The organism is Haloferax sp. Atlit-109R (genome assembly GCF_003665865.1).
Taxonomy (GTDB): Archaea; Halobacteriota; Halobacteria; order Halobacteriales; family Haloferacaceae; genus Haloferax; species Haloferax volcanii.
In genome coordinates this window covers 55033-111018 of sequence record NZ_QPLO01000001.1, presented here as the reverse complement: position 1 = coordinate 111018, position 55986 = coordinate 55033, and the positions used below count along the sequence as shown (strand labels likewise).

Sequence of the window (55986 nt, the reverse complement as noted above, 5' to 3'; positions counted from 1 at the left end):
ACCGCTGGGCACCCGAGCGGGCCGGCGACCGCCCGCGCTTCGCGTACTTCCCGTTCGGCGGCGGGCCGCGCCACTGCATCGGCAAGCACCTCTCGCTGCTCGAAGGGCGGCTCATCCTCGGCACCGTCGCCCAGCGGTACGAACTCGATTACGTCCGCGACGAGCCGTTTTCGCTCCGCGGGTCGCTGACGATGCACCCGGAGGAGCCGATGGGGATGCGGCTCCGGACGCGCGACTGACGGCGCGACCAGCGGACACGGGCGCACCGCCGACGCCGGTCGAACCCTCGCCGTCAGGCCGGGAGCGAAATCGAGGCCGTGGTCTCGCGGAACGACGAGTTGTAGATATCGAGCTGCGAGACGGTCCACTCGATGGAGTCGAGCGGTTGGCTCGCGACCGCGCGGGCGTCCGCGACGCTGCCGCCGCGAGCGAGCGTGACGTGCGGGACGTAGTCGTCGCCCTCGATTCCCTCGATAGCGCCGAACTCGTCGGTGAGCGTCCGGTGGAGGTCGAGAAGGCCGGGGCTGTCGACCGCGAGGTAGACGACCGGCGCGGCTCCGCGGGGCGGCTCCTCGAAGAATCGGATGTCAGTGACGCGGGCTTCGAACGCCGGTTGGCCGGCGAGCGCGCGCCGCAACTGTTCGCGGAGGCGGTCGAGGTCGGCGTCTTCGAACCGCTTGCAGACGAGCGTGTGCCGGTCGCGAACCCGGTCGAACGGGGCGAGGTACGGAAACAGGTCGGACGCGAGGCGGGCGACCCGCCCCGGAACCGGGACGTTCAGACTGTACACGCCCGTGTCTCACGCGAGAGACACAAAGGCGTATCGTCGTCGCCGCGGGAACGTCAGATTCGGTCGAGCAGCCAGAGGACGATGAGCGCCGCGACGACGAGTCCCAAAAGCGGCTGGAGCGGGCCGAGCAGCGCACCGAACAGCCCGAGCACCTCGCCGATGATTTCGAGGACGAGCCAGACGAGGACGAGCAGGAGGATGATTTTCAGCAGGTCCTCCACGTCGATTCGGCCGCGGTTCGTTCGCATACCGGGGCGTGAGGCGTTCGCGGACAAATAGTTGGTGGCCGGGTGAGTGGGTAGGTGAGTAGCCGGCTAGCTTTATTCCGTCTCGGTGTCACTCTCCACCATGGACAGCCTGTTCTACCAGCTCGGGAAGCTCTCGGCGTCCTCCTCGTCGTCTTCGTCGTCGGGCGCGGAGCGGGTCGACAGCGACCCCGGCCGACTCCCGCGGTGGCTCGCCCCCCTCGCGGTCGCGGTGGTCGTCTTCGGCCTCGCGGTGGTCGTCTTCCCCGTCACGCCGCTGACGCTCGCGGGCTACGTCGTCCTCGCGCTCGCCGTCGCCGCGGTGTACGACGCGGTCGAAATCGTGCAGGCGTACGAAAAGCGGACGCTCACCGTGTTCGGGGACTACAAGGGCATCCTCGAACCGGGGCTGAACGTCGTCCCGCCGTTCGTCTCGAAGACCTACCGCTTCGACATGCGGACCCAAACGCTCGACGTGCCCTCCCAAGAAGCCATCACGGAGGACAACTCGCCGGTCACGGCCGACGCGGTGGTCTACATCCGCGTGATGGACCCCGAACGCGCCTTCCTGCAAGTCGACAACTACCGCCGGGCCGTCTCGCTGCTCGCCCAGACGACGCTCCGAGCCGCCCTCGGCGACATGGAACTCGACGACACGCTGGCGCGCCGCGACCACATCAACGCGCGCATCCGCCGGGAACTCGACGAGCCGACCGACGAGTGGGGCGTCCGCGTGGAGTCCGTCGAGGTCCGCGAGGTGAAGCCCTCGAAGGACGTCGAGAACGCGATGGAACAGCAGACCTCCGCCGAGCGCCGCCGCCGCGCCATGATTCTCGAAGCGCAGGGTGAGCGCCGCTCCGCCGTCGAGAAGGCGGAGGGCGACAAGCAGTCGAACATCATCCGCGCGCAGGGCGAAAAGCAGTCTCAAATCCTCGAAGCGCAGGGCGACGCCATCTCGACGGTGCTTCGGGCCCGCGCGGCGGAGTCGATGGGCGAGCGCGCCATCATCGACAAGGGCATGGAGACGCTGGCGAACATCGGCACCTCGCCGTCGACGACGTACGTCCTGCCGCAGGAGCTCACGTCGCTGCTCGGTCGCTACGGCAAGGGGCTGTCCGGCTCGGACGTACAGCAGGCGGCGGGACTCGAAAGCAAGGCGTTCGACGAGGAGACCCGCGAACTCCTCGGCCTCGACGACATCGGCGAGATACTCGGGGAGTTGGACGGCGTCGAGACGGCCGATATCTCCGCGGACGCGGTCGACATCGAAATCGAAGACGGCGGCGTCGAGGCTGAGCGCGTCGAGTGAGCGAAAATCGAAGGCGCGAATCAGTCGGAGACCCGTCCGACGCACCGGGGGCCGGTGCAGCGTCGTGTCCGGTCTGCGGGGGCGACCGGCGCGAGTCCCGTCGTCCGACCGTCGCGGTTCGGTGAGGCGCGAGGCGGACGTGAGACGGGAGCGGCTCGGTGCGTCGACTCTCGGGTCGCGGTTGATTTCCCGCCCGTCCGGTCGAACGAGAGTCGGAACCCTCCGGGAACGTCCTCCCGAACGCGGACGAGAGACGGGCGTCGGCGTCCCACCACCGGTCTGCGGTTCGCGCAGACACCATTCGATACGCAATAAACACTATTAATTGTCTAGGTTGTTGAAACGTGCGGGGCGTTCACCGACCAATCGACAACCCGAGCGATTAATCGCCTTTATTTCTATTTTTCAAGAGGTAGAATAATTTAACCACGTCCGACTCTGACGGTGTGGCATGCAACAGCAATCGTCGGTCGAGACGCGGTCGTTGTCGGCGTCTCGCGCCGAGATGAGCGAGATTCTGATGCCCAACGACACGAACAACCTCGGACGCGCCCTCGGCGGGCGGATTTTAGAGTGGATGGACGTCTGCGGGGCCATCGCCGGGCGGCGCTTCGCCGAGCGGCAGGTGGTCACGGCGTCGATGGACCACGTGGACTTCCTCGCGCCCATCGACGTGGGCGACGTGGTGACCGTCGAGGCGTACGTCTTCGACACCGGTCGCACCAGCATGGACATCAAGGTGGACGTGACCGCCGAGCGCCCGAGCGAGGGCGACCGCCGCGAGACGCTCACCTCCTTTTTCACCTTCGTCGCGCTCGACGACGACGAGAAGCCGGTTCCGGTCCCGGACCTCGTCTGCGACTCCCAAGAGGAGCGCGAACTGCGCGACGCGGCGCTCCAGAAGCGCCGCGAGCACCGCGCCGCGCTGGCAGAAGAGTTCGAGTAACGCGGCCCGCGAGCGAGCCGCGGGTGTTTATTCTTCGTCCGCCGCGCGGACGGTCAACACCGGCGCGTCCGACTGCCGGACGACGCGCTCGGTGACGGAGCCGACGAGGTAGTGGTCGAGGCCGGTGCGGCCGTGGGTCGCCATCACGACGAGGTCGATGTCGCCGTCGGCGGCGTAGTCGACGATAGTCGAGTGCGGCACGCCCTCCACGACGATGCGTTCGGTCTCGACGCCCTCGGGGAGCGCCTCGATTGCGGCGTCGGCCGCCGACTCCGCGCGGTCGAGTTCGGATTTTTCCCACACGTCCGGCGCGATGCCGGCCGAGGGCGACTCGAAGCGATTGCGCGAATCGGCCACCGACAGCACGTGGACCGTCGCGCCGTAGGTCTCCGCGAGGGTCGCCGCGTGTTCGATGGTCGCGTCGGTCGCGTCGCTGCCGTCGGTCGGAAGCAGGATGTGGTCGTACATGGGTGGGAGTTCAGAATCGAGGACTGTGAAAGTGGTGCCAGTGGGGGTGGTTCGGGTGGTCGTGAGTCGTTAGATACCCAGCGCCATCAGGAACAGCGCCAGCGAGATGACGGCGAAGAGGACGCCGACGAAGTTCTTGATGACGCTGGTCTCCAGCGCGTTCGACACGTAGGGCGCGATTTGGCCGCCGAGGACCGTCGCGGGGACGGTGAAGACGACCATGTTCCACGGCGTCGTCGCGAGGCTCAGCGAGTGGCCGCCGACGAGGCCGCCGCCGAAGACGTGGACGAGCGACGCCAAGATGGCGGTCAGCGCGACCACGATGTGGTTCGTGCCGATGGCGACGCGGACGGGGACTTTCGTGCCGAGCATCGAGATGATGCCGAGTTCACCGATACCGAAGCCGGCGAGGCCCTGGAACATCCCGCCGACGCTGTAATTGGCGAAGCGACGCAGGTAGCCGCCGCGGGTGTAGGTGTAGTCGTCACCGTCGCGGTCGACGCGGGTGACGGTGCCGTCGTCGGCCGTGTTGACGCCCGCGGGGCCGAGCTTACCGGGGTCGTTGGGGAGGCTCGCGGAGACGCCGCCGTCGGTGGCCGCGGCGTGGTCGGAGTCCGACGAGCCGTGGTCCTCGTGGCCGAGGTCGGCGTTGAAAAGCAGGTACGACGCGGCGAGCAGCGCGATGCCGAGCAGCGCGTGGAACACCACGTCGGGGATGACGAACGACAGGAGCGCGCCGCCGACGACGAACGGAATCGACCCGCCGACGAGCGTCAGCGCCAGCCGCCGGTCGACGAGACCGTACTGGATGAAGGCGACGGCCGAACTGGAGAGGCCGAACGCCTCGCTGATGAGGCCCACCTTGACCAGCGTCGACGAGTCGAGCGGGTGCGCGAAGATGGGGAAGATGAAGATGAGGAACGGGACGAAGAGCGCCGACCCGCTGATGCCGACCGTGTTCACGATGGTCGCGCCGGTGAGGAACACCGGGAACAGCCACCAGTACTGGAGCCAGTACTCCATGCCTGCACCCGACGGCGTCGGTGCCATGGTGAACACCGAGACGAGGAACAGCAGGGGAGCGATGAACACGAGGATGTGTTGGTACTTCAGGAACGACTTCTGAACGTGACTGAGAGACTGAGAGCTCATGGTTCTCGTTGTTGTCAGTTCGCAGTAGCGTCCGCGTGCACTCGCGTGGAGTGACGCGTCGAAAACAGCCCGTTTGCCGAGTCATCAGCGGCACCGACCCGCGCGCGTTCACCGTCTCCCGAGGATGCGACCGCGTCGCACACCGGGAGGACCGGCGTGCGGTGGTCGCCCGAACTGTCGAGCACGGAGTGCTCGAATCCGCGGACCATTCAGGTAATACCTCCGTTGGGGTAGGCGTGGTGAACGGAGTGGGTTGCAGGCTCGTCCGCCGAGGTGCGGATCACGGTGGAACGGGCATAGCGAAGTCGGAGTAATAAGTCTTGATGTCGACCCACTGATTTGGGTACGGACCACACACCGACGCGCGTCGAAAAACCAGTAACATGTGTTTCTATCCAAAATCTGCGCTCACTCGTTGAGTTCGAACGCCCGTCTGACCAGCGCCCGTTCGGTCTCGTAGGTGAGCCGTTGGAGGGCTTCGACCGGGGTAACCCACTGGCGCGCGTCCACCTCGGCGTCGGGCTCGAACTGGTGCTCGTCGACGACGCGCATGTGCCAGACGAACACGCCCTTCGGCCCGCTCTGTGTCTCCGCGTCGTCGGGGACCGGTACTCGTAGCGGCCGGCGAACCGGCCGCAATCGACCTCGCATCTCGTCTCCTCGCGGACCTCTCTGACGGCGGTCTCGACCAGCGTCTCGCCGGGTTCGAGTTTCCCCTTCGGGAGCGACCAGTCGTCGTAGCGCGGCCGGTGGACGAGACAGAACCGGCCGTCGTCGCGGCGGAGAAGCCCGCCGGCCGCGAACGTCAGGGTTGGGGAGTGAGACACGGCCGGTCAGAACTCGTCCGGCGGCGTCAGGCCGTCGTCGCCGTCGCCGTCGTGTTCGTCCGGGTACTCGGGTGCGACGCCGTCTTCGAGCGCGTCCACGTCGAACTCGCGGCGGAGCGTCTGGATGCGGTCGCGGATGTCGGCGGCGAGTTCGAACTCGAGGTTGTCGGCGGCCTCCTGCATCCGGTCTTCGAGGAAGGCAATCTGTTCGACCGCCTCGTCGGCGTCGGCGGGTTCGTCGCCGGAGACGCCGCGGGTGTCGGTCTTGCTCCCCGGCAGGTTCGTCTCGCCGACCTCCTTTTCGATGGTCGTCGGCGTGTAGCCGTGTTCCTCGTTGAACTCCTGTTGGATGCGGCGGCGGCGCTGCGTCTCGGAGATGGCGGCCTCCATCGCGTCGGTCATCTCGTCGGCGTAGAGCACGACCTCGCCGTTGACGTTGCGGGCGGCGCGGCCCATCGTCTGGACGAGCGTGGTCTCGGAGCGCAGGAACCCCTGCTGGTCGGCGTCGAGGATAGCGACCAAGGAGACTTCGGGGATGTCGAGGCCCTCGCGGAGGAGGTTGATGCCGACGAGTACGTCGATGTCGCCGAGGCGGAGCGACCGGATGAGTTCGTGGCGTTCGAGCGTGTCGGTCTCGTCGTGCATGTAGGCCACGTCGACGCCGGCCTCTTCGAGGTACTCGGTGAGGTCCTCGGCCATCCGCTTCGTGAGCGTCGTGACCAGCACGCGCTCGTCGCGGTCGATGCGCTCGTCGATGCGGGCCATCAGGTCGTCGACCTGCCCGGTCGCCTCCGTCACCTCGACTTTCGGGTCCACGAGGTGGGTCGGCCGGACGATTTGCTCGACGATTTGGTCGGAGTGCTCGCGCTCGTAGTCGCCGGGCGTCGCGGAGACGAAAAGCGTCTGCCCGACGGTCTCTTCGAACTCCTCGAATGTGAGCGGGCGGTTGTCGTAGGCCGTCGGCAGGCGGAAGCCGTTTTCGACAAGCGAGTCCTTTCGGGACTTGTCGCCGGCGTACTGGCCCTTAATCTGCGGGAGCGTGACGTGCGACTCGTCGATGACGGTGAGGAAGTCGTCGGGGAAGTAGTCCAGAAGCGTGTAGGGCGCGTCGCCGGGTTCGCGGTCCGAGAGGTGGACCGAGTAGTTCTCGATGCCGGAGCAGTGACCCGTCTCGCGGAGCATCTCGATGTCGAAGGTGGTGCGCTCTTCGATGCGCTGGGCGGCCACGAGGTCGCCCTGTCGCTGGAAGTGCTTCACCCGCTGTTCCATCAGCTCCTCGATTTCCGAGATTGCGCCTTCGAGCTGTTCTTCGGGGATGGAGTAGTGCTCCGCCGGGTGGACGAGCACCGCCGGCTCCGACGACTTCACCTCGCCCTCCAGCGGGTCGAGCTTCAGCATGCGGTCGATTTCGTCGCCCCAGAACTCGATGCGGACGGCGTAGCGGCCGTACATCGGGAACACCTCAACGGTGTCGCCGCGGACGCGGAACGTTCCCTGCCGGAAGTCCACGTCGTTGCGCTCGTAGTTGAGGTCGACGAGGGCGCGGAGCAGTTCGTCGCGGTCCATCCCCTGGCCGACCTCCAGCCGGAGGGACATGTCGGTGTAGTTTTTCGGGTCACCGAGGCCGTAGATGGCCGACACCGAGGCGACGACGATGACGTCGTCGCGGGTGAGAAGCGACCGGGTCGCGGAGTGGCGGAGCCGGTCGATTTCCTCGTTTATCGACATGTCCTTGTCGATGTAGGTGTCGGTCTGTTCGATGTACGCCTCGGGCTGGTAGTAGTCGTAGTAGGAGACGAAGTACTCGACCGCGTTGTCGGGAAAGAGGCCCTTGAACTCCTCGTACAACTGGGCGGCGAGCGTCTTGTTGTGCGCGAGGACGAGCGTCGGCTTCTGAATCTCCTCGACCACCCACGAGACGGTGTTGGTCTTGCCGGAGCCGGTGACACCGAGCAGGGTCTGTACGTCGGCACCCTCGCGGAAGCCGCGGGCCAGCGCCTCGATTGCCTCGGGTTGGTCGCCCGCGGGGTCGAAGGGGGCGTCGACGCGGAATTCGCGGTCTGCGTCGGGTCTGTCGGCGGACAGGGGACCGGACTCGCTCATTGCCCGTCCTTGGGTCGCGGCGTACTTGAGCGAGGCGGTGCTTGTCGCCGGAGGAACGGTTTTGGGGCGGGCTATCGAACGTTCCCGTATGACGAGAGCCGAACTCGAACGCGCGAGCAACCTGCTCAAGGACGCCGCCGAGGCGACCGAGGGCGACGTACAGGAGCGACTCTACGAACAGTCCGACCAGCTGGCGACGCTGGCGACGCGCGAGCAGGGGCCGGACCACGGGCGACTCGCCCGGCACATGACGGTCCTTCACGACCTCGCCGAGGCCCTCGACGGCGACGCGGCCGAGACGGTCCGCGAGGCCCGAAGCGAGGTCCTCGAATACCGCAAGGGCGTCCCCGGCGTCTGACGACCGGCGGACATACCCCCTCGTTTCTACTGGAACTCACTCACATACGCCGCGCGTCGGTGCTGTCGGCGCGCGGTGAACGAAAACGGATTTTCACGCCGAGCGGGTCGCCAACGGCGGCCCCGGCGCGGAAACAGGTGATTGCTTAACAGACGTTCTTCGGCTTGACGCCCATGCCTTCGAGCGTCTCGACGTACTCGTCGTAGGCGGCTTCGACCACCGCGTCGGCGGCCTCGCGGGCGACGGCGTCGTCGTCGACGAGGTCGGAGACGGCGGCTTCGAGCGTGTCGAGTTGGTCGTTGAGGTCGGATTTGAGCGTGCGGAAGTCGTTGGCGGCCATCGGGTCCGCGTCACCGACGAAGAAGCCGACCATCTGCTCGACGGTCTTCAGCGACACGAGCGCGCGGGCGAGCGCGCCGCCGAGGCGGCCGTCGGTCGTCTCGAACTCGGCGAGCACGTCGTAGACGTTCGGCTTCGAGCCGTCGGGTTCCGCGCCGACGGCCTCGGCGTGGTCGCGGGCGGTGTCCGCGAGGTCCGAAAACAGCGCGGCGGCCTCGTCGTTCGGTTCGTCGTCGGCCCACCAGTCGAACAGGTCGGCGGCGGCGGCGGCCTCGGCGGCGGCGGCCGCGCGGACCGCGTCGCCGTCCATCTCGCCGCCGGTGACGGCGTACAGCGCCTTCGAGGAACCGAGTCGGGAAAGCGGCGTCTCGTGGTCGTCGCGGAGGGTATCGAGGAGTTCGGTCATACGGTTCCGTATGTCCGTCTCGGGTTTGTACCCATCGGCGGCGGCGAGTCCGGCGCGAGTCCGCGACGGACGGGGGACGACCGGGGAGGGCCGACGAGCCGCCGATTCGTGACATTTGACCGATCCGAACTCGTCCGAATATTAAACATTATATATTGTATTATCATGAAGTAATCCGGACTATGACAAACGCTATCAGGCAGGCGGCGGAGCGCAGTTCGAAACTGGTCGAACAGTACCTCCCCGACGCGTTCCTGTTCGCCATCATCCTGACCGGAGTGGCGTTCGTGCTGGCGCTGGTGTCGGTCGCGCCGGCCGAGGGGGTCGGCATCGTCGGACACGCCGGAAACCTCCTCGTCGACGGCTGGTACGGCGGCTTCTGGAACCTGCTTTCGTTCGGGATGCAGATGACGCTCATCCTGATGACGGGCTACGCGCTCGCGCAGACGAAGCCGGTAGACCGGCTCCTGACGCGACTCGCGGGCGTCCCGAGCACCGAGCGCGGCGCGGCCGCGATGGTTCCGGTCGTCGCCGCCGCGGCGTCGTTCGTCCACTGGGGTCTCGGCCTCGTCGTCGGGGCGCTTTTCGCCCGGAAGATAGCGACCGAGATGCGCGGCATCGACTTCCCCATCGTCGTCGCCGGCGCGTACTCCGGCTTCGTCGTCTGGCACGGCGGTCTCGCGGGGTCGATTCCGCTTCTGTTGAACACCGAGGGGAACTTCCTCATCGAAGCGGGCATCCTCGACGCGACGTTCGGCACCGGCGGGACCATCTTCACGGTCGCCAACCTCGTGTTGGTCGTCGCGGTCGGCTTCCTCTTCCTGCCGGCGCTGTTCGCGCTCATGTACCCGACCGACGAGACGAAGAAGACGCCCATCGACCCCGCGGAGTTCGAGGCGGCGACCGACGGCGGCGAGCAGGCGACGGGCGGATGGGCCTCCACGACCGTCCCCGATGACGCCTCGCTCGCGACGCGCATCGAGCACTCGCTCGGCATCGGCGTGGCAATCGGCCTCGTCGGCCTGCTCGCGGTCGCCCTGTACTTCGTCGAGGGCATCCAGAACGGGACGATGCCGTGGAACAACCTCAACCTGAACATCGTCAACTTCGGCTTCCTCTTTCTCGGCCTGCTGTTCCACGGGACGCCCAAGGCGTACATCGAGGCCATCGTCGAGGCCGTCGAGAACGTCTGGGGCATCATCCTCCAGTTCCCCTTCTACGCCGGCATCATGGGCATCATGGCCTACGCGCCGGAGGGCTCGGTCAGCCTCGCCACGCAAATCGCACAGGGCATGGTCGCCGTCGCGCCCGACGGGACGCTCCCGGCGTTCGCCTTCTTCACCGCCGGCCTCGTGAACTTCTTCGTCCCCTCCGGCGGGGGCGAGTGGGCGGTCATCGGCGAGACGCTCGTCACGGCCGCGAAGGCGTCCAGCGAGTCCATCCCGCGGGTCGCCGTCGCCGCCTCGTGGGGCGACGCGTGGACCAACATGATTCAGCCCTTCTGGGCCATCCCGCTGCTCTCCATCAGCGGCCTGTCGGTCCGCGACATCATGGGCTACTGCGTGATGGTGCTTCTCGGCGCGGGCGTCATCGTCGCTGTCGGCATCAGCGTCCTCCCGATGTAAGCCGCAAAAAGAACCGTACGGTCGGTTTCGAATCGAACTGAGAGCGAACCGAGGCGGCTCAGTTACCCTTCTCGACGGGCGCGCCGACGAGGTTGCCCCACTCGGTCCACGAGCCGTCGTAGTTGGTGACGTTCTCGTAGCCGAGGAGTTCGTGAAGGGCGAACCACGCGATGGACGAGCGCTCGCCGATGCGGCAGTAGGCGATGGTGGACTCGTCGCCTTCGATGCCCTGGTCCGCGTAGAGGTCGCGGAGTTCGTCGGCGGACTTGAAGGTGCCGTCGTCGTTGACGGTCGCGGCCCACGAGATGTTGCTCGCGCCGGGGATGTGGCCGCCGCGCTGGGCGGTCTCCTGCAGTCCCGGGGGCGCGAGAATCTCGCCGGAGAACTCTTCGGGCGAGCGAACGTCGACGAGAGGAAGGCCCTTGTCGACCGCCTTCTCGACGTCGTCGCGGTACGCGCGGATGTCCTCGAAGGGACCCTTGGCGGTGTAGTCTTGCTCCGGGAAGGACGGGACTTCGTCGGTCGTCGGATAGTCGTTGTCGACCCAGAAGTCGCGGCCGCCGTTCATGAGGTGAACGTCCTCGTGGCCGTAGTACTTGAACTGCCAGTAAGTGTAGGCGGCGAACCAGTTGGAGTTGTCGCCGTAGAGGACGACCGTGGAGTCCTCGGAGATACCGTGCGAACCGAGGAGGTCCTCGAAGTCCTCCTTGGTCAGCACGTCGCGGGTCGTCTGGTCCTGCAGTTGGGACTCCCAGTTGAACCCGATGGCACCGGGGGCGTGACTCTCGTCGTACGCCTCGGTGTCCACGTCCACTTCGACGAGTCGGTACGCCGCGTCGTCGCTCTGGAACTCGTCGAGGTGGCTCTCCACCCAGTCCGCGGAGACGAGTACGTCCTTCGCGTAATCGGAGTTTGACATCGCGTTTCCCCGTACAACAGGAAGGCCCATAACTCTCACAGCGACGGCATGTACGGCCTGACCTCGGGTGATGCGGCAATATTATCCTGAGTATGCCCCGAGAGACGACGAAAGGGATTCAGAGAACGGCCGTCTCGGACGGTATCAGGCCGGTATCCAACGGAACCAGCAACAACATCCGCTACCCCGGACACGGGGCGAGGGGTGCGAAGAAGGTCGGACCTAAATCCGCGGCCCGGAAACGTGGGGGCATGGTAGACGTGGTCTCTCCGACGTGGCTCGCGGACCGACTCGACGACGTGCGCGTGGTGGACGTGCGCGACGGCTGGGAGTTCGACGGCATCGGACACCTCCCCGGTGCGGTGTCGATACCGTTCGACAGTTTCCGAAGCGCCGACGGCGACGTGGGGATGCTTCCCGGCCGCGACGCGTGGACCGACCTCCTGTCGGGCGCGGGCGTCGCGGCCGACGACGACGTGGTCGCCTACGACGACACCCACGGCGTCTTCGCGGCCCGATTTCTCGTGACCGCGCTCCTCTACGGCCACGACCCCGAGCGACTCCACCTCCTCGACGGCGACTTCAGCGCGTGGAACCGCGAGCGCGAGACGACGACGGAGGCGGGCGAGGTCGCGGGAACGGTCTACGAGATAACCGAGCCGGCCGAGACGCCGCTCGTGGATTTCGAGGCCGTCGAGGCCGCGCTCGACGACCCCGAGACCGTCATCGTGGACACCCGCGACCCCGCGGAGTACGACGAGGGCCACCTCCCCGGCGCGGTCAACCTCGACTGGCGCGAGCTCGTCGACGACGAGACGCGCGGGCTGAAACCGCGGAACGAACTCGACTCGATTCTGGACGCCGCGGGCGTCACCCCGGACCGGCGGGTCGTCCTCTACTGCAACACCGCCCGGCGCATCAGCCACACCTACGTCGTGCTCTCGCACCTCGGCTACGACGACGTGGCGTTCTACGAGGGCAGCCTCACCGAGTGGGAGGAGCGCGACGGCGCGGTCGTCGAGGGCTGACGAGCGAGGTTACGGCTGACTCGGGTCGACCGAGTCGTCCGCGGACTCGTCGCGCTCGTCGCCGTCACCGCCCACGTCGTCGACGCGTAACTCCGCGCCGAGCAGGTCCACCGACTCCGCGAGGAGCGCGACGACGAGCGGGCCGGCGATGATGCCGACCGGGCCGAGGCTGAGCAGGCCGCCGACGAAGCCGACGAAGTAGAGGCTCCCCGGCAGGTCGGCGGTCTCCTTGGCGAGTCGGGGACGAATCAGGATGTCCGGGAGCCACGCGACCGCGAACCCGCCGACAGCGACGACGAGCGCGGCGGCGACGAAGTCGCCGACGGCGGCGTGGTAGGCGGCCATCGCCGCGAGCAGGACGCTCGGGCCGACGATGGGGATGAACTGGAGGACGGCCGCGACTGTCGCGAGCGTGACGACGTAGTCGTAGCCGAGCGCCCAGAAGACGACGAGACCGATGGCGAACGTGCCGACGGCGGTCGCCGCCTGCAAGACGTAGATGGCGAACAGCGTCTCGCGAGCCCGCTCGTTGAGCGCCGTCGCCGCGTCCCGGTAGTCGGCCGGGACCAGCGCGAGGAGCGTCCGCCCGACCGCGTCGCCGCTGAGGAGCAGCGCGAACACGAGGAAACCGAACAGCGTGAGTTTGATGAGGACCACGGGGGCGGCGGTGGCGGCGGTGCGGCCGACCGACCGGAGCAACCCGAGACCGACCGCGACCACGTCGTCCAGCGTCACCGTCTCGACCATCCCGAGGAACTCGATAGTCACCACGTCGGGGAGGAGCGCCGCGAGTTCGAGGATGTCGCTCAGGCGGAGAAAGAGGATGACGACGAGCGGCGCGAGCACGACGCCGACGCCGACCGCCGCGACGACGGTGGCGGCGAGGCTGGCGACCCACCGGGAGGCCCCGCGCGCTTCGAGGCGTCGCCTGAGCGGGACGAGCAGGTAGGCGACGGTGATGGCGAAAAACACCGTCGCCAGCACGTCTACGAGCAGGACCGCCGCGAGGAGCGCAAAGAGGGCGAACACGCCGCCGAGGACGTACGGGCGAGAAGCAGTCATCGCCCGTGATACTCTCGCTGACGGTAAAGCCGTTCTCCCGGGACAACCCTCGAAACCGACTGATTCGGCCGTTTACCCGGCCCCGCGAACATCACGCCCGTTAAGTACCACAGAGTACAACAACCGAGTAATGAGACGACGTAGCTTCCTCAGGGCCGCCGGGGCGGGAGGCGTCTCCGCGCTCCTCGCCGGCTGTACCGGGACCGGCGGCGAGCAGACGACGACCGAGGCCTCGGGCGACGCGACCGAGACGACAGCGACGACCGAGGGGACGACCGCGGGCGGCGAGTCGCGGACGCTCACCGTCGGCACCTACGGCTCGTTCGTCGACGCGCCGAGTTCGAGCCCCGGCCCGTGGCTGAAAGAGACGTTCGAGTCGGAGTTCGACGCGACGCTGGAGTGGCAGACGCCCGACTCGGGCGTGAACTACTACATCGAGCGCGGCCTCCGGGGCGTCGAGTCCGGCGCGGACCTCTACGTCGGCCTCGACGCGCAGATGCTCGTCCGCATCGACCGGGAGCTCGACGAGGCGCTGTTTTCGCCCGCCGAGGGGCTGTCCCGCATCGACGACGTAAAGGAGGGGCTGAACTTCGACCCGCAGGGCCGAGCGGTCCCCTACGACACGGGCTACATCTCGCTCGTCTACGACGAGACCTACGGCGACGGCGACTTCGTCGCCCCCGAGACGTTCGACGGCCTGCTGGACTCCGAGTACGCGGGCGCGCTCCTCGCGCAGAACCCCACGTCGTCGGCGACGGGGCAGGCGTTCCTGCTCCACACCATCGACGCCAAGGGCGAAGACGGCTACCTCGACTACTGGGCGAGCCTGAAGGAAAACGACGTGCGCGTCCTCGGCAACTGGGAGGACTCCTACAACGCCTACTCGAACGGGGAGGCCCCGATGGTCGTCTCGTACTCGACCGACCAGGTGTTCGCCGCCGAGTCCGGCGAGGACATGGCGAGACACCAGATTCGCTTCCTGAACGACCAGGCGTACGCCAACCCCGAGGGGATGGCCCCCTTCGCGGACGCGTCGAACCCCGACCTCGCGGTCGAGTTCATGGACTTCATGCTCCGGCCCGAGGTGCAGGCCGAAATCGCCGTCCGCAACGTCCAGTTCCCGGCGACGACCACCGCCGAACTCCCCGAGGACTTCGCGCAGTACGCCCAAGAGCCGCCGGAAGCCGTCACGTTCTCGTACGACCGGCTTCAGAACAACCTGAGTGACTGGACCGACGCGTGGGCCCGCGAGTTCGCCAGTAAGTGAGGTGAGCCGGTGAGCCGCGCCTCGGCCTCGGTTCGCCGGGTCGCCCGCGCCCTCGAACAGCGGCTGCTCACCCTCGTCGCGGCGCTCACCGCCGTCGTCCTTCTGGTCCTGTTTTACTACCCCGTCGCCACCGTCTTCGCGGACGCCGTCCTCGCCGACGGCCGGCTCACCGTCGAGCCCATCGCGGCGGTGCTGACGAGCGAGTTCTACCTCGTCGACATCATCTGGTTCACGGCGAAACAGGCGTTCTACTCGACGCTCGCCAGCCTCGCGCTCGGCCTCCCCGCCGCGTGGCTGTTCGCCCGCTTCGAGTTCCGCGGCCGCGAGACGCTCCGCTCGCTCACCATCCTCCCGTTCGTCATGCCCTCCATCATGGTCGCCATCGGCTTCGTGGCGACGTTCGGCCGCAACGGGACGCTGAACCGCGCGCTCTCCGCCGTCGGCCTCCCGCCGGTCGAACTGCTGTTCACGCTCGAAGCCATCATCGTCGCCCACGCGTTCTACAACGCCCCGCTCGTCGCCCGCGTCGTCACCGCGGCGTGGGAGAGCGTGGACGCCCGAACCGTCGAGACCGCCCGCTCGCTCGGCGCGAACCCGCGGCGGGCCTTCCGCGACGTGGTCCTCCCCCAACTCCTGCCGTCTATCGGCGTCGGCGCGACCCTGACGTTCATCTTCACCTTCGCGTCGTTCCCCATCGTCCTCGCGCTCGGCGGCTTCCAACTGGCGACCATCGAGGTGTTCGTCTACTCGCGGGTGCGGGACCTCGCGTACGCCGAGGCCGCCAGCCTCGCGGTCGTCGAGACGGCCGTTTCGATTACGCTGACCGCAGTCTACCTCCGGTACGAGGCCAGCCAGCGCTCGGCCGGCGGCGCGGCGAACCCGCTTCCCCGTCGGTCCGTCCTTCCCGCCGACTGGACGCCGAAATCGACGCTCCGGACGGTCGGCATCGCCGGTTACGCCCTCGTCGTCGGGCTGGTGTTCGTCGTCCCCGTCGCCAGCATGGTGCTGGCGAGCGTCACCGGCGGCGACGGCGGCCTCACCCTCGCCAACTACGCCTTCCTCGCCGAGCGGCAGGCGACCGGCGCGAGCTTTCAGGTCAAGCCCCTGCCGGCCATCCTGAACTCGCTGGGCTTCGCCGCGGGGACGCTCGTCGTGGCCGTCCCGATGGGCGTGACGATGGCCGTCCTCACGACCCGCCGGTACCGCGGGCGCGGCCTCATCGACGTGCTCTCGATGGCTCCGTTCGCCGTCTCGGGCATCGTCGTCGGCCTCGGCCTGCTCCGCGGGCTGGTGTTCGGCGTCGACGTGTTGGGCACGCGAATCCGCGTCACCGGCGCGCTCGCCATCGTCGCGGCCCACGCCGTCGGCGCGTACCCCTTCGTCACCCGGAACGTCGCGCCGCTTTTCGCCCGGCTCGACGGCCGGCTCGTGGAGTCCGCGCGCTCGCTCGGCGCGACCAGAACCCGCGCGCTCGTGGACATCGAACTGCCGCTCGTCTGGACCGGCGTCGTCGCGGGCGCGGCGTTCGCCGTCGCCATCAGCATCGGCGAGTTCGACTCGACCATCATCCTCGCGGAGGGCGCGGGAAGCTACACGATGCCCGTCGCCGTCGAGCGATTCCTCGGCCGACGGCTCGGCCCCGCGACGGCGATGGGCTGTCTCCTGCTTCTCGTCACGTCCGCCAGCTTCCTCGTCGTCGACCGCTTCGGCGGCCGGTGGGGCGAGCTATGAGGGAGCGCGGAGGGCGAAACGAGAGCGGGCCGCAGCGAGCCAAACTCGGAGAGTCGCGGGAAGTGAGAATTATGCCCGTCCGCCGGCGAGGGGAGCACGTGACTTCGGAGGCGAACCCGTGAGACTCGAACTCGACGCGGTGTCCAAACGCTACGAGTCGGCGACGGCGCTCGATTCCGTCTCGCTGTCGGTCGACGACGGCGAGTTCTTCACGCTCGTCGGCCCCTCCGGCTGCGGGAAGACGACCACGCTCCGCTGTATCGCCGGCTTCGAGTCCCCGACCGAGGGGACCGTCCGCTTCGACGGCGAGTCGATGGTCGGCGTCGCGCCCGAGTCGCGGGGCGTCGGCGTCGTGTTCCAGAACTACGCGCTGTTCCCGCACCTCAGCGTCGGCGAGAACGTCGCCTACGGCCTCCGCTTTACCGACCCGCCGGGCGGCGGCTCCCGCGACGACCGCGTCGCGGAACTGCTTGACCTCGTCGACCTCGCGGGGTTCGAAGACCGCGACCCCGACTCGCTATCTGGCGGCCAACAACAGCGTGTCGCGCTCGCCCGCGCCCTCGCACCCGGCCCGGACCTGCTGCTCCTCGACGAGCCGATGTCGGCGCTGGACGCCCGACTCAGGGACCGTCTCCGCCGGCAGGTAAAGCGCATCCAGTCGGACCTCGGCGTGACGACCGTCTACGTCACCCACGACCAGTCGGAGGCGCTGGCGGTCTCGGACCGGGTGGCCGTCCTCAACGGCGGCCGCGTCGAGCAGGTCGGCCGCCCCCGCGAACTCTACCGCCGACCGCGGACGCGGTTCGTCGCAGAGTTCCTCGGCGAGAACAACGTCCTCGACGGGGTCGTCGAGTCTCGACCGGAAACGGGGGGGATTCGCGTCGGCGTCGGCGACGCGGTGTTCACGCTGGCCGAGGGGCGGCGGGTGCTCGGGGAGGCGGGGTCGAGAGCGGGAGCCGGCGACGAACTCACCTTCTGCGTCCGCCCCGAACAACTCCGGGCCGGCGCGGGGACGAACAAAATTCGGGGGACCGTCGTCGACACCGAGTTTCAGGGGGCGACGACGCGGGTCAGACTCGACTGGGGCGGGACGGAACTCGTCGTGGCGGTCGAAGACGGCGGCGAACAGTCGGACGCGGGGTTCGAGGTCGGGACGACGCTGGAAGTCGGATTCGCCCCGGCGTCGGCTCACGTCGTCGAATAGGTCGAGACGGTCGGTTTTCCGCCGTCTCAGGGCGCGACGCCGACAGTCAGGAGCGTGCCGAACGTCCGGTAGCGCTCGACCATCGCCTCGCGGGTCTCCCAGTCGTCGGTCGGGAACTCGGTCGCCGCCGGGATGTCGATGTCGAGGTCGGCGATGGAGTCCTGTTCCGCGACGTGGAGGCCGGCGTCGCGGAACGCCTCGCGGTACTCCGCGTGGGACCAGCGGGTCATGTCGATGGAGATGAGCTCCTGCCACTCGTGGGAGTGGACGTTCTCCTCGTAATAATTGACCGCGCAGTAGAACGTGCCGCCCGGCTTGAGGATACGAGCGATTTCTTCGAGGGTGTGGTGCGGGTCGGCGGCGTAGTAGAACGCCTCCATCGACCAGACGTGGTCGACGCTGTCGTCGTCGAACGGGAGGTCGTCGAAGTCGCCGACGAGAAATGAGAGGTCGTCGGTGTCGGTGTACGCGCGGGCGTTCTGGACCATCTCGGGCGAGCCGTCGAGGCCGAACCCGCGGCCGATACCCTTCGTGTCGCGGAGCGCGCGGAGGGCGTAGCCGCTTCCGGTCCCGAGGTCGACGACGGTGTCGCCTTCCTCGACGGGCATCCGTGCGAGCGCGTGCTTCGCGGTGTGCCAGTGTCGGTCCTCCATGCCCTTGTCGCGGCCGTCGGCCGCCCAGGCGTCGAACTCGTCGCGGACGCTCATATCGGAGCCTCGCGCGCCGGGGTGAAAATGCGTTCGGACCGGACCGCACAGACGGGCGAGTCCGACGACGACCCGGTCGCGCCCCCCGTCGCGCCTTTTAATTGCCGCCGTCACGACGACGGGGTATGGTCGGAGTCCGCCGTCGGTTCGCGCTCGCCGACACCGCCCAGCAGGTCGTCGGCGGCTTCCTCCTCGCGGGGCCGTTCGTCGTCACCGAGGAGGTGTGGGTGCTCGCGCGGAGCATGTCGTTTGCGCAGGCGCTTCTCACGCTCATCATCGTGCTCGCGGTCGGCTACGGCGCGCTCTACAAGGCCGACGACCGCGACCCCGACAGAGAGCGCGAGGTCGGCGGGATTCCCGTCCGATTCATCTCGCTCATCTCCGTCTCGTATCTCTCCGTGTTCATCCTCGCGCTCGCGTTCGACGCGCCGGGGACGTTCCTCTCGGACGTGTCGGGAGAGGTTCTCGTCTCCGTGCTCGGATACGAACTCGACCTCGCGGTGCTCCGCATCACGCTCAAGGCGACGAGCGTCGGCGCGGTGTTCAGCGTCATCGGCGCGGCCACGGCCGACTCGCTGTTCTGACCTCGCCCGGAGGCGTGAACATACGTTACGATTCCGGGACGACGCCGCCCGAGCGGCATGAAGGATTAAGTCGGCAGGGTAACTGCTTGGGGTATGGATTACGAGCTCGCCATCGAAGACGCGCCCGAAACGATTCCGGGCGGCACAGGTATCTTGCTCCTTCATCCGAGCATCGGCGAGACCGACCGTATCGACACCGACTTCTTCAAGGTCGACACCGACCGCTTCCTCGTCATCTCGACGCGGACGACCGCGCGCGAGGTCGAACAGAAGCTGGAACACTACGAGGTCGACGAGTCCAGCGCCACCATCCTCGACACGCTGTCTATCGAGCGCGGCTACTCCCGGCGCAGTTCGGACAACATCCACTACGTCGCGGCCCCCGACGACCTCGACGCCATCGTCGAGAAGACCCGGCAGTTCCTCGAACGCCACGACGGGAAGCTCCGGCTCAGCGTCGATTCGGTCACGGAGATGGCCTACTACGCCGACGAGGACCGCGCCTTCGAGGCGACGAAACAGATTCTCGAACTGCTCGACGAGTTCGACGCGGTGGGGCTGTTCCACCTCTCGAAGGAGGTCCACGACCAGGAGACGCTCGACCGCTTCCGCGAACTGTTCGACGGCGTCGTCGACCTCAACGAGGACGGCACCGTCACGACCGAGTTCTGAGGCGAAACGCGACGCGACCGCCTACGCCGAGTCGGCGGCGTCGTCCGCGGTCGGGTCGGCGTCGTCGCTCGATTCCGCGTCGGCGCCATCGTCGTCCGCCGCGAGCTGCTCGAACGTCTTTTCGGCCCACTTGACCGCGTAGCTCGGGCCGTGGTCGCGGTACGCCGCGGTGTCCAGCGCCGAAAACGGCGCGGGGAGGTCGCGGCCGTGTTTGACGGCCGAACACGCGAACTCGGTCGCCTCGGCGAACGAGAGTCTGCCGAGCGCGACGAACCGCGGGAGATTTTCGAGGCGGTCGTCGAGGCGGCCGCCGGCGTCGACCCACGCCTCGTGGAGGCGGTCGTGGTCGCCCTCCCACGACGCGAACGCCTCGCGGGTGTGGAGGCCGACCCAGCCCTCGTAGAGGGCGGCGGCGACCTGATACGTCTCGCTCGGGCCGAGCGGCGTCGCCGCCGCGAGGTCGGCGTACTGCTCACCGAAGAAGGGGAGGAAGTGTTCGGGAATCTCGTCGTTCCCGGCCTGCACGAACGCCTCGGCGATGAGGAAATCCAGAAAGTCGTCCGGCGTCCCCTTCGCGCGGTACTTCACCAGCACGACCGGCGGGTCGGTCTGTCGGGACCACGACACGGTGCCGTCGCCGGGCATCCCGATGGTGAAATCCGACGACGCGTAGCGCCGAAGCTGTTGGGGCGCGTCGTCCGGTAGCCACTCGGCGGGGTACGCCGCCGGGGAGAGCGAGTCGACCACCAACCCGAGGTTTTCGGCGGCCTCGGGGGGAATGGTGTCGAAGTCGCCGGCCACGTCCAACACGAGCGCGCCGGGGGCGAAGTCGTCGCGGACCGATTCGAGGTCCGACGGCAGGCTGCGCGTCTCGAACATCCGTTCAGGCGATGCTCATCCCGACGAACACGACGGCCAGCAGGGCCGACACGCCGACGGTACCGAGCACGATTTTCGTCGCTTGGCTCATAGTGGCACGATTAGGGGCCCGCCGCTTAACTGTTACACTCTATCGTCGGTCGAATCTCCAGTCGAAACGGAGGGGTTCGGGGACGCGGCCCACGGTCGGCGGTCACACGGGCCGGTCAGGTCGAAGAAGCGAGAGAAGCCGGTGGCGTCGTCGGCGTCGCGGTCAGGGGACGAGCTGTTCGCCGTCGTCGTCGAGGATGCGGATGGCCTCGACGGGGCAGACGCGGGCGGCGAACTTCGCGTCGAACTCGGCGTCCTCGGGAATCTCGCGGACGAAGACGCCGTCGTCGGTCTCCTCGGCGTCGACGAGGTCGGCCTTACCGTCGTCGACGTTCTTCTCGAAGCCCTCCCACTCGTCGACACACTGGAACATGCCGATGCAGGTGTCGCGGTCGTACTCGACTTTCATGCGCCACCGTACCGCCGGGCCGTACAAAGCCCTGCCGACGCGGGACCGGTGCGCCCGCTACCGAACCGACCCGATGGCTTAAACCGGGGGACGGTCCAAGGGGGATGCAATGCGAACTGCGGATCTGACGGGCCTGCCGACGGGGGTTCCCGAGGCCCTCCGCGACGAGGGCATCGAGGAGTTGTACCCGCCGCAGGCCGAGGCCGTCGAAGCCGGCCTGACGGACGGCGAGAGCCTCGTGGCCGCCGTCCCGACCGCGAGCGGGAAGACGCTCATCGCCGAACTGGCGATGCTGTCGAGCGTCGCGCGCGGCGGGAAGGCGCTGTACATCGTCCCGCTCCGGGCGCTCGCCTCCGAGAAGAAAGCCGAGTTCGAGCGCTGGGAGGAGTACGGCATCGACGTGGGCGTCTCGACCGGCAACTACGAGTCCGACGGCGAGTGGCTCTCCTCGCGCGACATCATCGTCGCCACGAGCGAGAAGGTCGACTCGCTCGTCCGGAACAACGCGGCGTGGATGGACCAACTCACCTGCGTCGTCGCCGACGAAGTCCACCTCGTCGACGACCGCCACCGCGGGCCGACGCTGGAGGTCACGCTGGCGAAGCTCCGCCGACTCAACACGAACCTGCAAGTCGTCGCACTCTCGGCGACCGTCGGCAACGCGGGCGTCGTCTCCGACTGGCTCGACGCGGAGCTCGTCAAGTCCGACTGGCGACCCATCGACCTCAAGATGGGCGTCCACTACGGCAACGCCGTCTCCTTCGCCGACGGGAGCCAACGCGAGGTGCCGGTCGGCCGCGGGGAACGACAGACGCCCGCGCTCGTCGCCGACGCGCTGGAGGGCGACGGCGAGGGCGACCAAGGCTCCTCGCTCGTCTTCGTGAACTCGCGGCGCAACGCGGAGTCCGCGGCCCGCCGCATGGCCGACGTGACGGAGCGGTACGTCACCGGCGACGAGCGCAGCGACCTCGCGGAGCTCGCCGCCGAGATACGCGACGTGTCCGACACCGAGACCTCCGACGACCTCGCCAACGCGGTCGCCAAAGGCGCGGCGTTCCACCACGCGGGACTCGCCGCGGAACACCGAACGCTCGTGGAAGACGCCTTCCGCGACAGACTCATCAAATGCATCTGCGCGACGCCGACGCTCGCCGCCGGCGTCAACACCCCGAGCCGCCGCGTCGTCGTCCGCGACTGGCAGCGCTACGACGGCGACTACGGCGGCATGAAACCGCTGGACGTGCTCGAAGTCCACCAGATGATGGGTCGCGCCGGCCGCCCCGGCCTCGACCCCTACGGCGAGGCGGTGCTGTTGGCGAAGGACGCGGACGCCCGGGACGAACTGTTCGAGCGGTACATCTGGGCCGACGCGGAGGACGTGCGGTCGAAGCTCGCGGCCGAACCCGCGCTTCGGACGCACCTGCTCGCCACGGTCGCCTCCGGCTTCGCCCACACCCGCGAGGGGCTGCTCGAATTCCTCGACCAGACGCTGTATGCGACCCAGACCGACGACCCCGAGCGACTCGGACAGGTGACGGACCGCGTGCTCGACTACCTCGAAGTGAACGGGTTCGTCGAGTTCGACGGCGAGACCATACGGGCGACGCCCGTCGGCCACACCGTCTCGCGACTCTACCTCGACCCGATGAGCGCCGCCGAAATCATCGACGGCCTCGAATGGGCCGCGGACCACCGAACCGAAAAGCTCCGGGCGCTCGCGGGCGAGACGCCGGAGAAGCCGACGCGAGACCGAAGCGAATCCGACGAATCCGGCGGCTTCCAGCGGGCAAGCGAGATGGTCGCTGACGACGGCGACGGTGGAGGCGGCGAAGACGGGGTGGGCGCGAACGGCGACGGCGACAGCGACGACGCCGACGGGGTCGAGACGGACCGGACGTATCCGACGCCGCTCGGCCTCTATCACCTCGTCTGCCGGACGCCCGATATGTATCAGCTCTACCTGAAGTCCGGCGACCGCGAGACCTACACGGAACTGTGCTACGAGCGCGAACCGGAGTTCCTCGGGCGCGTTCCCTCGGAGTACGAGGACGTGGCGTTCGAAGACTGGCTGTCGGCGCTGAAGACCGCGAAACTCCTCGAAGACTGGGTCGGCGAGGTGGACGAAGACCGCATCACCGAGCGCTACGGCGTCGGCCCCGGCGACATCCGCGGGAAGGTCGAGACCGCCGAGTGGCTCCTCGGCGCGGCCGAGCGACTCGCCACCGAACTCGACCTCGATTCGGTGTACGCGGTCCGCGAGGCGAAAAAGCGCGTCGAGTACGGCGTCCGCGAGGAACTGCTCGACCTCGCCGGCGTCCGCGGCGTCGGCCGGAAGCGCGCCCGCCGGCTGTTCGAGGCCGGCGTCGAAACTCGGGCCGACCTCCGCGAGGCCGACAAATCGCGCGTCCTCGCCGCCCTCCGGGGTCGCAGGAAGACCGCGGAGAACATCCTCGAAGCCGCGGGGAGAAAGGACCCGTCGATGGACGAGGTGGACGAAGACGACGCGCCGGACGACGCCGTCCCCGACGACGCCGGCTTCGAGACGGCCAAAGAGCGCGCCGACCAGCAGGCCAGTCTGGGTGATTTCGAATGAGGCTCCTCGAAGCCGAAGCGACCGTCTCGGACCTCGATTCGTTCATCGCGGCCGTCGGCGACGTGGCCGACGAGACGGGCGCGACGGTGCAGGCGTTCGACGCCCGGTACGTCGTGGACCGCGCGCACCTCAAACGAGCGGTCGAGCTCGCCGACAGGGCCATCGCCCGCGGCAACGAAATCGCCCGCGATCGCGCCGTCGAAATCCTCCTCTACGCCAGCGGCCGCCGGCAGATTAACCGCGCGTTCGAAATCGGCGTCTCGGAAGGGACGCTCCCCGTCGTGGTTCTCGTCGACGGCGGCGACGAGGCCGCCGCCGAGGCCGCGCTGTTCGACCGCCTCGACCTCGAACCCGCAGAGACCCTCGGTGATTACGACGAGAGCCTCGTCCGCGACGTGTTCGACGTGGGCGAGACGGAGTTGCACGTCGTCGACGGCGACCTCCCCGCGCTGGTCAGAGAGCGAGTGGCGCTCCTCGCGGTCGACCGCTAAGCGGGTTTCGCGGCCCGTATCGGCCGTATCCGGTGGTCCCGCGAATCCGTACTCAAAAACTCCACTCGAAACAAACCCCTTGGGTTTTCGAATCCCACCCCTTCGTTTCAACTGGAGAGCAGGGGACAGCGTAGCCTCGAAGCGCGTGAGAATCGGAGAAATAGTCCCACCAGGATTCGAACCTGGGTCGTTGCCCCCAGAAGGCAACAGGATTGGCCACTACCCCATGGGACTTCGCATCAGTTCGTACTTCGCGGGTATTTGTAAACGTTGCGTGTCGATTCCGCCGTGGGATTTCGTCGCACGGCGACGGACAGACGTGCATAAACCGCCAACTATTTCCCCCTATTCTATCCACTGTCGTGTATGTACGTCGGACGTTTCGTCGTCGTTGGTCCCGGAATCGGTGCGTATCGCGTCTCCTCTCGGTCCTTCCCGAACCGACGGGTCGTCGACCGGGACGACGCCTTGACCGTCGGGCCGACGCCCGACGCCCCCGAGACCGACAACCCCTACATCGCCTACAACTGCGTCCGCGAGGGCGGCGACTACGTCGTCGTCGGCAACGGCTCGCAGGTCGACCCCGTCGCGGAGAAACTCGACCTCGGCTACCCGCCGCGCGACGCGCTCGCGGAGATTCTGCTCGCGCTCGACTACGAGAAAGACGACTACGACACGCCCCGCATCGCTGGCGTCGTCGGCGACGACGAGGCCTACATCGGCATCGTCCGCAAGGACGCCCTCGTCGTCGAAGCCGTCACCGAACCGACGCTCGTGGCGACCTACGAGGAAGACGACCCGCGCGCGTTCGACCTCGACGCCGAGACCGCCGCCGACGCGGCCCGCGAACTGTACGACCACGAGTTCGAACACGCCGTCTGCGCCGCCGCCGCGACCGTCGGCGACGCCGTCGAGACCGCCTTCTACAACGGCGAATAACGCCGCCGCGGCCCGAGACTTTTCAGCCGCGACGCCGTACACCGAGCCATGCGTCTGGGCGTCATCTCGGACGTGCACGGGAACCTCCCGGCACTCGAAGCGGTGCTCGAATCGATGCCCTCGGTCGACCGACTGGTCTGCGCCGGCGACGTGGTCGGCTACAACCCGTGGCCCGAGGAGTGCGTGTCCGAACTCGCAGAACGGGACGTGCCGACCGTCTCGGGGAACCACGACCGCGCGGTCACGTCGGGGACCGGCTTCCGCTTCAACAGCATGGCGGCCGCGGGCGTCGACTACGCCCGCGACGCGCTGTCGCCGGCGTCGATGGACTGGCTCTCGGCGCTTCCGAAGACCCGGACGCTCGCCGACGGCCGAGTCAAACTCGCCCACGGCCACCCGAACCACCCCGACCGCTACACCTATCCCGACGACTTCTCGCCGTCGCTCCTCGACGACGAGGACCTGCTGGTGTTGGGCCACACCCACGTGCAGGGCCACCGAATCTACGACGACGGAATCGTGCTGAACCCCGGTAGCGTCGGCCAGCCCCGCGACGGCGACCCGCGGGCGGCCTACGCGGTCGTCGACCTCGACGCGATGGAAATCGAGGCGGAACGCGTCAACTACGACATCGACCGCGTCGCGGAGCGCGTGCGCGAGGCCGGCCTGCCGGAGCGACTGGCGAGTCGGCTGTACGAGGGAAAATAGGGGAACGCGAGTAGCCGTCCTGAGGCCGTCAGTTCGACACCGGTTCGAGCCGCGCCGAGAAATGCCGAAGCTCCTTCATCGGCGGCTCCGCGACGATTTCGAGGCCGCCGTATTCGCCGGCCGAGGCCATCACCTTCGCGGCCGTCTCGGCGACGTGTTCGAGGTGTTCGCGGCTGTATGTGCGCCGCGGGAGCGCGAGGCGCACGAGGTCCGGCCGGTCGGTTCCGGGGAACGCGAAGCCGCCGAGTTCGACGCCGCGAACGCCGCCTTCGAGGTAGAGCGCGCAGACGAGTTCCTGTCCGGGGAACTCCTCTTTCGGGATGTGCGGGAATACCTCGCCGGCGTCGAGGTAGACCGCGTGGCCACCCGTCGGCTGATAGACGGGGACGCCGGCCTCGACCAGCAGGTCGCCCAGTTCGGCCACCTGCTCGACGCGGTCGGTCACGTACGGCGGCGTGACGGCCTCGCGGAGGCCGACGGCCATCGCCTCGATGTCGCGGCCCGAGAGGCCGCCGTAGGTGGGAAAGCCCTCGAAGAGGATGGCGCGCTGTTTCGCGTGTTCGAACACCGTCTCGTCGCGCATCGCGGCGAAGCCGCCGATGTTGACGAGGGCGTCCTTCTTCCCGGACATCGTGATGGCGTCTGCGTGTTCGAACTGCGCGCGGGCGATTTCGGCGACCGAGTGGTTCTCGTAGCCCGCCTCGTGGGTCTTGATGAAGTGGGCGTTCTCCGCGAACCGACAGGCGTCGATGACGAACATGGCGTCGATGTCGCGGGCGAACTCGGCGGTGGCGCGGATGTTCGCCATCGAGACCGGCTGGCCGGCGACGGAGTTGTTCGTGATGGTGAGGGCGACGACGGGAATCGCGTCGGCCCCGACCTCCTCGACGAGCGCGTAGCCCGCGTCGATGTCGAAGTTTCCCTTGAACGTCTCCGTCGAGTTGGGGTCGCGAGCGGCGGGCGACGGGCAGTCGACCGGCTCCGCGCCCTGATTGACGACGTGGGCGCGGGTCGTGTCGAAATGGGAGTTGTTCGGCACCACGTCGCCGCCCTCCAAGAGGACGCCGTAGAGGACGTTCTCAGCGCCGCGGCCCTGATGGGTCGGCACGACGTGCTCGAATCCCATCACGTCGCGGACCGACTCCGCGAGTCGGGCGAACGACTCGCTGCCGGCGTAGGCCTCGTCGCCGCGAATCATCGCGGCCCACTGCTCTGCGGACATCGTTCCCGTCCCCGAGTCGGTCAGGAGGTCGATGTACACGTCGCGAGCGTCGAGGTTGAACGCGTTGTAGCCGGCGCGTTCGAGGGCGGCCTCGCGCTCCTCGCGCGAGGGGAGTTCGATGGGCTCGACCATCTTCGCCTTGTACGATTTCATGCCCGCAATAGGCCCGCGAATGTGAAGTAATCGGCAGGCGGAAAATCGAGGGGCGACGCCCGGTTTTCGGCGCTCGTGGACTGGTGTGTGCATCGGTGTCGCCGGCTGTTCCGTTCTCGCCACGAGCCGACTTCAGCGACCGCCGACGACCACCGGTCGAGGGATGTCACTTTCGAGGACGCGAGCGCGCGAGAAACAGCTTCGAGAGCAGCGACGAGAACCGGCTCAGAACTCGTCTTGGATGATGCCGAGCGTCTCCTCGCGGTCGTCCCACGCCACGAAGATGGCGACGGAGGTCGCGGAGGTGATGGCGTCGTGGATGTTGATGCCGGCCTCGGACAGCGGCTCGACGATGTCGAGGATGACGCCGGGGCGGTTCGGGAGTTCGCCGCCGGTGACGCGGACGACGGCGATGTCGTCTTCGACGGTGACCGACGACAGCGCGTCGTCGGCGACGACGCGGTCGTGGAGGACGGCCTCGGCCCGGTCGGAGTCGTCTTCGAGGACGTAGAACGTGATGGAGTCCATCCCGGAGGCGACCGAGTCGACGTTGATGTCCTCCTCTCGGAGGGCGGTCGAGAGGTCCGCGAGGATGCCCGGTCGGTTGCGAATCGCCCGCCCGGCGACGGTGAGACACGCGAGGGGCTCTTCCTGCATGTCGATGAGGTTGTGGAACTCGCCTTCGATGAGCGTCCCGCCGGTGAGCAGGTCGCCGTGCTGGTAGTGGACGACGCGAACGTCCAGCGCCGCGTCCTTGTACGAGAGCGCCGACGGCGCGACGACCTCGGCCCCGCGGAACGAGAGGTTCCGAAGCTCGTCGACGGTGATGCGGCCGACGTTGCGCGCGCCTTCGACAACGCGCGGGTCGCCGGTCATGACGCCCTCCACGTCGGTCACGATGACGACCTCGTCGGCGTCCATGTAGTTGCCGAGCATCACGGCGGAGGTGTCGGAGCCGCCGCGGCCGAGCGTCGTGATTTCGCCGTCGTGGTTCTGCGCGAGGAAGCCGGTGATGACCGGGACGACGCCGTCGAGTTCGGCGGCGAGCTTCGCGGCCCGCTCTCGGGTCGCCTCGACGTCGACCTCGCCGAGGTCGTTCGTGATGACCGGCCACTCGTCGGTGCCGGGTTCGACGAACAGGGCGTTGACGCCGCGGGCGGCCAGCGCCGCCTTGAGCATGCGCACGCTGGTCCGCTCGCCCATCGAGACGATTTCGGCGCGGTCGCGGTCGTCGGCCTCGAACTTGATTTCGTCGAGGAGGTCGTCGGTCGTCGAGCCCATCGCGGAGGCGACGACGGCGATTTCGTGACCGTGTTCGACGGCCGCGGCGATGGAGTCGGCGGCGCGGTTGATTCGGTCGCCGCTACCGAGCGAGGTGCCGCCGAACTTCGCGACTACGCGCATCGTTCCTCCGGTGCGTCGCGTCGCTTCGGGGCTTCGTTGGTAAACATGCGAGGGGCTAACGCGGGGGGACGTATAACTATGTCCTCCGATTCAACCGTTGCCGTCACCCGCGAATCCGGCGCTGAGACGGCCCGTACCGACGCCTCGCGGGCGGAGATTTATCACCGAAGCCGCGGAACGTTCGGGCATGGATGTCAGAGACGCCGTTGACACCGACGCCGAGGCGCTCGCCGCCGTCGCCGACGCGCCGATACGGGCGATGCGTCGGCTGATACGCGACCGGACGGTCCGCCTCGCCACCGCCGAGACGAGTTCGGACCCCCACGCCGACGCGCCGGCCGACGACGAACCGGTGCTCGGCTTCGTCGGCTTCGACGTCCGCGACGGCGTCCTCCACGTCACCCGCCTCGGCGGCACCGAGGCGGCGGTGCGGCGACTGCTCGAAGAGCCGCTGCGCTTCGCCAGCGCCGAAGACCTGCCGGTCGAGGTGCTCGTCCTCGAATCCGAGGCCCCGCTGTGCGAGGCGGTCGAGCACGTCGGCTTCGACCGCGTCGGCCACGGCCCGCGGTTCGAAGGGTCCCCGACGCTCCGGTACGTCCTCGACGAGACGGGATAGTCGAGCCTCGCGGCCGGCGAGAACCGACGGAGGGAATACATACCTCCCGCTCGTCAGGTGGTCCATGACCGAACGACGCGAGAGACGGCCGCCGGAAGTGAGACGGCCGTGACGGCGGTCGAAGAGCTGTTCGTCTCGCTCGCCGGCTCGAACCCGGTGATGCAGGGCCTCCTCGGCGGCATCGTCATCGCCGGGATGAACATGCTCGGCGCGCTCCTCATTCTCGTCTGGCGCGACCCCTCGAAGCGCTCGCTCGACACGCTCCTCGGCTTCGCCGCCGGCGTCATGCTCGCCGCGAGTTTCACGAGCCTCATCCTCCCCGGCATCGAGGCGGCGGGCGGGAGTCCGATTCCCGTCCTCGTCGGCTTCGTCATCGGCGTCGTCGTCCTCGACCAAGCCGACCTGTGGATTCCGCACGTCCACATTCTCGTGACCGGCAAGACCCGAGCGGACGCCCCGGAGACGGACAAAAAGATGGCCTCTGTCGTCCTGTTTATCGTCGCCATCACCATCCACAACATGCCCGAGGGCCTCGCCGTCGGGGTCGGGTTCGGCTCCGGCGACCTCGGGACCGCCGTCCCGCTGATGCTCGCCATCGGCATCCAGAACATCCCCGAGGGGCTGGCCGTCTCCATCGCCGCCGTCAACGCCGGGCTTCGGAACACGACCTACGCGACGTTCGCGGGCATCCGCGCCGGCCTCGTGGAGATTCCGCTCGCCGTCTTCGGCGCGTGGGCTATCCAGTACGCCGCGGCGCTGCTCCCCTACGCGATGGGCTTCGCCGCCGGCGCGATGCTGTTCGTCATCTCCGACGAAATCGTCCCCGAGACGCACTCGAACGGCCACGAGCGCGTGGCGACGTTCGGGACGATGGTCGGCGTCGTCGTGATGCTCTACCTCGACGTGACGCTCGGGTAGTCGAATCGAGTTAGCGCGTCCGAATACGGCGACCGTCGAGGAACTGTGTAACGGGAGTTCGAGTGGAAGCGAAGGGGTTCGGTGGGCAGTTCGCAGGCGGAGAAGCCGCCGTCGAGCGCGCGTCAGTCGTCCGCGAGCGGCGGCTCGGACGGGACCTCGTGGTCCGAGAGCCCGGCGGTCGGCGCGAGGTACTTCGCCGGGTCGAACGCGTCGAGGTCGTCGCCGGCGGCCACGCGCGCCGGCCAGTCCGGGTTGGCGAGCGCGCTCGTGCCCAGCGTGAACAGGTCCGCGCCGGCGTCGACGGCGGCCCGCGCCGCGTCCGGGCCGCCGAGCCCGCCGTTGGCGATGACGACCGTGTCGTCGGTGACGTACTCGGCGGCGGCCTCAGCGAGTGTCGGACCGTCCGCGCCGAAGGTCGGAGTCGTCGCGTCGGTCTCGGTCGTGTGGACGTAGTCGGCTCCGGCCGCAGACAGCTCCTCGAAGAAGACCGCGGCCGCGTCCTCGCCCTCGGGCCACTCGTAGTCGCCGTCGGTCACTTTCTCCTGCGAGACGCGGATGCCGACGACGAACTCCTCGGGAACCGCGTCGGTGACCGCCGAAAGCACCTCGGCGGGGAATTTCACGCGGGACTCGGGACCGCCGCCGTACTCGTCGTCGCGTCGGTTCGCGTCCGCCGCGAGGAACTCGTTGAGCAGGTAGCCGTTCGCGCCGTGGAGTTCCACGCCGTCGAAGCCGGCTTCGACCGCGTTCGTCGCCGCCCGCACGAACCCCTCGCGGGCGGTTTCGAGGTCGGTCTCGTCGGCCGCCTTCGGGACCGCGAACTCGCCGCTGCCGCCGTAGGCCTCGGCCTTCTGGCCGTCGGGCTGGACCGCGGAGGGCGCGAGCGTCCGGTCGCCGTCGAGGTGGGGGTTGCCCTGCGACTGCGCCCCGGCGTGCATCAACTGGGCGAAAATCGGCGTGTCGACCTCGTGGACGGCGTCCGTGACGTTCGTCCACGCCTCGACGTGGTCGTCGGTGACGAGTCCCGGCTGGTTCAGGTAGCCCTGACTGTACGCGTCGTCCGTGTAGACGCCCTCGGTGACGAGAAAGCCGAAGCCGCCGTCGGCGAACTTCCGGTAGTAGTGGGCCATCTCGTTGGTCGCCAGTCCTTCGTCGGTGGCGCTGATGCGCGTCATCGGTGCCAGCCCGACTCGGTTGGAAAGCGACAGGTCGTTCAGGCTCGTCGCGTCGAACAGCGCGTCGTCGGTCATCACCGATTCTGTGGGCGTCGCGGATAAAAAGCGACGGTGGAATGGTCCCGGTCGCCGCACATCCGGCGTGCTATCAGGGAGCATACTGGTAGGAGAGCGGTCGCTGAGTCGAACGGTCGTCAGTAGTGAAACGGTCGCGCCTCAGGAGAACTTCCGGACCGTCATGTTCAGCGTGTCGAGGTCGACGATGGGCGCGTAGCCGGCGTCGGGGTCGATGTTGACCGATTTCTGGAAGTCGGTCTGGGCCTGCCAGCAGCCGGAGTTGACCGCGAGGACGTTGTGGTACTTGCCCCAGCCGAGCTTGTGGACGTGGCCGGTGTGGAAGATGTCGGGCACGTCCTCCATGACGAGGTAGTCGAGTTCCTCGGGCGCGAGGCGGGTGTGGCCCCCGAACTGCGGCGCGACGTGACGCTTTTTCAAAAGCTGGTACATCGCCTTGTGCGGCTCGTCGTAGCTCGCCTTGTCCGCCGGCAGCTCGGCGATAACCTCGTCGAGCGAGACACCGTGGTACATGAGCACGTTGACGCCTTCGAGCGTGACCATCGACGGGTTGCTCGTGATGCGGGCGTCGTGAGCCGACATGATGTCGCGGAGTTGGTCGTCGAAGCCGGGTTGGGGCTCCGCGAGTCGGACCGCGTCGTGGTTGCCCGGAATCATCACGATTTCGAGGTCGCCGGGCACCGATTTGAGGTGCTCGGAGAACGCCTCGTACTGCTCGTAGATGTCGATGACGTCGAGTTCTTCGTCCTGATTCGGGTAGACGCCGACGCCTTCGACCATGTCGCCGGCGATGAGGAGATACTCGATGCGCGCTGCCTCCTCGGTGTGGAGCCAGTCGGCAAAGCGGTTCCACGCGTCGGCCATGAACTCCTGACTGCCGACGTGCACGTCGGAGATGAGCGCCGCCTGCACGTCCCTGTCGGCGGTGTTGGGGCGGTGGCTCCGCGGCACGTCGGGGAAGTGCATCGAGTCGACGAAGAGGATGCCCGCGTCGCCCGACAGCGTCCCCTGGACCGCGATGCACTCGTCCATGAGGAGTTCGTCGACGTAGCCCGCGATGTCCTTGTCCTTCATCACGAGACAGGGGAACGTCCCCGTCGTGTCCTCGAGGTCGATAATCCAGTGGCCGCTCTTGGTGGAGCGCACGTCGTCGACGAGGCCGATGAGTTCGGCGTCCTCGCCGCCGGACATGTTCGAGATGGCCTTCGCGGGGCGGTGGTTGACGCGCCCGCGGAGCAGCTTCGAGAGCTTCTCGTAGCGGTCGCGGAACACCTTCACGAAGTCGTCGTACTCGCCGGTCCCCGTCGACTGGCCGGTCATGTCGTTGGCGATTTCGAGGGACCGAAGCGCCGGGTCGACGTTCCGACCGCCCGGTGTCCCCTGCGCTTCGGCTGGAGCAGACTGGTCGGTGTGGGCCGCGTTGTCGTGCGATGTTGCAGCGGAAACGGAGGGGTCTGATGCGGCGGAGGCGGACACGTCGGCGTCCGCGGCGTTCGCAGCGTCCGCAGCGGCCGGGGGCGTCGGTTCGGTTCCCGACGGGTCCGCGGCGGGGGCGGACGCGAGCACCTCGCGGACGTGGTCGGCGGTGATGCGAAGCGCGTCGTCCGGGGCGGCTTCGACGACGCGGGCGAGGGTTCGGCCGGGGTCGTCGGAGCCGGCGATGAGGGTCACGGCCTCGCGTTCGGCGTTGTAGCCGCGACCGACGAGCGTCCGGACGATGCGCGCCGGCGTCTCCAGTGGCACACCCGGAGTGCGCGACACGCGGCAAAAAGGATGCCGAAACCCAGAACGTTGAAACCCAGTCCGGGTAAACTGGGAGTGATGAGTGACGACGATGGCCGCCCGCCCTCCCCCGACTCGCGGCGCGGTCCAACCTCCGACGAAGGCGTGCTAACTCGGCTTCGGACGGCAGAGGAGGGGCCGCTTCTGTTCGTCCGCGAACTCCTGACGAGCGCGCTCGCCGTGTTGGCCGTCGGGTTGCTCCTGTTCGCGCTGAGCGGCGTGTGGCCGCCGATGGTCGCCGTCGAAAGCGGGAGCATGGAACCGCACATGCACAAAGGCGACCTCGTGTTCATCACGGGACCGGAGCGATACGCCCCCGACTCGGCGGTCGAGGGGACCGCCGTCGTCACGGCCGAGACGGGCGCGGAGGTCGACTACCGGAAGTTCGGCGGCCCCGGGAGCGTCATCGTCTACGACGACCCCGGGTCGGCAGGTCCCCCGATTATCCACCGGGCGATGTTCTGGGTCGACGACGGAGAGAACTGGTACGACCGGGCGAACCCCGAGTACATGTCGGCCGACAACTGCCGAGAACTCGCCAACTGCCCCGCCGAGTACAGCGGCTTCATCACGAAAGGCGACAACAACCCCCGGTACGACCAAGTAAGCGGTATCGCCGACCCGGTCCGCCCCGAGTGGGTCCAAGGCGTCGCGCGAATCCGTATCCCGCTTCTCGGGTGGGTTCGGCTGACGCTCGCCAACTCGATGGCGACGACGACGCCGGTCGCGCCCGCCCCTGTCGAGTTCGTCGACGTGCCGACGATGGAAACGGCGGTTCCCGACGCGTCGACGGCAAACGCGGCGGGAGGCGACGCGCCGGGAAGCGACGCGACGGCGACGACGGCACCGCTTCGGGTCGAAGCGGGGAACACACCGATGCGGACCGCCGCGCTCGCGGCGTGACGCGAGTGCACTAAAAGCGTCGGACTTCGGGACTTCGTTCTTCAGTTTCAGTTGTCGAACCGCGCCTGCACGAACGGCTGTGCGCTCTCGATGTCGCCGAGTCGGGAGTCCGTCAGCAGGACGGCCTCGGTCTCGTCGATGGGGACGGACAGGCTGATTTCCTTGGTCCGGCCGTAGCGGCCCTTCGAGACGACGACGGCGTTGACGATGCCGAGCATGTCGAGTTCCGAAATGAGGTCGGTGACGCGGCGCTGGGTCAGCACGTCGGCGTCGATCTCCTCGCAGAGGCGCTTGTAGATGTTGAACACCTCGCCGGTGTTGATGTTGCGGACGCCGTTTTTCTCCAGGAGGATGATGGCGAAGAGGACGATTTTCGACTGCGTGGGCAGGGTGCGGACGACCTCGACCACCCGGTCGAGTTCGATTTTGTCCTGCGCCTGCCGGACGTGGGCCTCCTCGACGGTGTCGGCCTGCCCGCGCTCCGCGAGTTCGCCGGCCGTGCGGAGCAAGTCGAGCGCGCGCCGGGCGTCGCCGTGTTCCTGCGCGGCGAACGCGGCGCACAGCGGAATCACGTCGTCGGTGAGCGCGCCGGGCTTGAACGCCACGTCGGCGCGGTGCTGGAGGATGTCGCGGAGTTGGTTCGCGTCGTACGGCGGGAAGACGATTTCCTCCTCGCCGAGGCTCGACTTGACCCGGGGGTCGAGGAAGTCGGTGAACTTCAGGTCGTTCGAGATACCCATAATGGAGATGCGGGAGTTATCGAGTTCGGAGTTCATCCGCGAGAGGTTGTACAGCGTGTCGTCGCCCGACTTCTCGACCAGTTTGTCGATTTCGTCGAGCATGATGACGACCACCCGCTCTTTGTAGTCGACGGCGTCGAAAAACGTCGTGTAGACGCGGTCGGTCGGCCACCCGGTCATCGGCACCGTCTCCATCTCGTCGGCGTCGTCGTCGAGTTCCGCCGCGCGCTCGTCGATTTCGGCGATGGAGTCGTACGGCGTCTCTTCGAGGGCGTTGGGGTCTTCGGTCGCCCGCGTGCGCATCTCGTCGAGGCGCTCCTGTTCGGCCTCGATGCGCTCGACGTTCTTCTCGATGAACTTGTTCGCGAGCTGGGCGAGCACGCGGTACTGCGTGTCCGTCACCTCGCAGTTGATGTACTCGACCTCGCAGGGCACGTCGTACTTCTGGGAGGTGGATTCGAGCTCCTGGCTGACGAACTTCGCGCTCGCGGTCTTACCGGTCCCCGTCTTCCCGTAGATGAGGATGTTCGACGGCGTCTCTCCGCGCAGGGCGGAGACGAGAATCGTCGCCATCTGGTTTATCTGGTCGGTCCGGTGCGGGAGTTCGTGTGGCGTGTACGACGGGCGGAGGACTTCCTTGTTCTCGAAAATCGGCTCGCCGGCGAGAAGGTCGTCGAACAGCCCCTTCGACCCCTCGTCGTCGTTGAGAACGACTTTGTCGAGGCCGACGTCGGGGTCTTTGTGCTGGTCGAGATCCTCGTCGGACGCGTCGGGCGCGTCGGCGTCGGGACCGATGCTCGCCTGAATGTCGATGTCTTCGGGCGACACGTCGTCCTCGACGGCGGAACTGTCGGCGGAACCGTCACCGCCGGACGCGTCGTTACTGGGTGTGTCGTCGGTGTCGGTGCCAGCATCGGCGTCGGCGTCCGCGCCGCCGTCGTCCGGCGTGCTGTTCCCGGCTTCCCCTCGTGCGCCGCCTCGCGGATTCTCTTCCTCGTCCATCGTGAATACCCCTTTGTTTCAAGTGGAATAGTCGCCCGCGGCGGCGTATAGGGTGCGTGAAGCCGGTGATAGTCGGCATTTACGCATCACGCCGAAGAAGGCGATTCCAGATGATGCAAAGGAACCAAACGAACAGTCGGTACAAAAATCTTACTTCTCCGACCCGTCCGCCGCCGTTCGACCGGAACTCGGCCGGGCGGGACCGTTTCAACACGAGAACCCGCGCGTATCAGTTTCGCTCCCCCGGCGATGTCGTCAGTACCGGCGGTCGCTGGGAGACGAACCAGATGGCGAACGGGCGAATCGAGCCGCGTCGGAAAGTCGGCTCGGCTCGAGTCGAGTCGAAACAGGTCGAGTCGAAACAGGTCGAGTCGAAACAGGTCGAGTCGGCCGAGTGGTGGGTAACGAGTTGCGCCGGCAACTGCGCGGCAGCGTGACTGAACGATGGTGGGTAGCCGGATGGGTGTCGGAGACCGAGTACCGACAGTAACTGAGCGGTGGCGGTGACTGACCAACGGGCGTCGTTGGAGTGGAACTCGACGTGCGATGTGTCCCCGACAGAAAACTCGATGGGAGTAACCCCTTCGTTTCGCGTGGAGATGTCCGAATAACGATTTGGACGAATTCGGGTAGTAGAGCGAGTATCGACCTTGTGTAACGTCTCGATTTCTCCTGTAATTAACTGTCGTTCTCCAGTTCGACGGGAAACCCCTGCGTCTCGGTTCCCCCACACCCCATCGTTTCAGGTGGAGCAGCGAACAGGAGGGGAGGGGGGTTCGGTAGTCTTTGTATAGCGGTGGTTTTATCACAGATATCCGCATACCAAACCCGTAGTAGAGAGAAAACGGATAATATTACTCATCCTCTCTATTCAATTAACATTCGACCGCCGTCTAGCGGTCTCCCCCCACCCACCCCTTCGGCCCGTTCCACCTGAAACGAAGGGGTGGGGGTGTTGCCTTGCGAGTAGTTCACGTCACCGCGGCACGTGTCACCATATCAGAATCACGGCTACTGCGGCGAGGACAGACTGCGGGGAGTCGGCGCGGCGGCTTCAGAACGCTCGTCGTGTTCGAGAGACACTGCGGTACTCCGGACGTCACTGCTCGGTATCCTTACGCACGTGTACGCCCAAAGTAACAAGCTAAATGAACGCGTATCGCCGCCGAGCGGCCGCCTTTCTGTCGCTCGGTACGTCCCGCTCGAACGCCGGCCTGTCGATTTCGTCGTTCGAGTTCGCCCAATCGGACTGGCCGCCGTCACCGACGTTCTTTTCTGTCGTTTTGTCGACCACGTGACTGGTGTCTGACGTAGTGCTTAAGTGAGTCCGGTTGGGTGATACCTCCATACGCCCTCCACGACGCGTTCGGGAGGTGCGGGAGGCCCAGGATGGGACTGCTCACAGATTTAAGAGACAGCATCTCACGAGTCGTCGACCGGCTCTTTTCGGAGAGCGAGCCGAAGCGGATCGGTATATATGGCCCGCCCAACGCCGGGAAGACGACTCTCGCAAATCGTATCGCCCGTGATTGGACCGGTGACGCCGTCGGTCCCGAGAGCCACATCCCTCACGAGACTCGCCGCGCCAGGCGGAAAGAGAACGTCGAAATCGAGCGGAACGGCAAGAAAGTCACTATCGACATCGTCGACACCCCGGGGGTTACGACGAAGGTCGATTACAAGGAGTTCCTCGAACACGACATGGAGAAAGACGACGCCGTTCGCCGGTCCCGCGAGGCGACCGAGGGCGTCGCCGAAGCCATGCACTGGCTCCGCGAGGACGTCGACGGCGTCATCTACGTGCTCGACAGCACGAAGGACCCGATATCGCAGGTCAACACGATGCTCATCGGTATCATCGAGAGCCAGGACCTGCCCGTGCTCATCTTCGCGAACAAAATCGACCTCGAAGACTCGAACGTCGAGCGCATCGCGAACGCGTACCCACAGCACGAAACAGTCGAGTTGTCAGCGCTCGAAGGGGAGAACATGGACGAAGTGTACGCCAAAATCGCGAAGTACTTCGCGTGATTCACCATGCCTGAAGCAACCGCCTCCGACAACGGCTCCGACGGGGTCCAGATAGACCTCTTCAGCGGGAATCGGATGGCAAACCTCACCAGCATGGAGAAGATTCGACTCATCCTCGACGGCGTCCGTGACGGGAACATCGTCATCCTGGAGGAAGGCCTCTCGCCCGACGAGGAGTCGAAGCTTATCGAAGTCACGATGGCCGAGATAAGCCCCGACGAGTTCAACGGTATCGAAATCGAGACGTATCCGCGTTCGCAGACCGCAGACCAGAGCTTCCTCGACCGGCTCATGGGCCGACAGTCGACCCAGAAGCTCACGGTCATCGGTCCCGCGAACCAGATTCAGACGCTTCACAAGGACGAGAATCTCATCAGCGCGCTCGTCTCGCGAAAGTAGGGGGCCCCACGAACGCCCTCACGCGCCATCCGGCGCCAACATCCACCAATGCCACATCAATGCACCACGTGCGGTAAGGTGTTCCCCGACGGCTCGAAGGAGATGCTCTCGGGGTGCCCGAGCTGCGGCGGCAACAAGTTTCAGTTCAAGCCCGCGTCGAGCGGGAGCGCTCCCGCGAGCGCAAGCGACGACACGCCGTCGACGGGCGGCGCCGGAACGCGGGACCTGAGCTCCTCGGCGGCCGACGCCGTCCGAGACCGCGCACAGCAGCAGTCCCATCCCGACTCGACCGACGAGGAGTCGATGACCGTCAGCGACTGGGCGGACGCGAATGCGGACGCGAACGCCCCACAGCGATCCGAGACCGGTGACACCGCCGGTTCGACCCGAAGCGAACCGTCGTCGACCGGTGCGGCCGGGTCGAGCGACGCGTCCGACGCGGCCGACGCGGGTGGCGAACCCGAAGACAAACCTCGCGGTTGGGGCGAGTGGCCGTCCGCGCCCGGCGAGTCTCCGGGAGCAGACCCGCAGGAACCCCCAGCGTCGCGGAACAAATCCCGAGGTGACGCGACGGAGCGACCCAGTAGCTCGGCGGACTCGGCTTCGCCTCCGGACCGCGACCCCGGTAAAATCAACGCGCGCGAGACGGACGAAGACAACTCCCAGAAGAGCGCTCGGAGCGATGTCGTCACGCCGGAGGAGCTCGCCGCCGCCGACGCGAACCGACGCGGTTCGGCGGCTGAGACGCCGTCCGAAGCGCCGCCCGCCTCCGAGGGGCCGGCCGGTCAGCCCGCCGACGCGCCCACGGACGCGGACGGCACGGTCATCGAGCCTTCGTCCGACGAGCGGCCCGACCTGGACCAGCTTCGCGAGGAGCTCAACGAACAGTTCGAGAGCATCAAAATCGTCAACCCCGGGCAGTACGAACTCAACCTCATGGAGCTGTACGACCGAAGCGAGTACATCATCTCGCTCCGCGAGGACGGCCGGTACGTCATCGAAGTTCCGGACACGTGGGGCCCCGGCAACCGCGAGGACTGAGCGCGCTTTCCGCGCCCGCCCGACTTTTCACCCCGTCGTTTCCGGTGGAACGCCGACCGTCCGGCCACGTACGCGCGAGTCCATCCGTCGAATCGGCATAACCGTTATATACGATAGTTGAGAGTATATCTCCTTGGGGAAGCGCTATGTCCAATCCGCACAACGAAAAGGTCGCCGAGTGGGCGTCGCTCCTCGGAGCGTCGCTCCCGACCGCGCGACCAGACGACCCCGACCTCGATACCTCTGACAGCACGGGGTAACGACCGCCGCGGCGAGGCCCGGCGGACGCTTTACTTTCACCCCGCTCTGCGAACCCTTATCGGCAAGGGCGAGCAATCGTCACCGATGTCGGCCTCCGAGGACGTTGCGTACGTGGACCACCCGCTACTCGCGCCGTCGTTCATCGAGCGGCGGCTCTATCAGATTCGCCTCGCCGGGACCGCGCGCGACGGCCACACGCTGGTCTGTCTCCCCACCGGCCTCGGGAAGACGACCGTCAGCCTGCTCGTCACCGCCCAGCGCCTCCACGACGTGGGCGGAAAGTCGCTGTTTCTCGCGCCGACGAAGCCGCTGGTCCAGCAGCACGCCGATTTCTACCGCGAGGCGCTGACCGTCCCGGACGACGAAATCGTCGTCTTCACCGGCGACGTTCGGCCCGACGACCGGGCCGAACTCTGGCAGGAGGCCCAAATCGTCATCGCCACGCCGCAGGTCATCGAAAACGACCTCATCGGCAACCGCATCTCGCTTCGGGACGTGACGCACCTCACCTTCGACGAGTGCCACCGCGCGAGCGGCGACTACGCCTACGTCTACATCGCAGAGCGCTACCACGCCGACGCCGAGAACCCGCTCGTCACGGGGATGAGCGCCTCGCCCGGCGGCGACGAGGAGGCCATCCTCGAAGTCTGTGAGAACCTCGGCATCGTCGACGTGGAGGTGATGACCGAGGAGGACGCCGACGTGTCGGAGTACACCCACGACACGGACGTGGAGTGGAACCGCATCCAACTCCCCGACGAGATTCTGGAGATACGCGACGCGCTCAACGAGGTCATCACCGACCGACTGGAGAAGCTCAAGCAGTTGGGCGTCACCAAATCGACGAAGCCCGATATCTCCCAGAAGAAGCTCAACCGGATGCGCGCGGAGCTCCAGCGGCTGATGAACGCCGACAAGTCGGAGGGCTACAAGGGGATGTCGACGCACGCGGAGGTGATGAAGCTCCGCCGGGCGGTCGAACTCGTCGAGACCCAGTCGGTGGAGTCGGTCCGGCGGTACTTCGAGCGCCAGCGCAACGCCGCCCGGTCGTCGGGCGCGTCGAAGGCGAGCCAGCGACTCGTCGCCGAGCCGAAAGTCCGCGAGGCGATGCGGAAAGCCGAGTCGTTCGACGGCCTCCACCCGAAGTTCAGGAAGACGCGCATCCTCCTCGCGGAGACGCTCGGCATCCAGAACGGCGAGCGCGTCATCGTCTTCACCGAGTCGCGCGACACGGCCGAGGCGCTGACGGAGTTCCTCTCGGAGAGCTTCTCGGTCCGGCGGTTCGTCGGGCAAGGCGACCGCGAAGGCTCCGACGGGATGACCCAGAACGAACAGCAGGAGACCCTCGACAAGTTCCGAAACGGCGAGTTCGAGGTACTCGTCTCGACATCCGTCGCGGAGGAGGGTCTCGACGTGCCCGAGGTCGACCTCGTGCTCTTTTTCGAACCCGTGCCGACCGCCATCCGGTCCATCCAGCGGAAGGGGCGGACCGGCCGGCAAGCCGACGGTCGCGTGGTCGTCCTCCTCGCGGAGGACACCCGCGACGAGGCGTACTTCTGGATATCGCGCCGCCGCGAGAAGACGATGCAAAACGAGCTTCGGGACCTCAAGGGCGCGGCCGACGACCTCGAAGCCGAACTCGACCCCTCCCAACGCGACCTCTCGGCGTTCGCGGGAGACGACGCCAGTTCCGCCGGTAGCGCGGGGAGTTCCACCGGAAACGAGGGGGTTGACGCCGCGAGCGAGGGCGATGCGAACGGGGCGTCGGCTACCGCGTCATCCGCCTCGAACGGCCGGACCGCGACCGCGGCGGCGACCGACTCGGACGGGCAGTCCGGCCTCGCCGACTTCGGTCCCTCGGACGAGGCGTTGGCGCGGGCGGACGACGGCGACGACAGCCACGGCGAGGACGCCGACCCGGCCGACTCGGGCGACGACCCGGCGTCGGACGCAGAAGGAGACGAGGTGGACGACTCGGCCACCGTCGCCGCGGCGGGCACCGACGACGAGGACACCGTCGAAATCGTCGTCGACCAGCGCGAACTCGACTCCAACATCGCCCGCACCCTCTCGAAGCGCGAGGACCTGACGACCCGACTGGAGACGCTCGCGGTCGGTGACTACGTCCTCTCGGACCGCGTCGCGGTCGAACGAAAGAGCGTCTCGGACTTCCTCGACACGCTCACGGGCGGCGACCGCTCGATATTCGAGCAGATAGCGGACCTCACGCGCCACTACGCCCGGCCGCTGCTCGTCATCGAGGGGCGCGGGCTCTACGAGGAGCGCAACATCCACCCCGGCGCGATTCGCGGGGCGCTGTCGTCGGTCGCGGTCGACTTCGACGTGAGCGTGCTGTTCACCGAAGACGAAGACGACACCGCGGAGCTGCTGGCGACCATCGCCACCCGCGAGCAGACGGACCGCGAGCGCACCGTGAGCGTCCACGGCGGCAAGAGCGCGAAGACGCTCGACGAACAACAGGAGTACGTCGTCTCCGCCATTGCCGACATCGGCCCGGTCACGGCGCGGACGCTGCTCGAAGCGTTCGGGAGCGTCGAGGCGGTCATGACCGCCACCGAGGAGGACCTCAAGGAGGTCCGCGGCGTCGGCCAAGTCACCGCCGAGCGAATCCGCGAGGTCGTCGGCTCGGAGTACCGCTGAGCCGCGTTCACCGCCCGGAGCGCGTCAGGGGACGATAGTCACCGGAACGGCCTCGGCCCGGAGCACCGTTTCTGCGGCGCTCCCGAAGACGGTTCGCTCGACGATGCCGTCTTCGTGGTGGCCCATCACGACGTGGTCGAAGCCGCCGCGCTCGACGGTGTCGAGAATCTCCTCGCCGACGCGGTCGGCGGTCCACACGTCGACCGTGATGGTCGAAAGCTCCGGTTCGCCGCCGAAGTCGCCCGCTTTGAGTCTGCCGCGCGCGTCGTCGAGAATGGCCTCCGTCGCGTCGGTCTGGTTGTTCGTGTAGTGGACGACGTGGAGGCTCCCGCCCATCCCGTCGACCATCTCGATGGCGAAGTCGAGCGCGCGTTTGCTGGCGTCGGTGCCGTCGATGGGGATGAGAACGTCCATACGAAACAGAGGACCCGCGGGGCGGTAGTTCTACCGCCCGGAGCGACAGCCGACGCGAGGTGGCGAGGACAGGCAGTCGGTTATCGGTCGAGCGCCGAGATGGCCTCGGCGGCCTCGCGCGCGGCGGTCAGATACTCCGTCGCCCGCCGCGGGTCGTCGGTCGACTCGGCTTGTTCGGCGGCCCACGTCAGCGTCCGCACGAGCGACTCGCGCGCGGCGGTCACGTCGCCGGCGACCTCGCGAGGCGCGCGTCGCTCGGTCGCCTCCCGCTCGCCCGCGGTTCGCGTCCGAGTCGGTGCCGCGTCGCGCCCGTTCGCGCCGGTGGGGTCGCGGCGCGTCTCGTCGGCGGCCTCGGTGCTCCCCGCGGAGGCGGCCGTCTCGTTCGCGTTCGCCTCGGCTTCGGCTTCGCTTTCGTCGGCTTCGACGGCCGCTTCGGCGGCCTGCTCGGCGTCTTGGTCGGCGTTCGCCGCGGCCTGCCCCTCGGCCTGACAGGTCGGACAGAACACCTGCCCCTCGTAGCGGAACAAGGGGTCGCCGCAGTTGTCGCAGTGCTTGTTCGTCATCGTCGCGCCCTTGAGGAGCAGCTCGCTCATCCGCTGGGTCGACCGTCGCTTCGTTTCGTCTCGCTCGTACTTCTCCCGAAGTCGCTGGCGCTCTGCTTCCTTGTCGAAGTCGCTCATGTGCGTGTGGACGCGACGTGCGTCGAAAAACCCCACGGCGTCGTTCGACCGGTTTCGTCACCGGCGGTTTCACCGGCTCTCGCGCCCGAGTCCACCCCGTCGCTGTCGCCCGATGTTCGACGACTGACGAACACGAAATCGACAGACTGCGGTTCGGTGCCCGTTCCGAAACGTTTACTCGGAATCCACAGCGTCGTTAATGTGGCATGACGAAAGTTAGCGTGATTGGTGCGGCCGGCACGGTCGGTGCCGCGGCTGGGTACAACCTCGCGCTTCGCGATGTCTGTGACGAACTCGTGTTCGTCGACATCCCGAAGATGGAAGACAAGACGGTCGGACAGGCGGCGGACACGAACCACGGCATCGCGTACGACTCCAACACGGTCGTGACGCAGGGCGGCTACGAGGACACCGCCGGCTCCGACGTGGTCGTCATCACGGCGGGCATCCCGCGGCAGCCGGGACAGACCCGTATCGACCTCGCGGGCGACAACGCCCCCATCATGGACGACATCGGCTCCTCGCTCGCGGAGCACAACGACGACTTCGTCTCCATCACCACGTCGAACCCCGTGGACCTGCTCAACCGTCACCTCTACGAGACGGGCGACCGCGACCGCCACAAAGTCATCGGCTTCGGCGGCCGCCTCGACTCCGCCCGCTTCCGCTACGTGCTGAGCCAGCGCTTCGACGTGCCGGTCAAGAACGTCGACGCGACCATCCTCGGTGAGCACGGCGACGCGCAGGTGCCGGTCTTCTCGAAGGTCCGCGTCGACGGCAACGACCCCGCCTTCTCCGCCGACGAGAAAGAGGAGATTCTCGGTGACCTCCAGGAGTCCGCCATGGACGTCATCGAGCGCAAGGGCGCGACCCAGTGGGGTCCGGCGACCGGCGTCGCCCACATGGTCGAGGCCGTCCTGCACGACACCGGCGAAGTGCTCCCCGGCTCACTCGTCCTCGACGGCGAGTTCGGCTACGAGGACACGGCCTTCGGCGTCCCCGTCAAACTCGGCTCGAACGGCATCGAGGAGGTCGTCGAGTGGGACCTCGACGACTACGAGGCCGACCTCATGGACGACGCGGCCGAGAAGCTCCGCGACCAGTACGACGAAATCGCGTAAGCCGCTCCGGCTCGCTCGCGCGACGAATCCAATCCGTCTTTTTCACCCGAGTATCTGACGCCGCTCAGAGCCGCCGCTTCAGTTCGTCGGCCGTCTTCTCGCCGACGCCGGGCACGTCGGTCAGGTCCTCGACAGACGCCTCGCGCACGCCCTCGACGCTGCCGAACCGCGTCAGCAGCGCCCGGCGGGTCTTCTCACCGACGCCGGGCACGTCGTCGAGGACGGTCTTCACCTCGTCTCGGAGCGTCTGGTGGTACTGGACGGCGAAGCGGTGGGCCTCGTCGCGGACCCGCTGGAGGACGTGCAGGTGCGGCGCGTCGTCCGGCCAGTCGAAGGTTCGGTCGGGCGTGACGACCAGTTCGCGGTCCTTGGCGATGCCGACGGCGGGCACGTCCCAGCCCGTCTCGTCGAGGGCGTCGAGCGCGGCGTTCAACTGTCCTTTGCCGCCGTCGATGAGGAGCAGGTCGGGGTCCGGGCGGTCGTCGCGGCCCTCCAGCGCGCGGGTCGCCCGCCAGCGGACGAGGTCGCGCATGTTCGCGTAGTCGTCGTTGCGCTCGGGGAGTCGCCGCCGGCGGTAGTCCGCGGTCTCGGCGCTTCCGTCGACGAAGCACACGTCGCTCCCGACGACGGCCTTGCCCTGCGCGTGGCTCACGTCGAAGCCCTCGATGCGGGCGACGCGGCGCACGTCGAGGTCGAGTTCGCGGGCGAGCGTCGCGAGGCCGTCGTCGCGGCCGGCGCGCCGGCGGGCGTTCTTCAGCGCGAGTTCGACCAGTTTCGCCTCGCGGCCCGCGCCGGGGACGCGGACGCCCACGCCCTCGGCTTCGAGCCACGCGACCACGTCCTCGTCGTCGGGGTGCTCCGAGAGGACGACCGCGTCGGGGAGGTCGCGTTCGGCGTAGAACTGCGCGAGGAACGCCGAGAGGACGGCGGCCGTGCGGTCTTCGCCCTCGGGCGCGTCGAGGTGGTGGCGGGTCCGGTCCACCAGTTGACCGCGCTCGGCGTGGAGTCTGGCGACCGTCGCCGAGTCGCCGCGGAGCGAGACGCCGAGCACGTCGATGGCGCGCTCGTCGGACTGCGACGAGACGGCGTCTTCGCCCGCGCCGTGGAACGACTCGACGGCCTCCAGTCGGTCGCGGAGATTGGCGGCGCGCTCGAACTCCGCGTCCTGCGCGGCCGCCTCCATCTCCCGGCGGAGCGGGTCCGCGAGGACGCCCGTCTCGCCCTCGAAGAATCGAACCGCCGACTCCACGTCCTCGCGGTAGTCGCGCTCCGCGATTTCGCCGGTACAGGGGGCCGTACACAGGCCCATCTCGTAGTCGAGACACGGCCGCGAGCGGTTCGAATACTTGTGGTCAGAACAGCCGCGGAGGCCGTAGGTCTCTCGAATCGCCTTCACGACCGTCTCGACGCGGCCCTTGTCGGTGTACGGCCCGAAGACGGTCGCGGAGTCCTCGGGGTCGCGGGTGACCTCGATGCGCGGGACCGCGTGGGCCGTCAGTTGAACCAGCGGGTAGGATTTGTCGTCTTTCAGCCGGACGTTGTAGCGCGGCTGGTGGCGCTTGATGAGGTTGGCTTCGAGGAGCAGCGCCTGCGTCTCAGTGTCGGTAACGGCGAAGTCGATGTGCTCCGCGCAGTCGACCATCCGGGAGATGCGCTCCGAGCGCGGGTCCGCGTACGACCGAACTCGCGCGCGGATGTCGACCGCCTTCCCGACGTACAGCACCGCGTCGCCGGCGACGAACTGGTAGACGCCGGGGTCCGACGGCAGCGCGCTGGCTCGTTCGCTGACCGCGGCAGGGTCCATCTGGGGTGGCTTACCGCGCGAGGGGCTTGAGGTTGACGCGTCGAGCGGAGCGGCCGACTCGACCATCCCGCCACTGCGTGATTATCTTATTTGATACTGCCCTCGAAAGATACTCCTGTGATGCCCTGAAACGAAGTCGATAATGTCACTTGGTATACTCTCACGCGTCCGCTCGTGGTTCGGTGAGGAGACGCCGTTACCGGACGGCGGAATCGTCGCCGGTTCCGCCACCGACGCGCCGGACCTGAACGTCGACGACGACGTACTGCTCGACGGCGTCGGGCTTCCGGCGTTCGTCCTCGACGAACAGGGCCGCATCGCGGCGTGGAACGCCGGCGTGGAGTCGTTGACCGGCACGTCCGCGGCCGACGCGCTCGGCCGGCGCGACCTCGGTGAGACGTTCTACGGCAACGCCGCGGCCCGGGTGCTCGCGGGGCAGGTCCTCGACAACCCCCGCGACGCCGCGTCGCTCGACGGCGTGGAACTCGACGACCCCGACCGGCTGCTGTACGCCGCGGAGGAGACGTTCGCGGACGCGAACGGCGACGACTGTCACGCCCGGCACACCGCGATGCCGCTGTACGAGGGCGACGAGCTCGTCGGCGTCCTCCAGACCGTCCGCAACCGCACGACCGAGGTCGAGCGCCACCGCGAGGTCGCCGCGCTCGTCTCCGAGGTCGAATCGACGCTGACCCAGTTGAGCCAAGGGAACCTCGACGCGCGGGCGACGATAGACGACAGCGGGGCCGTCGACGACCAGCTGTATCTCGTCGTCGACGCGGTCAACGAGACGGCGCGGAATCTCTCGACGCTGGCGTCGAACGTCGAAGACGAGACCGAGACGGCGACCGCGGCGGTCACGCGGGCGGCGTCGGCGGCCGACGCCATCGTCGAGAACGTCGACGAACAGCGCGACCTCCTCGACGAGGGCGCGACACAGATGCAGCAGTTCAGCGCGACGATGGAGGAGGTCGCCGCCACCGCCGACGAGGTCGACACCGCAGCCACCGAGGCGCGGCAGGCGACCGCCGAGGGTCGCGAGGCCAACAGCGAGGCGCGAGAAGCGACCGAGAGCGTCGTCACGATGGGCGACGAACTCGTCGACCGCGTGACCGAACTCGGCGGCCGCATGGACGACATCGAGGCGGTCGTCGAGGTCATCTCCGAGGTGGCCGAACAGACGAACCTGCTCGCGCTCAACGCGAACATCGAGGCCGCCCGCGCCGGCGAGGACGGCGACGGATTCGCCGTCGTCGCGGAGGAGGTCAAGTCGCTCGCCGACGAGACGCGCCAGCACACCGAAGACATCACCGCGCAGATAGAGAACATCCAGTCGCAGACCGACGAAGCGGTCCACGCGGCGACGGAGTCCAACGACCGCATCGAACACGCCGACGAGCGCATCTCCGAGATGCTGGCGGCGTTCGAGGAAATCGCCGCCTCCATCGACACCGCCGCGGACGGCGTCGCGGAGGTCTCCCGCGCGACCGACGAGCAGGCCGAGGCGGTCGAGGAGCTGACCGCGACCATCGAGGACGTGCGCGACCGGACCGTCGAGACCGAGGGCGCGGTCGACAGCATCGTCACCGCGACCGACGAGAGTACGCAGGCGTTGTCGTCGCTCGCCACCGAGGTCGAGGAGCTGACTGGGAGCCGGTCTGCCTGACGTGAGTCGGACACGCGCCCGCGTCAGGCGACGCCGGCGAGGAGGTTCCCGACCGCGTAGGCGACCGTGGCGGCCGCCATTCCGACGACGAACATCTCGACGCTGTTAGCGAGCCACGAGCGATTCGTCACGAGGCTCCGGCTCGCGCCGACGGCGAACGTCGTGACGATGCCGTCGTTCGCGCCGTAGATGAGTTCGGGAAGGTATCGGCCCGACGACTCCACGTCGTCCCCGAGCAGCGTCTCCAACATGCCGGAATCGTACGCTTGCGGAGCGAATAAACGACAGGGGGGACTCCCGGCGCGGCACGCTCCGCGATGCGATGCCGGCACGCGTAAGGGAACCCCGGCCGAACCACGGCCCATGAGCGACGACGACACGACGCGGCTCTGGTTGGTCGAGCGGTCCTACGACGACCGCGACCTCATCATCCTCATCTACGCGACGCCCGACGGCGAGTACGAACTCCGGAAGGAGCTCGCCGCGGCCGTGATGCACCAGCGCCGGATGACCGTGACCGCCGCCATCGACGCGCCGACGGAGAATCTCGAACCCGTGGATGACGACGACCTGCGCGAGCGGTACGCCGCGGAGGCGACGAAGATGGCCGACTCCCACGAACCCGACGACGAGGTCTGACGTTCCAGCAGCGGCGAACTGCGACTTCGACAGCCCCCGAGTTCCGCCCGCAACGTTATCGGCCGTGATTTCCGCACCTAAAACACTTTAAGGCAGTGCGACGCAGGCCCGCCCATGGCCGCCATCGAACTAAACGGGGTGACGAAACGGTTCGAAGACGACGAGGGACTGTTCGATACCCTCCTCCCGTCGTCCGAACCCGACACCGTCACCGCCGTCGACGACCTCTCGTTTTCCGTCGCGGAAGGGGAGGTCTTCGGGTTCCTCGGTCCCAACGGTGCTGGAAAATCGACGACGATCAACATGCTTCTCGACTTCGTGCGTCCGACGAGCGGGTCCGTCCACGTGCTCGGACACGACGCGCAGGCCGAGAGCGTGGCCGTCCGTCGTCGGACCGGCGTACTCCCCGAGGGCTACGAGGTGTACGACCGGCTCACCGGGCGCGAACACGTCGAGTTCGCCATCGAGTCCAAGGAAGCCGACGACGACCCCGACGAACTGCTCTCCCGCGTCGGCTTAACCCCCGACGAGGCCGACCGCCGCGCCGGCGGCTACTCCAAGGGGATGTCCCAGCGCCTCGCGCTCGCGATGGCGCTCGCCGGCAGTCCCGACCTCCTCGTCCTCGACGAGCCCTCCTCCGGTCTCGACCCCGCCGGCGCGCGCGAGATGCGCGATATCGTCCGCACCGAGGCCGACCGCGGCGCGACGGTGTTCTTCTCCAGTCACGTCCTCGCGCAGGTCGAAGCGGTCTGCGACCGCGTCGGCATCATGCGCGACGGCGAACTCATCGCCGAGGACACCATCGAGGGCCTCCGCGACCGCGTCGACGCCGAGGCGGTGCTCCGCATCGACGTCGACGGCGACGCCGACCTCGACGCGGTCCGCGCGCTCGACGGCGTCTCGTCGGTCGAATCTGACGGCGACCGCCTCGTCGTCGGCTGTACCGACGACGCCAAGACCCGCGTCATCGAGGCCGTCGAGGCCGACGGCGCGACCGTCGCCGACTTCGAGACCGACTCCGCGTCGCTGGAGGACATCTTCCTCGCGTACACCGAGGGCGACGACCCGGCCGACGAACCGGAGGTGGCGGCGTGACGCTCGAATCCGTCGCGCGCAAGGACTTCCGCGACGCCCTCCGGTCGCGGTGGCTCCTCGGGCTGACGCTGTTTTTCGCCCTGCTCATCGGCGGGTCGACGGCGCTGTTCTACGGCGTTCTGCTCTCGGGCGCGGGCGCGAACTCCGAGACGCTGTTCGGCCTCACGACCGCCCCGGGCGGGCTGTTCAACTTCTCGTATGCGGGCATGCTCGGGTTCGTCCTCGCGCTCATCGCGCTCGTGACGGCCCACGGCTCGCTCATCGACGAGCGCGAGTCGGGCACCATCAAGCTCCTGCTGTCGCTGCCGAACTCCCGGCGCGACGTGGTGTTCGGAAAGCTGGTCGGCCGCACGCTCGTCGTCCTCGTCTCGATGCTCGTCGGCTTCGTCGTCGCCCTCTTCGCGATGCTGTTCACCGGCGGGCAGGTCATGTTCGTCTCCTACGCCGGGCAGGTGGCCCTCTCGGGACTGCTCGCCACGGCGTTCGTCTCCATCGGCGTCTGGCTCTCTGCGACCTCGGCCTCCCAGCGGCAGGCATTGTTCGGCACCGTCGGGCTGTACTTCATCTTCGCCGTCCTCTGGTCGACGGTCGCCACGGGCGTCCCGCGGCTCGTCAACTGGGTCGTCGAACAGCTCGGTCTCACCGCGCTGACCGCGCCGCAAATCGTTCAGATGCGGCTTTTCATCAAGTACCTGAACCCGCTTCGGGCCTACGAGACGCTGGTCGCGGAGCTGTACGGGCCCGCGGTCGCCGCCCGCCTGTTCAAGGCCGGCCTCGCCGAGCGACTCACCATCGAATCGACGTTCTCGCAGTCGCTGCCGTTCTACTTCACCGGGCCGTTCATCCTCGCCATCCTCGTCGCGTGGATTGTCGTCCCGCCGCTGCTCGGCTACCGGGCGTTCGAGAAGGCCGACCTCTGAGGCCGACGTAGCGAGCCTGAGGCGGTCGCCTCAGCGCCCGTCTCAGCGAACCGATTGACCGTTCTATTCCGGCGGATACGCCACGCCGCGCTCCGCGAGCAGCGCCTCGAACTCGGCTTCCGCGAGCGTCGGCACGTCGTTCGCTTCGGCGTCGTCGCGCTTCGACCGGCCGGGGTTCTCCCCGACGACGAGGTAGTCCGTGTTGCCCGAGACGGAGCCGGTGACGTTGCCGCCGTGGGATTCGACGAGTTCCGTCACGTCGCTTCGGCTCGCCGCGAGCGTCCCGGTCACGACGAACGTCAGGCCGTCGAGTTCGTCGCCGCCCGACTCGACGGGTTCGGGGTCGACGCCGCGGTCGAGCAGCGCGCGAATCACGGCGCGGTTGTCCGCGTTCTCGAAGAAGTCGCGGACGCGACGCGCCACCGTCTCGCCCACGTCGGGCACGGTCGTCAGGCGTTCCTCGAACGCGTCGAACTCGTCTTCTTCGGCGTCGGCTTCGATGGGGAACGCCTCGATTGACCCGAACTCGCGGGCGAGGCCGCGGGCGGTCGCCTCGCCCACCTCGGGGATGCTCAGGCCGACGAGAAACGAGTCGAGAGAGGGGTTCGTCGAGTTTTCGACGGCGGCCACGAGGTTCTCGGCGCTCGTCTCGCCCCACCCCTCCAACTCGGCGAGGTCGTCGGCCGTCAGGTCGTAGAGGTCGGCGACCGTCTCGACGAGGCCGGCGTCGACGAGTTGGGCGACGCGCTCCTCGCCGAGGCCGTCGATGTCCATCGCGCCCTTGACCGCGAAGTGGCCGATGGAGGCCTCCCGCTGGGCCGGACACGACAGCCCGCCCGAGCAGAACGCAAGCGGGCCGTCGCGGTCCACGGCGCTCCCGCAGACGGGGCACTCGTCGGGGAACTCGTAGCTCCCGCCGCCGTCTTCGGTGACCTCGACCACCTGCGGAATCACGTCGCCGGCGCGTTTGACGCGGACGCGGTCACCGACCGCGACGCCGAGGGCGGCTCTCTCGTCGGGGTTGTGGAGCGTCGCCCGGGAGACGGTGACGCCGCCCACGTCCACGGGGTCGAGGATGGCGACCGGCGTGAGCCGGCCCGTCCGCCCGACCTGCACGACGATGTCGCGAACGGTCGTCACCTCGTGGCGCGCGGGGAACTTGTAGGCGAACGCCCAGCGGACCGAGCGGCTCTTCTCGCCCAACCGCTCGCGGGCGTCCCGCGAGTCCACCTTGATGACCGTGCCGTCGATTTCGTAGTCGAGATCGTCGCGGGCCGCCTGCATCCGGTCGCGGTAGTCGATGGCCTCCGCCACGTCCTCGGCGCGCTCGATGCGGTCGGTGACGCGGAGACCCCACTCGCGCAGGCGGTCGAGCGCCGCCCACTGGCTGTCGGGTCGCGCGCTCGCGTCGAGGATGTCGTAGAAGAACACCGCGAGCGGGCGGTCGGCGACGACCGAGGGGTCGAGGTTGCGGAGCGTCCCGGCGGCCGCGTTCCGGGGGTTGGCGAAGGCGTCCTCGCCGGCTTCGACGCGCCGGGCGTTGAGGTCGCTGAAGTCGGACTTCGGCATGTAAATCTCGCCGCGGACGGCGAGTCGGTCGGGGTGGTCGCCGCGGAGGGAGAGGGGAACGGTCGGAATCGTCTTCACCTGGGCGCTCACGTCGTCGCCGCGCCGGCCGTCGCCGCGGGTGGCCGCGCGGACGAACTCGCCGTCCTCGTAGACGACTTCGACCGAGAGGCCGTCGAACTTGGGTTCGCAGACGTAATCGACCGCGCCGACCTCGCGGCGGACGCGCTCGTCGAACTCGCGGAGGTCGTCGGCGTCGGTGCTCTGGTCGATAGAGAGCATGGGCGCGACGTGTTCGACCGTCTCCAGCGCGTCGATGGGCTCGCCGCCGACGCGGTTCGTCGGGCTGTTGGTCGTGTCGAGGTCGAACGCGCCTTCGAGCGCGACGAGTCGGGAGAACAGCGCGTCGTAGGCCGCGTCGGAGACGAGCGGGTCGGCCGCGACGTAGTAGCGGTGGTCGTGCTCGCGGACGGCCTCGCGGAGGAGTGCGGCCTGCTTTTCGGCCGCCTCGCGCGAGAGCGACTCGGCGGGTTCGAACTCGGTCGGCGGGTCGCGGAGGTACGGGTTCGACTCGGCGTCGACGTCGGCGTCGCTCATTGGTTCGGGTGTCGGCCGGACGGCGGGTAAACGCTCCGGGGTGGCGGTGGATGGATGGCGTGACGGGCCGCGACGATGCCAGCCGCCCGAACCGTCGTTGCGTCGCCACCTCAAACCACGGGCAACGCTTGCCGTAACTGACGGTTATTCCTCTATCGAAGATTATGCACCTCATACATGAATCGAGGCTTTCGCACGCTCGGCCTCCACGCCGGACAGGACCCGGACCCGGCCACAGGGGCCCGCGCCCCGCCACTCTATCAGACCACGTCGTACGTCTTCGACGACGCGGACCACGCCGCGGACCTGTACGCCCTCGAAGCCGACGGCGACGTCTACTCCCGCATCTCCAACCCGACGACCCGCATCCTCGAACGCCGCCTCGCCGCCCTCGAAGCGGGCGTCGACGCGGTCGCCACCGCCTCGGGCATGGGCGCGCTCGACGCGCTCACGACCGTCCTCGCGTCGGTCGGTGACAACGTCGTCCTCTCGGAGGACATGTACGGCGGCACGGCCTCGTACTTCTCGAAGACCGCCGTCAGGCGCGGCATCGAATCCCGGACCGTCGAGACGCTCGACGTGGCCGCCTACGAGGCGGCCATCGACGACGACACCGCCTTCGTCCACGTCGAGACGGTGGCGAACCCCTCGCTGAAGACGCCCGACTTCGAGGCCATCGCGGCGGTCGCCCACGAGCACCGCGTTCCGCTCGTCGTGGACAACACGTTCGCCACGCCCGCGCTCTGTCGGCCCATCGAACACGGCGCGGACATCGTCTGGGAGTCCACGACGAAGTGGCTCCACGGCTCCGGTACGACCGTCGGCGGCGTCGTCGTCGACGGCGGCACCTTCCCGTGGGACGCGGCCGACTACGACGAACTCTCCGGCGAGAACCCCGCGTTCGGCGTCGACTTCGTCGAGCGATTCGGTGAGCGCGCCTTCGCCGAGGCGGTCCGCCAGCGCGCCGTCAGGAGCACCGGCAGTTGCCAGTCGCCGTTCGACGCGTGGCAGACCCTCCAGGGCGTCGAGACGCTCGCGCTCCGGATGCGCGCCCACTGCGACAACGCCCGCCGCGTCGCCGAGTTCCTCCGCGACCGCGACGGCGTCGCGTGGGTCACCTACCCCGGCTTCGAGGACCACGAAACCCACGACCTCGCCTCGAAGTACTTGCAGGGCGGCTACGCCGGCATGGTCACGTTCGGCCTCGACGGCGAGGACGACGAGGCGGCCTACGGGGCCGCCAAGACCGTCTGCGAGTCGGTCGACCTCGTGAGCTTCCTCGCCAACATCGGCGACGCGAAGACGCTGCTCATCCATCCCGCCTCGACCACGCACGCACAGCTCTCGATGGACGAACAGCGCGCCGCGGGCGTCGCCCCCGATATGCTCCGGCTGTCGGTCGGCATCGAGGACGCCGACGACATCATCGACGACCTCGACCGGGCAATCGAACACGCCTTGCGTCAGCAGGCCGACGGGGACGCGGAGAAGCGATGAGCCGTACCCGAACCACGCCCGGCCGGCGGGTCGAATCCGATGTCGTCGACATCGGGGAACACGAGTTCGAGTCGGGCGAGATACTGCCCGACCTGAAAGTCGCCTACGAGGCCTACGGCGAGTTCGACGGACAGAACGCGGTCCTCGTCTGTCACGGTCTCACCGGGAGCCAGCACGTCGCCGGCCACGGCACCGAGTCGGGCGTCTCCGGGCAGGCCCGCGCGTGGTGGGGGGACATCGTCGGGCCGGGCAAGGCCATCGACACGAACGACTACTACGTCATCTGCGTGAACGTCCCGGGGTCGTGTTACGGCACGAGCGGCCCGGCCAGCGAGGGTCCCGACGGCGAGCCGTGGGGCACGGACTTCCCCCCGGTCACCGTCCACGACTGGACCCGCGCCCAGCGCCGCCTGCTCGACCACCTCGGCGTCGGCCGCCTGCACGCCGTCGTCGGCGGCTCCGTCGGCGGCATGAACGCCCTCGACTGGGCCGTGCAGTTCCCCGACGACGTGGAGCGCCTCGCGGTCGTCGCCTCGGCGGCCCGCCTCGACTCGCAGTGTCTCGGTATCGACGCCGTCGCCCGCCGCGCCATCACCTCGGACCCGAACTGGAACGGCGGCGACTACTACGGCGAAGAGCGCCCCTCGCCCGACGCGGGTCTCGGCCTCGCCCGCCAACTCGGCCACCTGATGTACCTCTCGAAGGACTCGATGGAGCGCAAGTTCGGCCGGCGCTCCGCGGGTCGCGGCGAGCGCGGCGACGCCTTCCCGTCGGACCCCGCGGCGTCCTTCTTCCCGTACCGCGAGGTCGAGTCCTACCTCGACTATCAGGCCGAGAAGTTCGCAGAGCGCTTCGACGCCAACGCGTACCTGTATCTCACGCGCGCCATGGACGACTTCGACCTCTCGGAGGGCTACGAGTCCGACGCGGCCGCGCTCGCCGCCTTCGAGGGCGAGGCGCTCCTCGTCTCCTTTACCGGCGACTGGCACTTCACGACCGAGCAGTCGGAGTCGCTGGCGGGCGCGTTCCGCCGCGGCGACGTGCCGGTCGCCCACCACGTCGTCGAGTCCGACCACGGCCACGACGCCTTCCTCGTCGAACCCGAGAAGGTCGGCCCGCCGCTCGCTGACTTCGTCGACGAGGGCGTCGCGGGCCGCGCCGTGACCGACACCGCGCCCGACGGCGGCGAACCCGGCGAGGACGAGGACTTTGCCCCGGTCCACTCCTCGTTGTTCTCGCGCTGAGCCGCGGGGGGGCAACGCGGGGACGACCCTCGGTTCTCAGGGGTTTCTTGTGAGTCGCTACCGTGTCGCAGAACCCGGCGGGAATTGCGACCGACGCCGTGCTTTAGCCCCGTCCGGGTCGACGTTCGGGTCATGAGCGACGACAGCCCGGGCTTCCACACGCGGAGCCTCCACGCCGGTCAGAGCCCCGACGACGCGACGGGCGCGCGCGCCCCGCCGCTGTACCAGACCACCTCGTACGTCTTCGACGACGCCGCCGACGCGGCCGCGCAGTTCGCCCTCGAAAAGCCGGGTCACATCTACTCGCGGCTGATGAACCCGACCGTCGGGATGTTACAGGAGCGCCTCGCCTCGCTCGAAGGCGGCGTGGGTGCGGTCGCCACGTCGTCCGGGATGGCCGCGTTCGACCTCGCGACCTTCCTGCTCGCCTCGGCCGGCGACAACATCGTCTCCGCGTCGTCGCTGTACGGCGGGACCTACACCTACCTCACCCACACCGTCGAGCGCCG

General features: G+C 67.9%; 52 protein-coding genes, 1 tRNA gene and 1 pseudogene (2 of these 54 cut by a window edge). 30 read left to right on the top strand and 24 right to left on the bottom strand.

Features of this window, described 5'->3' with window-relative positions; translation table 11 throughout:
* Positions 1–239, top strand: partial view of a cytochrome P450 gene (locus tag DVK03_RS00550; protein WP_115801977.1) — the final stretch only. The gene continues 1138 nt to the left of window position 1, outside the view; the window shows 239 of its 1377 coding nt (coding positions 1139–1377); its start codon lies beyond the left edge, outside the window; its stop codon occupies positions 237–239.
* Between the two features lie 53 nt (positions 240–292).
* On the opposite strand, the gene DVK03_RS00545 is transcribed toward DVK03_RS00550, so the two are convergent.
* Both DVK03_RS00545 and DVK03_RS00540 read right to left on the bottom strand, forming a co-directional pair.
* A complete protein-coding gene (locus DVK03_RS00545) occupies positions 293–790 on the bottom strand; it encodes a 2'-5' RNA ligase family protein (protein ID WP_115801976.1) in 498 nt (165 codons plus the stop codon).
* Between the two features lie 53 nt (positions 791–843).
* Complete coding sequence (locus DVK03_RS00540; RefSeq protein ID WP_004045037.1) at positions 844–1038, bottom strand: hypothetical protein; 195 nt, start codon at positions 1036–1038, stop codon at positions 844–846.
* 100 nt (positions 1039–1138) lie between these two features.
* Between DVK03_RS00540 and DVK03_RS00535 the strand changes: the two genes are divergently transcribed.
* Complete coding sequence (locus DVK03_RS00535; protein WP_004065844.1) at positions 1139–2344, top strand: SPFH domain-containing protein; 1206 nt, start codon at positions 1139–1141, stop codon at positions 2342–2344.
* A 451-nt stretch (positions 2345–2795) separates the two neighbouring features.
* Positions 2796–3290: an acyl-CoA thioesterase gene (locus tag DVK03_RS00530; protein WP_004045032.1), complete on the top strand. Its 495-nt coding sequence runs from the start codon at positions 2796–2798 to the stop codon at positions 3288–3290.
* Positions 3291–3317: 27 nt separating this feature from the next.
* Here DVK03_RS00530 and DVK03_RS00525 read toward each other — a convergent pair whose 3' ends face one another.
* The 5 genes and pseudogenes from DVK03_RS00525 to uvrB form a co-directional block, all read right to left on the bottom strand.
* Positions 3318–3758 carry a universal stress protein gene (locus tag DVK03_RS00525; RefSeq protein WP_004065845.1) on the bottom strand — a complete coding sequence of 147 codons (441 nt, stop codon included), beginning with the start codon at positions 3756–3758 and terminating at the stop codon, positions 3318–3320.
* Between the two features lie 69 nt (positions 3759–3827).
* Positions 3828–4910: a sulfite exporter TauE/SafE family protein gene (locus tag DVK03_RS00520; RefSeq protein WP_004065846.1), complete on the bottom strand. Its 1083-nt coding sequence runs from the start codon at positions 4908–4910 to the stop codon at positions 3828–3830.
* 14 nt (positions 4911–4924) lie between these two features.
* Entirely contained in the window at positions 4925–5119 is a 195-nt protein-coding gene (locus DVK03_RS00515) for a hypothetical protein (RefSeq protein ID WP_008605979.1), read from the bottom strand.
* Positions 5120–5318: 199 nt separating this feature from the next.
* Positions 5319–5737, bottom strand: a pseudogene (locus tag DVK03_RS00510) (NUDIX hydrolase).
* Between the two features lie 6 nt (positions 5738–5743).
* Positions 5744–7840 carry an excinuclease ABC subunit UvrB gene (gene uvrB, locus DVK03_RS00505; protein WP_115801975.1) on the bottom strand — a complete coding sequence of 699 codons (2097 nt, stop codon included), beginning with the start codon at positions 7838–7840 and terminating at the stop codon, positions 5744–5746.
* 88 nt (positions 7841–7928) lie between these two features.
* Between uvrB and DVK03_RS00500 the strand changes: the two genes are divergently transcribed.
* The gene (locus DVK03_RS00500; RefSeq protein ID WP_115801974.1) at positions 7929–8198 is read left to right on the top strand and encodes a hypothetical protein; all 270 of its coding nucleotides are present in this window, start codon (positions 7929–7931) and stop codon (positions 8196–8198) included.
* Between the two features lie 145 nt (positions 8199–8343).
* Here DVK03_RS00500 and DVK03_RS00495 read toward each other — a convergent pair whose 3' ends face one another.
* The gene (locus DVK03_RS00495) at positions 8344–8943 is read right to left on the bottom strand and encodes a hypothetical protein (protein WP_049896172.1); all 600 of its coding nucleotides are present in this window, start codon (positions 8941–8943) and stop codon (positions 8344–8346) included.
* 182 nt (positions 8944–9125) lie between these two features.
* Between DVK03_RS00495 and DVK03_RS00490 the strand changes: the two genes are divergently transcribed.
* Positions 9126–10568: a short-chain fatty acid transporter gene (locus DVK03_RS00490; RefSeq protein WP_115801973.1), complete on the top strand. Its 1443-nt coding sequence runs from the start codon at positions 9126–9128 to the stop codon at positions 10566–10568.
* 58 nt (positions 10569–10626) lie between these two features.
* Here DVK03_RS00490 and DVK03_RS00485 read toward each other — a convergent pair whose 3' ends face one another.
* On the bottom strand, positions 10627–11487 hold the full coding sequence (locus tag DVK03_RS00485) for a sulfurtransferase (RefSeq protein ID WP_115801972.1): 861 nt from the start codon (positions 11485–11487) through the stop codon (positions 10627–10629).
* A 251-nt stretch (positions 11488–11738) separates the two neighbouring features.
* Between DVK03_RS00485 and DVK03_RS00480 the strand changes: the two genes are divergently transcribed.
* On the top strand, positions 11739–12515 hold the full coding sequence (locus DVK03_RS00480; RefSeq protein ID WP_115801971.1) for a sulfurtransferase: 777 nt from the start codon (positions 11739–11741) through the stop codon (positions 12513–12515).
* A 9-nt stretch (positions 12516–12524) separates the two neighbouring features.
* On the opposite strand, the gene DVK03_RS00475 is transcribed toward DVK03_RS00480, so the two are convergent.
* Positions 12525–13577: an AI-2E family transporter gene (locus DVK03_RS00475; protein WP_115801970.1), complete on the bottom strand. Its 1053-nt coding sequence runs from the start codon at positions 13575–13577 to the stop codon at positions 12525–12527.
* A gap of 130 nt (positions 13578–13707) precedes the next feature.
* On the opposite strand from DVK03_RS00475, the gene DVK03_RS00470 reads away from it, so the two are divergent.
* The 3 genes from DVK03_RS00470 (at position 13708) to DVK03_RS00460 (ending at position 17779) form a co-directional block, all read left to right on the top strand.
* Positions 13708–14844: a thiamine ABC transporter substrate binding subunit gene (locus DVK03_RS00470; RefSeq protein ID WP_004065867.1), complete on the top strand. Its 1137-nt coding sequence runs from the start codon at positions 13708–13710 to the stop codon at positions 14842–14844.
* A gap of 9 nt (positions 14845–14853) precedes the next feature.
* Complete coding sequence (locus DVK03_RS00465; RefSeq protein ID WP_115801969.1) at positions 14854–16575, top strand: iron ABC transporter permease; 1722 nt, start codon at positions 14854–14856, stop codon at positions 16573–16575.
* A 118-nt stretch (positions 16576–16693) separates the two neighbouring features.
* On the top strand, positions 16694–17779 hold the full coding sequence (locus tag DVK03_RS00460; RefSeq protein ID WP_115801968.1) for an ABC transporter ATP-binding protein: 1086 nt from the start codon (positions 16694–16696) through the stop codon (positions 17777–17779).
* A 26-nt stretch (positions 17780–17805) separates the two neighbouring features.
* On the opposite strand, the gene DVK03_RS00455 is transcribed toward DVK03_RS00460, so the two are convergent.
* The gene (locus tag DVK03_RS00455; protein WP_008605397.1) at positions 17806–18486 is read right to left on the bottom strand and encodes a class I SAM-dependent methyltransferase; all 681 of its coding nucleotides are present in this window, start codon (positions 18484–18486) and stop codon (positions 17806–17808) included.
* 125 nt (positions 18487–18611) lie between these two features.
* On the opposite strand from DVK03_RS00455, the gene DVK03_RS00450 reads away from it, so the two are divergent.
* Together DVK03_RS00450 and DVK03_RS00445 are read left to right on the top strand one after the other, a co-directional pair.
* Positions 18612–19070 carry a DUF2391 family protein gene (locus tag DVK03_RS00450; protein WP_004044988.1) on the top strand — a complete coding sequence of 153 codons (459 nt, stop codon included), beginning with the start codon at positions 18612–18614 and terminating at the stop codon, positions 19068–19070.
* Between the two features lie 93 nt (positions 19071–19163).
* A complete protein-coding gene (locus DVK03_RS00445; protein WP_115801967.1) occupies positions 19164–19742 on the top strand; it encodes a hypothetical protein in 579 nt (192 codons plus the stop codon).
* Between the two features lie 21 nt (positions 19743–19763).
* Here the strand turns inward: DVK03_RS00445 and DVK03_RS00440 are convergent, their stop codons facing one another.
* Both DVK03_RS00440 and DVK03_RS00435 read right to left on the bottom strand, forming a co-directional pair.
* Positions 19764–20621: a hypothetical protein gene (locus DVK03_RS00440; RefSeq protein WP_115801966.1), complete on the bottom strand. Its 858-nt coding sequence runs from the start codon at positions 20619–20621 to the stop codon at positions 19764–19766.
* Positions 20622–20874: 253 nt separating this feature from the next.
* The gene (locus tag DVK03_RS00435; protein WP_004065879.1) at positions 20875–21120 is read right to left on the bottom strand and encodes a ferredoxin; all 246 of its coding nucleotides are present in this window, start codon (positions 21118–21120) and stop codon (positions 20875–20877) included.
* A gap of 109 nt (positions 21121–21229) precedes the next feature.
* Between DVK03_RS00435 and DVK03_RS00430 the strand changes: the two genes are divergently transcribed.
* Both DVK03_RS00430 and cgi121 read left to right on the top strand, forming a co-directional pair.
* Entirely contained in the window at positions 21230–23713 is a 2484-nt protein-coding gene (locus DVK03_RS00430) for an ATP-dependent DNA helicase (protein WP_115801965.1), read from the top strand.
* Positions 23710–24204, top strand: a complete 495-nt coding sequence (gene cgi121 / locus DVK03_RS00425; RefSeq protein ID WP_115801964.1) for a KEOPS complex subunit Cgi121 — start codon at positions 23710–23712, stop codon at positions 24202–24204. Before DVK03_RS00430 ends, cgi121 begins: the two co-directional genes overlap by 4 nt.
* Before the next feature lie 161 nt (positions 24205–24365).
* Here cgi121 and DVK03_RS00420 read toward each other — a convergent pair.
* Positions 24366–24438, bottom strand: a tRNA-Gln gene (locus tag DVK03_RS00420).
* A 132-nt stretch (positions 24439–24570) separates the two neighbouring features.
* Here DVK03_RS00420 and DVK03_RS00415 point away from each other — a divergent pair.
* Together DVK03_RS00415 and DVK03_RS00410 are read left to right on the top strand one after the other, a co-directional pair.
* The gene (locus tag DVK03_RS00415; protein WP_115801963.1) at positions 24571–25143 is read left to right on the top strand and encodes an IMP cyclohydrolase; all 573 of its coding nucleotides are present in this window, start codon (positions 24571–24573) and stop codon (positions 25141–25143) included.
* A 48-nt stretch (positions 25144–25191) separates the two neighbouring features.
* Positions 25192–25851: a metallophosphoesterase gene (locus DVK03_RS00410; RefSeq protein ID WP_004065886.1), complete on the top strand. Its 660-nt coding sequence runs from the start codon at positions 25192–25194 to the stop codon at positions 25849–25851.
* Positions 25852–25879: 28 nt separating this feature from the next.
* Here the strand turns inward: DVK03_RS00410 and DVK03_RS00405 are convergent, their stop codons facing one another.
* Both DVK03_RS00405 and DVK03_RS00400 read right to left on the bottom strand, forming a co-directional pair.
* Positions 25880–27226, bottom strand: coding sequence for a tryptophanase (locus DVK03_RS00405; protein WP_115801962.1), 1347 nt, complete (start codon positions 27224–27226; stop codon positions 25880–25882).
* 225 nt (positions 27227–27451) lie between these two features.
* A complete protein-coding gene (locus DVK03_RS00400) occupies positions 27452–28630 on the bottom strand; it encodes an aspartate kinase (RefSeq protein WP_115801961.1) in 1179 nt (392 codons plus the stop codon).
* Positions 28631–28817: 187 nt separating this feature from the next.
* Here DVK03_RS00400 and DVK03_RS00395 point away from each other — a divergent pair, with 187 nt between their 5' ends.
* A complete protein-coding gene (locus DVK03_RS00395; protein ID WP_004044961.1) occupies positions 28818–29246 on the top strand; it encodes a hypothetical protein in 429 nt (142 codons plus the stop codon).
* A gap of 108 nt (positions 29247–29354) precedes the next feature.
* Positions 29355–30164: a ZIP family metal transporter gene (locus tag DVK03_RS00390; RefSeq protein ID WP_013035623.1), complete on the top strand. Its 810-nt coding sequence runs from the start codon at positions 29355–29357 to the stop codon at positions 30162–30164.
* A 122-nt stretch (positions 30165–30286) separates the two neighbouring features.
* Here DVK03_RS00390 and DVK03_RS00385 read toward each other — a convergent pair whose 3' ends face one another.
* Both DVK03_RS00385 and DVK03_RS00380 read right to left on the bottom strand, forming a co-directional pair.
* A complete protein-coding gene (locus DVK03_RS00385) occupies positions 30287–31414 on the bottom strand; it encodes an NADH:flavin oxidoreductase (RefSeq protein ID WP_115801960.1) in 1128 nt (375 codons plus the stop codon).
* Between the two features lie 141 nt (positions 31415–31555).
* Positions 31556–33157 (bottom strand): DNA-directed DNA polymerase II small subunit, encoded by a 1602-nt coding sequence (locus tag DVK03_RS00380; protein WP_115801959.1) that lies wholly within the window; start codon positions 33155–33157, stop codon positions 31556–31558.
* A 144-nt stretch (positions 33158–33301) separates the two neighbouring features.
* Between DVK03_RS00380 and DVK03_RS00375 the strand changes: the two genes are divergently transcribed.
* Positions 33302–34099, top strand: a complete 798-nt coding sequence (locus tag DVK03_RS00375; protein ID WP_115802705.1) for a S26 family signal peptidase — start codon at positions 33302–33304, stop codon at positions 34097–34099.
* A gap of 47 nt (positions 34100–34146) precedes the next feature.
* Here the strand turns inward: DVK03_RS00375 and DVK03_RS00370 are convergent, their stop codons facing one another.
* A complete protein-coding gene (locus DVK03_RS00370; RefSeq protein WP_004044954.1) occupies positions 34147–35841 on the bottom strand; it encodes a Cdc6/Cdc18 family protein in 1695 nt (564 codons plus the stop codon).
* 1389 nt (positions 35842–37230) lie between these two features.
* Between DVK03_RS00370 and DVK03_RS00365 the strand changes: the two genes are divergently transcribed.
* From DVK03_RS00365 to DVK03_RS00350, 4 genes are all read left to right on the top strand, one after another.
* On the top strand, positions 37231–37872 hold the full coding sequence (locus tag DVK03_RS00365) for an Era-like GTP-binding protein (RefSeq protein WP_004044952.1): 642 nt from the start codon (positions 37231–37233) through the stop codon (positions 37870–37872).
* Between the two features lie 6 nt (positions 37873–37878).
* Complete coding sequence (locus tag DVK03_RS00360; RefSeq protein ID WP_004044951.1) at positions 37879–38271, top strand: DUF2073 domain-containing protein; 393 nt, start codon at positions 37879–37881, stop codon at positions 38269–38271.
* Between the two features lie 48 nt (positions 38272–38319).
* The gene (locus DVK03_RS00355; protein ID WP_081606157.1) at positions 38320–39312 is read left to right on the top strand and encodes a Zn-ribbon containing protein; all 993 of its coding nucleotides are present in this window, start codon (positions 38320–38322) and stop codon (positions 39310–39312) included.
* A 345-nt stretch (positions 39313–39657) separates the two neighbouring features.
* Entirely contained in the window at positions 39658–42234 is a 2577-nt protein-coding gene (locus DVK03_RS00350) for a DEAD/DEAH box helicase (RefSeq protein WP_115801958.1), read from the top strand.
* A gap of 24 nt (positions 42235–42258) precedes the next feature.
* On the opposite strand, the gene DVK03_RS00345 is transcribed toward DVK03_RS00350, so the two are convergent.
* A complete protein-coding gene (locus DVK03_RS00345) occupies positions 42259–42648 on the bottom strand; it encodes a universal stress protein (protein ID WP_008609153.1) in 390 nt (129 codons plus the stop codon).
* 80 nt (positions 42649–42728) lie between these two features.
* Complete coding sequence (locus tag DVK03_RS00340) at positions 42729–43328, bottom strand: Sjogren's syndrome/scleroderma autoantigen 1 family protein (protein ID WP_115801957.1); 600 nt, start codon at positions 43326–43328, stop codon at positions 42729–42731.
* Between the two features lie 206 nt (positions 43329–43534).
* On the opposite strand from DVK03_RS00340, the gene mdh reads away from it, so the two are divergent.
* Entirely contained in the window at positions 43535–44449 is a 915-nt protein-coding gene (mdh, locus tag DVK03_RS00335) for a malate dehydrogenase (RefSeq protein ID WP_008578602.1), read from the top strand.
* Between the two features lie 64 nt (positions 44450–44513).
* On the opposite strand, the gene DVK03_RS00330 is transcribed toward mdh, so the two are convergent.
* Positions 44514–46253 (bottom strand): excinuclease ABC subunit C, encoded by a 1740-nt coding sequence (locus DVK03_RS00330; RefSeq protein WP_115801956.1) that lies wholly within the window; start codon positions 46251–46253, stop codon positions 44514–44516.
* 142 nt (positions 46254–46395) lie between these two features.
* Between DVK03_RS00330 and DVK03_RS00325 the strand changes: the two genes are divergently transcribed.
* Entirely contained in the window at positions 46396–47919 is a 1524-nt protein-coding gene (locus DVK03_RS00325; protein WP_115801955.1) for a methyl-accepting chemotaxis protein, read from the top strand.
* Positions 47920–47942: 23 nt separating this feature from the next.
* On the opposite strand, the gene DVK03_RS00320 is transcribed toward DVK03_RS00325, so the two are convergent.
* Positions 47943–48170, bottom strand: a complete 228-nt coding sequence (locus tag DVK03_RS00320; protein ID WP_115801954.1) for a hypothetical protein — start codon at positions 48168–48170, stop codon at positions 47943–47945.
* A 112-nt stretch (positions 48171–48282) separates the two neighbouring features.
* Here DVK03_RS00320 and DVK03_RS00315 point away from each other — a divergent pair, with 112 nt between their 5' ends.
* The 3 genes from DVK03_RS00315 (at position 48283) to DVK03_RS00305 (ending at position 50573) form a co-directional block, all read left to right on the top strand.
* The gene (locus tag DVK03_RS00315; protein WP_004044915.1) at positions 48283–48558 is read left to right on the top strand and encodes a hypothetical protein; all 276 of its coding nucleotides are present in this window, start codon (positions 48283–48285) and stop codon (positions 48556–48558) included.
* A gap of 114 nt (positions 48559–48672) precedes the next feature.
* Positions 48673–49653 carry an ABC transporter ATP-binding protein gene (locus DVK03_RS00310; protein WP_115801953.1) on the top strand — a complete coding sequence of 327 codons (981 nt, stop codon included), beginning with the start codon at positions 48673–48675 and terminating at the stop codon, positions 49651–49653.
* Positions 49650–50573 carry an ABC transporter permease gene (locus DVK03_RS00305; protein WP_004044911.1) on the top strand — a complete coding sequence of 308 codons (924 nt, stop codon included), beginning with the start codon at positions 49650–49652 and terminating at the stop codon, positions 50571–50573. The genes DVK03_RS00310 and DVK03_RS00305 overlap by 4 nt, the downstream gene beginning before the upstream one ends.
* Before the next feature lie 63 nt (positions 50574–50636).
* Here the strand turns inward: DVK03_RS00305 and ligA are convergent, their stop codons facing one another.
* Positions 50637–52736 carry an NAD-dependent DNA ligase LigA gene (ligA, locus tag DVK03_RS00300; protein ID WP_115801952.1) on the bottom strand — a complete coding sequence of 700 codons (2100 nt, stop codon included), beginning with the start codon at positions 52734–52736 and terminating at the stop codon, positions 50637–50639.
* Between the two features lie 177 nt (positions 52737–52913).
* Here ligA and DVK03_RS00295 point away from each other — a divergent pair, with 177 nt between their 5' ends.
* From DVK03_RS00295 to DVK03_RS00285, 3 genes are all read left to right on the top strand, one after another.
* The gene (locus DVK03_RS00295) at positions 52914–54233 is read left to right on the top strand and encodes an O-acetylhomoserine aminocarboxypropyltransferase/cysteine synthase family protein (protein WP_115801951.1); all 1320 of its coding nucleotides are present in this window, start codon (positions 52914–52916) and stop codon (positions 54231–54233) included.
* Positions 54230–55477, top strand: coding sequence for a homoserine O-acetyltransferase (metX, locus tag DVK03_RS00290; RefSeq protein WP_115801950.1), 1248 nt, complete (start codon positions 54230–54232; stop codon positions 55475–55477). The genes DVK03_RS00295 and metX overlap by 4 nt, the downstream gene beginning before the upstream one ends.
* Before the next feature lie 132 nt (positions 55478–55609).
* Positions 55610–55986, top strand: the start of a protein-coding gene (locus DVK03_RS00285) for an O-acetylhomoserine aminocarboxypropyltransferase/cysteine synthase family protein (RefSeq protein WP_115801949.1). The gene runs 916 nt beyond the window's last position; the window shows 377 of its 1293 coding nt (coding positions 1–377); it begins with the start codon at positions 55610–55612; its stop codon lies off the right edge, out of view.

Bases quoted from the DNA above. Each gene is read 5' to 3' on its own strand.
- mdh (WP_008578602.1), top strand. From the start codon at position 43,535: ATGACGAAAGTTAGCGTGATTGGTGCGGCCGGCACGGTCGGTGCCGCG.
- DVK03_RS00470 (WP_004065867.1), top strand. From the start codon at position 13,708: ATGAGACGACGTAGCTTCCTCAGGGCCGCCGGGGCGGGAGGCGTCTCC.
- DVK03_RS00500 (WP_115801974.1), top strand. From the start codon at position 7,929: ATGACGAGAGCCGAACTCGAACGCGCGAGCAACCTGCTCAAGGACGCC.
- DVK03_RS00525 (WP_004065845.1), bottom strand. From the start codon at position 3,758: ATGTACGACCACATCCTGCTTCCGACCGACGGCAGCGACGCGACCGAC.
- DVK03_RS00360 (WP_004044951.1), top strand. From the start codon at position 37,879: ATGCCTGAAGCAACCGCCTCCGACAACGGCTCCGACGGGGTCCAGATA.
- DVK03_RS00495 (WP_049896172.1), bottom strand. From the start codon at position 8,943: ATGACCGAACTCCTCGATACCCTCCGCGACGACCACGAGACGCCGCTT.
- DVK03_RS00535 (WP_004065844.1), top strand. From the start codon at position 1,139: ATGGACAGCCTGTTCTACCAGCTCGGGAAGCTCTCGGCGTCCTCCTCG.
- uvrB (WP_115801975.1), bottom strand. From the start codon at position 7,840: ATGAGCGAGTCCGGTCCCCTGTCCGCCGACAGACCCGACGCAGACCGC.
- DVK03_RS00455 (WP_008605397.1), bottom strand. From the start codon at position 18,486: ATGAGCGTCCGCGACGAGTTCGACGCCTGGGCGGCCGACGGCCGCGAC.
- DVK03_RS00405 (WP_115801962.1), bottom strand. From the start codon at position 27,226: ATGAAATCGTACAAGGCGAAGATGGTCGAGCCCATCGAACTCCCCTCG.
- DVK03_RS00445 (WP_115801967.1), top strand. From the start codon at position 19,164: ATGGATTACGAGCTCGCCATCGAAGACGCGCCCGAAACGATTCCGGGC.
- DVK03_RS00325 (WP_115801955.1), top strand. From the start codon at position 46,396: ATGTCACTTGGTATACTCTCACGCGTCCGCTCGTGGTTCGGTGAGGAG.
- DVK03_RS00400 (WP_115801961.1), bottom strand. From the start codon at position 28,630: ATGCGCGTAGTCGCGAAGTTCGGCGGCACCTCGCTCGGTAGCGGCGAC.
- DVK03_RS00330 (WP_115801956.1), bottom strand. From the start codon at position 46,253: ATGGACCCTGCCGCGGTCAGCGAACGAGCCAGCGCGCTGCCGTCGGAC.
- cgi121 (WP_115801964.1), top strand. From the start codon at position 23,710: ATGAGGCTCCTCGAAGCCGAAGCGACCGTCTCGGACCTCGATTCGTTC.
- DVK03_RS00365 (WP_004044952.1), top strand. From the start codon at position 37,231: ATGGGACTGCTCACAGATTTAAGAGACAGCATCTCACGAGTCGTCGAC.
- DVK03_RS00370 (WP_004044954.1), bottom strand. From the start codon at position 35,841: ATGGACGAGGAAGAGAATCCGCGAGGCGGCGCACGAGGGGAAGCCGGG.
- DVK03_RS00480 (WP_115801971.1), top strand. From the start codon at position 11,739: ATGGTAGACGTGGTCTCTCCGACGTGGCTCGCGGACCGACTCGACGAC.
- ligA (WP_115801952.1), bottom strand. From the start codon at position 52,736: ATGAGCGACGCCGACGTCGACGCCGAGTCGAACCCGTACCTCCGCGAC.
- DVK03_RS00395 (WP_004044961.1), top strand. From the start codon at position 28,818: ATGGATGTCAGAGACGCCGTTGACACCGACGCCGAGGCGCTCGCCGCC.
- DVK03_RS00450 (WP_004044988.1), top strand. From the start codon at position 18,612: ATGGTCGGAGTCCGCCGTCGGTTCGCGCTCGCCGACACCGCCCAGCAG.
- DVK03_RS00530 (WP_004045032.1), top strand. From the start codon at position 2,796: ATGCAACAGCAATCGTCGGTCGAGACGCGGTCGTTGTCGGCGTCTCGC.
- DVK03_RS00410 (WP_004065886.1), top strand. From the start codon at position 25,192: ATGCGTCTGGGCGTCATCTCGGACGTGCACGGGAACCTCCCGGCACTC.
- DVK03_RS00440 (WP_115801966.1), bottom strand. From the start codon at position 20,621: ATGTTCGAGACGCGCAGCCTGCCGTCGGACCTCGAATCGGTCCGCGAC.
- DVK03_RS00435 (WP_004065879.1), bottom strand. From the start codon at position 21,120: ATGAAAGTCGAGTACGACCGCGACACCTGCATCGGCATGTTCCAGTGT.
- DVK03_RS00320 (WP_115801954.1), bottom strand. From the start codon at position 48,170: ATGTTGGAGACGCTGCTCGGGGACGACGTGGAGTCGTCGGGCCGATAC.
- metX (WP_115801950.1), top strand. From the start codon at position 54,230: ATGAGCCGTACCCGAACCACGCCCGGCCGGCGGGTCGAATCCGATGTC.
- DVK03_RS00515 (WP_008605979.1), bottom strand. From the start codon at position 5,119: ATGGTCCGCGGATTCGAGCACTCCGTGCTCGACAGTTCGGGCGACCAC.
- DVK03_RS00340 (WP_115801957.1), bottom strand. From the start codon at position 43,328: ATGAGCGACTTCGACAAGGAAGCAGAGCGCCAGCGACTTCGGGAGAAG.
- DVK03_RS00415 (WP_115801963.1), top strand. From the start codon at position 24,571: ATGTACGTCGGACGTTTCGTCGTCGTTGGTCCCGGAATCGGTGCGTAT.
- DVK03_RS00350 (WP_115801958.1), top strand. From the start codon at position 39,658: ATGTCGGCCTCCGAGGACGTTGCGTACGTGGACCACCCGCTACTCGCG.
- DVK03_RS00355 (WP_081606157.1), top strand. From the start codon at position 38,320: ATGCCACATCAATGCACCACGTGCGGTAAGGTGTTCCCCGACGGCTCG.
- DVK03_RS00490 (WP_115801973.1), top strand. From the start codon at position 9,126: ATGACAAACGCTATCAGGCAGGCGGCGGAGCGCAGTTCGAAACTGGTC.
- DVK03_RS00475 (WP_115801970.1), bottom strand. From the start codon at position 13,577: ATGACTGCTTCTCGCCCGTACGTCCTCGGCGGCGTGTTCGCCCTCTTT.
- DVK03_RS00315 (WP_004044915.1), top strand. From the start codon at position 48,283: ATGAGCGACGACGACACGACGCGGCTCTGGTTGGTCGAGCGGTCCTAC.
- DVK03_RS00520 (WP_004065846.1), bottom strand. From the start codon at position 4,910: ATGAGCTCTCAGTCTCTCAGTCACGTTCAGAAGTCGTTCCTGAAGTAC.
- DVK03_RS00540 (WP_004045037.1), bottom strand. From the start codon at position 1,038: ATGCGAACGAACCGCGGCCGAATCGACGTGGAGGACCTGCTGAAAATC.
- DVK03_RS00295 (WP_115801951.1), top strand. From the start codon at position 52,914: ATGAATCGAGGCTTTCGCACGCTCGGCCTCCACGCCGGACAGGACCCG.
- DVK03_RS00345 (WP_008609153.1), bottom strand. From the start codon at position 42,648: ATGGACGTTCTCATCCCCATCGACGGCACCGACGCCAGCAAACGCGCG.
- DVK03_RS00430 (WP_115801965.1), top strand. From the start codon at position 21,230: ATGCGAACTGCGGATCTGACGGGCCTGCCGACGGGGGTTCCCGAGGCC.
- DVK03_RS00385 (WP_115801960.1), bottom strand. From the start codon at position 31,414: ATGACCGACGACGCGCTGTTCGACGCGACGAGCCTGAACGACCTGTCG.
- DVK03_RS00485 (WP_115801972.1), bottom strand. From the start codon at position 11,487: ATGTCAAACTCCGATTACGCGAAGGACGTACTCGTCTCCGCGGACTGG.
- DVK03_RS00310 (WP_115801953.1), top strand. From the start codon at position 48,673: ATGGCCGCCATCGAACTAAACGGGGTGACGAAACGGTTCGAAGACGAC.